Here is a 57671-nt window from a genome sequence, read left to right on the forward strand (position 1 = left end):
AAGCGCTGGCGGGCTGTAGCCTGGTGGTGGGCACCAGCGCACGTTCCCGTACGCTGCCGTGGCCGATGCTCGATCCGCGTGAATGTGGACTGAAAAGCATCAGCGAAGCGGAGCAGGCACCGGTCGCGCTGGTCTTCGGTCGTGAGCGCGTGGGCCTGACCAATGACGAATTGCAAAAGTGTCACTACCACGTGGCGATTGCCGCCAACCCAGAATACAGCTCGCTGAACCTCGCGATGGCGGTGCAGGTTATTGCCTACGAAGTGCGTATGGCGTGGCTGGCCACCCAGGAAAAAGGCGAAAGCGTCACCACGGAAGACGACGTGGCTTATCCGCTGGTCGACGATCTGGAGCGTTTCTACGGTCATCTCGAACAAACCCTGCTATCGACCGGTTTTATCCGCGCCGATCATCCAGGCCAGGTGATGAACAAACTGCGTCGTCTGTTCACCCGTGCCCGCCCGGAAAGCCAGGAGTTGAACATCCTGCGCGGCATTCTGGCGTCGATTGAACAGAAGAATAAATAGTCGCCATCGTTGCCCGGTGGCTCGAATTTGTAGGCCTGTGCAAGCGAAGCGCCGCCAGGCAAAATGCGCGTTTATAAAGAGCGCACGGAACGTTAAATACCTGACTAAAACAGTCAAGTAAATAGTTGACCATTTTAGTCAGGAATGTCAGACTTGGCCCTGCTATGCGATACCACCATTTTAATTACAACCCCGGGCAGGGGCGAGTTTGAGGTTAAGTAAGACATGAGACTGACATCTAAAGGGCGTTATGCCGTGACCGCGATGCTGGACGTTGCGCTCAACTCCGAAGCGGGCCCGGTTCCGTTGGCTGATATTTCTGAACGTCAGGGAATTTCACTTTCCTACCTGGAACAGCTGTTCTCCCGCCTGCGTAAAAATGGACTGGTTTCCAGCGTACGTGGCCCGGGCGGCGGTTATCTGCTCGGTAAAGAAGCCGGTAGCATCGCGGTTGGCGAAGTGATCAGCGCAGTAGACGAATCTGTCGACGCGACCCGTTGTCAGGGTAAAGGCGGCTGCCAGGGCGGCGATAAATGCCTGACCCACGCGCTGTGGCGTGATCTGAGCGATCGTCTGACCGGCTTCCTGAATAACATCACCCTCGGTGAACTGGTCAATAACCAGGAAGTGCTGGACGTCTCTGACCGTCAGCACACGCAAGAATCCCAACGCAGCACCCGCGGTCAAGACGCTATCGACGTCAAGTTACGCGCATAATAATAGAATTTCAGAATCAGGCCGGGGCATCACGCCCCGTCAACACGGTCGTACATCCAGCCGGTTGCCTGATTCATTGCATTGAGTGATGTACGGAGTTTAAGAGCAATGAAATTACCGATTTATCTCGACTACTCCGCAACCACGCCGGTGGACCCGCGTGTTGCCGAGAAGATGATGCAGTGCCTTACCCTCGACGGAACGTTTGGCAACCCGGCCTCCCGTTCTCACCGTTTCGGCTGGCAGGCTGAAGAGGCGGTTGATATCGCCCGTAATCAGATTGCAGAGCTGGTGGGCGCTGACCCACGCGAAATCGTCTTTACCTCTGGTGCGACCGAATCTGACAACCTGGCGATTAAAGGTGCAGCCAACTTTTATCAGAAAAAAGGCAAGCACATCATCACCAGCAAGACCGAGCACAAAGCGGTGCTCGATACCTGTCGTCAGCTGGAGCGTGAAGGGTTTGAAGTGACCTACCTCGCCCCACAGCGCAACGGTATTATTGACCTGAAAGAACTCGAAGCGGCGATGCGTGATGACACCGTCCTCGTTTCTATCATGCACGTGAACAACGAAATCGGCGTGGTGCAGGATATTGCGACCATCGGCGAAATGTGCCGCGCACGTGGCATTATCTATCACGTGGATGCAACTCAGAGCGTGGGCAAACTGCCTATCGATCTGAGCCAGCTGAAAGTTGACCTGATGTCCTTCTCCGGTCACAAAATCTATGGCCCGAAAGGTATCGGTGCGCTGTATGTGCGTCGTAAACCGCGTATTCGTATCGAAGCGCAGATCCATGGCGGCGGTCACGAGCGCGGCATGCGTTCCGGTACTCTGCCTGTGCATCAGATTGTTGGCATGGGTGAAGCTTACCGCATCGCCAAAGAAGAGATGGAAACCGAGATGGCACGCCTGCGTCAGCTGCGTAACCGTCTGTGGGAAGGCGTGAAAGATATGGAAGAGGTGTACCTGAATGGTGACCTCGAGCAGGGCGCGCCAAACATTCTCAACGTCAGCTTTAACTATGTTGAAGGCGAATCGCTGATCATGGCCCTGAAAGATCTGGCCGTGTCTTCCGGTTCAGCCTGTACGTCTGCGAGCCTCGAGCCATCCTACGTGCTGCGCGCACTGGGCATGACTGACGAGCTGGCACACAGCTCCATCCGTTTCTCTTTAGGTCGTTTCACTACCGAAGAAGAGATCGACTACACCATCGCGCTGGTACAGAAATCCATCGGTCGTCTGCGTGAACTGTCTCCACTGTGGGATATGTTTAAGCAGGGCGTGGACTTGAACAGCATTGAATGGTCGCATCACTAATCGGAACCCTTTAAGGAGAATTCATCATGGCTTACAGCGAAAAAGTTATCGATCATTACGAGAATCCACGCAACGTCGGTTCTTTTGACAACAGCGACGATAGCGTCGGAAGCGGCATGGTCGGCGCACCGGCCTGCGGCGACGTGATGAAGTTGCAGATTAAAGTCAACAATGAAGGTATCATTGAAGACGCGCGCTTCAAGACCTACGGCTGCGGTTCAGCTATCGCGTCCAGCTCTCTCGTTACCGAGTGGGTAAAGGGCAAATCCCTGGACGAAGCACAGGCTATCAAGAACACCGATATTGCCGAAGAACTCGAACTGCCGCCGGTAAAAATTCACTGCTCTATCCTGGCAGAAGACGCGATCAAAGCCGCCATTGCGGACTATAAAAGCAAACGTGAAGCAAAATAATTGAGGTTGTTGTTATGTCGATTACCCTTAGCGACAGCGCTGCCGCGCGAGTAAGTGCCTTCCTGGCTAACCGGGGCAAAGGCTTCGGTTTGCGTCTGGGTGTGCGGACCTCCGGTTGCTCTGGTATGGCTTACGTGCTGGAGTTTGTCGATCAACCGGAAGCAGAAGATACGGTGTTCGAAGACAAAGGCGTGAAGGTTGTGGTCGATGGCAAAAGCCTGCAGTTCCTCAATGGCACTGAACTGGACTTCGTCAAAGAAGGCCTGAACGAAGGGTTTAAATTTACCAACCCGAACGTTAAAGATGAGTGCGGTTGCGGCGAAAGCTTCCACGTTTAATCACGCGTAAGATAACCCCACGGTGGCCTGGCTGCCTGTGGGGTTTGCTTTTTCAGAGATAGCTATGGACTACTTCACGCTCTTTGGCCTGACTGCCTCTTATCACCTCGATAGCCAGCAGCTTGCCACACGCTTTCAGGATTTACAGCGCCAGTTCCATCCGGACAAATTCGCCAGCCACTCCTCTGCAGACCAGCTCGCTGCGGTGCAACAATCCGCGACCATTAATCAGGCCTGGCAGACGCTGCGTAACCCGCTGACCCGCGCGGAATACCTGCTGTCGTTGCACGGTTTTGATTTGGCAAGCGAACAGCACACGGTACGCGACACGGCATTTTTGATGGAGCAACTGGAGCTTCGCGAAGAGCTGGATGAGATTGACCGTGCCAAAGATAGCGCCCGTCTGGACGCCTTCATGCGCCGCGTGAAAAGCATGTTCGACACGCGCCATCAGCAGATGGTGGCGGAACTCGATAATAAAACGTGGGACAGCGCGGCGGACACCGTGCGTAAACTGCGTTTTCTCGATAAACTGCGCAGCTCAGCAGAACAACTCGAAGAAAAGCTGCTCGATTTTTGATTTTGGAAGCTTATCAACATGGCCTTATTGCAAATCAGTGAGCCTGGTCTGAGTGCTGCGCCGCATCAGCGTCGTCTGGCGGCGGGTATTGACTTAGGCACCACCAATTCTCTGGTCGCTACCGTGCGTAGCGGCCAGGCCGAAACGCTGGCCGACCATCAAGGCCGTCACCTGCTGCCATCCGTGGTGCACTATCACGCGCAGGGGTACGATGTGGGCTATGACGCCCGCACTAACGCAGCCCTCGATCCGGTCAACACCATCAGCTCGGTAAAACGTTTGATGGGCCGCTCGCTTGCCGATGTGCAGACGCGCTACCCGCATCTGCCTTATCAGCTGCAGGCAAGTGAAAACGGCCTGCCAATGCTGGCGACCAACGCCGGCCTGCTGAACCCGATTCGCATCTCCGCCGATATCCTCAAAGCCCTGGCGGCCCGCGCGACCGAAGCGCTGGAAGGCCAGCTGGATGGCGTGGTGATCACCGTCCCGGCCTATTTTGATGATGCGCAGCGCCAGGGCACCAAAGATGCCGCGCGTCTGGCAGGCCTGCACGTGCTGCGTCTGCTCAACGAACCGACCGCGGCGGCCATCGCTTATGGTCTGGATTCCGGTCAGGAAGGGGTGATTGCGGTCTACGATCTCGGCGGCGGCACCTTTGATATCTCGATTCTGCGCCTCAGCCGTGGGGTGTTCGAAGTGTTAGCCACCGGCGGGGATTCCGCGCTGGGCGGCGACGATTTCGACCACCTGCTGGCAGATTTCATCCGCGAACAGGCAGGCATCACCTCGCGCAGCGACAACCGCGTCCAGCGTGAACTGTTAGACGCCGCCACTGCCGCCAAAATTGCGCTCAGCGATGCCGACCGCGTTCGCGTCGACGTCGCGGGCTGGCAGGGGGAAGTTACCCGTGCCCAGTTCGACGAGCTGATTTCCGCGCTGGTTAAACGTACGCTGCTGGCGTGCCGTCGTGCGCTGAAAGATGCGGGCGTAGAACTCGACGAAGTGAAAGACGTGGTGATGGTCGGCGGTTCAACCCGTGTGCCATTAGTGCGTGAACGGGTGGGCGAATTCTTTGGCCGTACGCCGCTGACCTCCATCGACCCGGACAAAGTGGTTGCCATCGGTGCCGCTGTTCAGGCGGATATTCTGGTTGGCAACAAGCCGGACAGCGAAATGTTGCTGCTGGATGTGATCCCGCTGTCGCTCGGTCTTGAGACCATGGGCGGCCTGGTGGAGAAAGTCATTCCACGCAACACCACCATTCCGGTGGCGCGTGCGCAGGAGTTCACCACCTTTAAAGACGGCCAGACCGCGATGTCCATCCATGTGATGCAGGGTGAGCGCGAGCTGGTGCAGGACTGCCGTTCTCTGGCGCGCTTTGCGCTGCGGGGGATCCCGGCAATGCCGGCGGGCGGGGCGCATATTCGCGTAACCTTCCAGGTGGATGCCGATGGCCTGCTGAGCGTCACGGCGATGGAGAAATCCACCGGCGTAGAAGCCTCGATTCAGGTGAAACCGTCCTACGGTCTGAGCGATACCGAAATCGCCTCAATGATTAAGGACTCGATGAGTTTCGCTGAACACGACGTGCAGGCGCGTATGCTCGCCGAACAGAAAGTCGAAGCCGCGCGCGTGCTGGAAAGCCTGAATGGTGCGCTGGCCGCGGATGCCGCACTGCTGAGCGCCGAAGAACGCAAAGCGATTGACGACGGTATCTCTGCGTTGCAGATTGCCGCCGCAGGCGATAATGCCGACGACATTAAAGAAGCCATTAAAAATATCGACACACAAACCCAGGAATTTGCCGCACGCCGCATGGACCAGTCGGTCCGTAAAGCGCTGAAAGGCCAGTCCGTGGACGAGGTTTAATATGCCAAAGATTGTTTTTCTGCCACATCAGGACCTCTGTCCGGATGGCGCAGTTTTAGAAGCGAAGAGCGGTGAAACCATTCTTGACGTTGCCCTGCGTAACGGCATCGAGATTGAACACGCCTGTGAGAAATCCTGCGCCTGTACCACCTGCCACTGCGTGGTTCGTGAAGGCTTCGACTCCCTGCAAGAAAGCACGGAAGACGAAGACGACATGCTGGACAAAGCCTGGGGTCTGGAGCCGGAAAGCCGTTTAAGCTGCCAGGCGCGTGTGGCTGACGAGGACCTGGTCGTCGAGATGCCACGCTACACCATTAACCACGCACGCGAGCACTGATATGGCGCTGAAATGGACCGACAGCCGTGAAATCGGCGAAGCCTTGTACGACGCGTACCCGGACACCGATCCGAAGACCGTCCGCTTCACAGATATGCATCAGTGGATTTGCGCTCTGGAAGATTTTGAGGATGATCCCAACGCATCCAATGAAAAAATTCTCGAGGCGATTCTGTTAGTCTGGCTAGACGAAGCAGAATAATTTTCGCTAAATGATCATCAGGGCTGCCTCTTGGCGGCCCGTTTGCTCAATAAGGATAAGACCTATGACCGAAGCGATGAAAATTACGCTGTCGACCCAGCCTGCCGATGCGCGCTGGGGCGAGAAAGCCACGTATAGCATTAACAACGACGGCATTACCCTGCACCTGAACGGCAACGACGATCTGGGCCTGATCCAGCGTGCAGCGCGCAAAATCGACGGCATGGGCATCAAACATGTCGCGCTGGCGGGCGAAGGCTGGGATACCGATCGCAGCTGGTCCTTCTGGGCCGGTTACAAAGGGCCGAAAGGCAGCCGAAACGTGGAATGGGCGACGCTGGACGACGCGCAGAAAAGCGAGCTGGAAAACCGTCTGGCGATCGTCGACTGGGTTCGCGACACCATCAACGCCTCCGCCGAAGAGTTAGGCCCGGAACAGCTTGCCGCTCGCGCAGTGGACCTGCTGTGCCGCTTTGGCTGTGACAACGTTCGCTACCGCATCACTAAGGGCGAAGATCTGCGCGAGCAGGGCTACATGGGGATCCACACCGTAGGCCGTGGTTCTGAACGTGCGCCGGTGCTGCTGGCTCTGGACTACAACCCGACCGGGGACGACAACGCGCCGGTGTACGCGTGCCTGGTGGGCAAAGGCATCACCTTTGATTCCGGTGGCTACAGCATCAAGCAGAGTGCGTTCATGGATTCCATGAAGTCCGACATGGGCGGCGCGGCGCTGGTCACCGGGGCACTGGCGTTTGCCATCACCCGTGGCCTGAACAAGCGCGTGAAGCTTTACCTGTGCTGTGCAGACAACATGGTCAGCGGCAACGCCTTCAAACTGGGCGACATCATCCGTTATCGCAACGGCAAAAACGTTGAAGTGATGAACACCGACGCCGAAGGCCGTCTGGTTCTGGCCGATGGTCTGATTGACGCCTGTGCACAGAAACCGGAACTGATAATCGATGCTGCCACTCTGACCGGGGCGGCGAAAACTGCGCTGGGTAATGATTATCACGCGCTGTTCAGCTTCGACGACAAACTGGCTGCCCGCCTGATGGCCAGCGCAGCGGCAGAAAACGAGCCGTTCTGGCGTCTGCCACTGGCGGAGTTCCACCGCAGCCAACTGCCGTCTAACTTTGCTGAACTGAACAACACCGCCAGCGCTGCTTATCCGGCAGGTGCCAGCACTGCGGCAGGTTTCCTGTCTCACTTTGTGGAAAACTACCACCAAGGCTGGCTGCACATTGACTGCTCGGCGACCTACCGTAAATCGGCGGTAGAGCAGTGGGCCGCAGGTGCAACCGGTCTTGGCGTGCGCACTATTGCGAATCTGTTGACCGCTGAGTAATCGTCTTGCCCGGCGGCGCTGCGCTTGCACGGGCCTACGGATGATGTAGACCGGGTAAGCGCAGTGTTTGCACGGGCGTACGGATGATGTAGACCGGGTAAGCGCAGTGTTTGCACGGGCGTACGGATGATGTAGACCGGGTAAGCGCAGTGTTTGCACGGGCGTACGGATTTGTAGGCCGGGTAAGCGCAGCGTTTGTATGGGCGTACGGATTTGTAGGCCGGGTAAGCGCAGCGCCACCCGGCATTTTTGTGAAGTAGTGAGCTTATGTCCGAAACCAAAAACGAATTAGAAACCTTACTGGAACAGGCGGCGACCGAACCCGCTCATCGTCCGGCTTTCTTCCACGCACTGCTTGAGTCCACGGTCTGGGTCCCAGGCACGGCGGCGGAAGGCGAGCAGGTAGTGGAAGACAGTGCCCTGGATTTACAGCACTGGGAAAAAGATGACGGCACCTCGGTCGTCCCGTTCTTCAGCTCACTCGAGGCATTACAGCAGGCGGTTGAAGACGAGCAGGCTTTTGTGGTGATGCCGGTGCGTACGCTGTTTGAAATGACCCTCGGCGAGACGCTGTTCCTCAATGCTAAACTGCCGACCGGGAAAGAGTTCACCCCGCGTGAAATCAGCCATCTGATGGAAGAGGAAGGCAACCCGCTGAGCAGCCAGACGGTGCTGGAAGGCGGCGCATCGTTGCTGCTGTCCGAAGTCACCGAGCCGCCAGCGCAAATGGTGGATTCCCTGACCACGCTGTTCAAATCGCTCAAAACCGTTAAACGCGCGTTTCTGTGCTCGATTAAGGAACATGCCGACGAGCAGCCTAACCTGCTGATTGGTATTGAAGCGGAAGGCGATATCGAGGAGGTTATCCAGGCTGCGGGCAGTGTGGCAACGGATACGCTGCCGGGCGATGAGCCGATTGATATTTGTCAGGTGATCGAAGGCGAGAAGGGCATCAGCCACTTCATGCTGGCGCACATCACGCCGTTCTACGAAAAGCGCTGGGGCAGCTTCCTGCGCGACTTTAAGCAGAATCGGATTATCTGATTCGCACGGGGTGAACCTTCACCCCGTTGCTTCCAGCAATAACAAATCCATCAGTAACACCAAATTCGACTCAAACGACGTCACGCCTGCGGCTTCGGCAGCGTAATGCACCGCCTCGTCATACAAGGCAAAATGCAGGTCAGCCATGCCCGCCAGGGAGTTGGCCGATGCGCGGGTAAAAGCCACTACCGTCATGCCGATGTTTTGGGCGATCTTCGCTTTATCCAACACCTGTTCCGTTTCACCGCTACGTGAAACCGCGATAAAAACCTGATAACGTGCGGCATTGCTGAGAAAGATATTCCGGCTATCGCCAGGCCCTGAAATAAACGCCGTCTTGCCTAATACCTGTAATTTCTTGGTCAGGTATTCGGCGAACAGATATGAGAATCCGGCCCCGTAGAGAAAAAAGCTCTCTTTCTGGCGCAACAAGGCGGAAAACTGCTGACGTTTCTCTTCCGTCACCCACTGAAAAGTCTGCTGATAGTTGGCAATAAATTGAGTAAACAGGGCAGGCAGCTGCGGCAAACTCTCGGCCTGGGGCGCAATGTGTGGCGTGTCGGAAAGCAACTGCTTACAGTGCCAGATAAACTCGCTAAAGCCGCTGAACCCCAGTTTCTGACACAGGCGCATAATGGTCGCGGTGGAGACAAACGTCGCCTGTGCCAGTTCGCGAACCGTGATGTTGCCCACCAGCAGCGGGTGCTCGGTGAGATGAGCCAACACGCGGTATTCCGCGCGGGTCATTGATGCCCCGCGCGTTAACAGCGTCGCCAGACGATTATCCATTACTCGGCGGGTTCAACCGGCAGGTCGTCCCGGGCACCCCATTCGCTCCAGGCTCCGTCATACAGCGCCACGCCGTTAACGCCCAGGGTAGCAAGGGCCAGAATTACCACGCATGCCGTCACCCCGGAACCACAGCTGGCGATAATCGGCTGGTGTAAATCCACGCCCTGACGTTCGAAAATAGCCCGCAGTTCGTCGGTTGTTTTCAGCTCACCTTCAAAAACTAAATCGCCCCATGGCACGTTGTACGCGCCTGGAATATGACCGCGTTTCAGGCCAGGGCGCGGTTCATCAGCCTCGGCGTTAAAGCGCGGCGCAGGTCGGGCATCAACAATTTGCGCGGTCTTTTCATGACTGACCAGCAGCACATCGGTCAGACGCTTTACCGCGCTGGCATCAAATGTAGCCTCAAATTCACCTTCCGGGAGCGAAACATCGCCCTGCTGCAACGGCAGTTCATCACGCTGCCAGCCCGCAAGACCGCCCGCCAGAATCGAAACGTGCTCCACACCGAAATTCTTTAGCATCCACCAGGCACGCGGGGCGGAAAAGAGGTTGCCTTCATCATAGACCACCAAATGTTTATCACGGCTCACGCCAAGCTCACGCATCGACACGGCAAAGGCTTCCGGACGCGGCATCATGTGCGGCAGGGGAGAGGTATGATCGGAGAGGGCTTCAATATCGAAAAATACCGCCCCTGGCAGGTGCCCGGCGCGGTATTCAGCGGCAACATCACGATGCTCCTGACCCGGCGGGGCCATACGTGCATCGAGGACCAGGACGTTCGGATCGTCGCTATGTTCAATCAACCAGTCGGCTGACACAAAATATGAGGTGGACATGTTTGCCTCCATCTTTACCCGTCATACTTCAAGTTGCATGAGCGTTGGCTACGCCTGCTCACCCCAGTCACTTATCTGAGTAAGCTCCTGGGGATTCTCAGACTTGCCGCCTTCCTGCAACTCGAATTATTTAGGGTATTTATCCAGAAAAGTGGATTGTCGGTGTTTTTTCTGACACCGACAAGCAAACCCCGTTCAACTCGCGAGCAACGCCCTATTTTTTTATCGCTTCGCCATCCTGCCAGGCTTTTTGCAATGCGGGCCAGTAATCATGGTTGGCTTCAATCATCTCATCCAGAATCGCTTTTGCGTGTTCCATGGTCGGCACGGTGCGATTGAGCGTGAAGGCTTGCAGGGCTTTTTCGTAGTTCCCTTCAATGGTGGCTTCAACCAGCAGCTGCTCGGAGGCGAGCTGCTGCTGTAACAGCGTCTGATGGAACAGCGGCACCTGGCCGACCCGCACCGGTTCTGGCCCTTCCGAGGTGATATAGGCCGGCACTTCCACCACCGCATCGTAAGGCAGGTTGACGATAGCCCCACGGTTTTCAACCATCACCAGATGGCGTTGTCGCAGGTTGAAGGCCAGTGACCGGGCCACATCGACAATAAACTCGCCGTGCACGCCAACGTGGAAAGCGTCAGACAAAATGCCGCTGCGCTTATACTCTTCTGCGGCGGCGAACAGCTTTTTCTCCCGCCCGTTCATCACTTCGTTGGCGCGGGTATAGTCCGGGTTCTGGTGCGCAACAATCTGGTTAGGCATCAGGTAATACTGCAGATACGGGTTCGGCAGATACTCCGGGAAGTTATCCATAATCGGCTTGATATTGCGCCAGGTTTTCACCCACGATGGATCGGAGTGCTGCGGATCGGTTTTGGCCGCATCTTCGGTCAGTAAACCGTATTTCGCGATATGGCGACGCAGTTCCGGCAGTTTATCTTCACCGTCGACGAGGACTCGGGTAAACCAGCCAAAGTGATTCAACCCGAAATAGTCCACTTCCAGTTTGTGACGATCGACACCCAGGATTGCGCCCATATTGCGCATGGCAGCCACCGGCATATCGCAAATGTTCAGCACCCGTGCGTTCGGGCGCAGGCGACGTACGCCTTCGGCGACGATCGCCGCCGGGTTGGAGTAGTTAACGATCCACGCTTTTTCGTGGGCATAACGATCAACCAGATCGATAAGCTCCACCATTGGCAGGATCGTGCGCAGTCCGTATGCCAGCCCGCCTGGGCCGCAGGTCTCTTGTCCTACCACGCCATGACGCAGGGGGATCTTCTCGTCCTGCTCGCGCATTTTGTACTGACCTACGCGCATTTGAGCGAACACAAAATGCGCTCCGCTAAAGGCCACTTCCGGATCGCTGGTGACCGTGAATTTGATGTCCTGGCTGTGATCGCGAATGACCTTCTCGACCACCGGGGCGATGGTGTCCTGCCGTGGGCTATCAATATCGTACAGACGAATTTCCGCGAGAGGAAAATCCTGCAAACGCACCATCAGGCTTTTGACAATCCCGGGGGTGTAGGTGCTGCCGCCACCGGCAATCGAGAGAATAAATGGGGGTTTAAACATCTTTAGCTCCTTCAGAGAAACGTCTCAACGGCTTCTCGCATTTTTTTGACATGCAGCCCGTAGACCACCTGAACGTTGTTGCCTTGTTTGATAACGGCTTTGGCTCCCGTCGCGTTAAGCCGCGGTTCATCGATGATATCGACATCCTTCACCGTGACCCGCAGACGGGTGTAGCAGTTATCCACCACTTCAATATTTTCACGCCCGCCGAGGCCTGCCACGATGGATGCGCCGAGTCCGTCGTTGTTGCCCTTGGCCTGATACTCCTGCTTGCTGTACAGGCGCGTCTCCTCATCGGCATCCTCGCGACCGGGCGTTTTCATGTTGAAATGCAGGATCAGGAAGCGGAACACAACGAAGTAGAGCGCGAACATGATTGCGCCGACCACGATGTACATTGGCCAGTTGGATTTTTCAGTACCCAGCGGCAGGTTGTAGAGGATGAAATCGATAATGCCGTTAGCCCCAATGGCGTGAACGCCCAGCAGGGAGAACAGCATCATGCCGATCCCGGTGAGCACCGCATGGACCACAAACAACAGCGGGGCGACAAACAGGAATGAGAATTCGATGGGCTCGGTGACGCCGACCAGCAGAGAGGTCAACGCCGCCGGGATCAGAATGGCTTTTGCCGCAGCCTTGCGCTCGGGTTTGGCGGTCATGTACATCGCCAGCGCCGCCGCAGGCAGACCAAACATTTTGCTGATTCCCCGCGCATCCCAGACCACGGTGCTGCTCAACTGTTTCACCTCTGGACAGGCCATTTCCGCGAAATAGATATTCCGTGCGCCCTGATACAGCGTGCCGCAGACCTCCTGCGTACCACCCAACTCGGTATACAGGAACGGGGTGTAGACCAGATGATGCAACCCGGTGGGGACCAGAATGCGCTCGAGGAAACCGTAAATCATGACTCCTACCGCGCCGGAACCTTTAATCGCCAGCGCCAGGGCACTGATCCCATGCTGTGCGAATGGCCACAGCTCGCTCATCACCACCCCGAGGATCATCGACACCGGCAACATGATGATGGCGACAAAACAGTGGCCAGAATAGATAGCCATCGCCCCGTTAAACTGTACGCCGGAGTATTTGTTGTACAGATAGCCGGAAAGCGCCCCGGTCAGGATCCCGGCAAAGACACCCATCTCCAGCACCTGCACGCCTAATACCATGCTTTGTCCGGCGGCTTTCATCTGATCTGCGGGGGCGAGTTCACCCTGAAGCTGAAGGGTGACGTTCATGGCATTGATAAACACCACAAAGGTCACCAGACCAATCAGGGCCGCGTAGCCTTTATCACGCGCCGCTAGCCCAACAGGGATCCCGACGGCGAACACCAGCGCCAGATTGACCAATACCGATACGGCCGATTTCGCAATCAGCTGACCGAAGTTCTGAATCAGCGGGTTTCCCAGAAAGGGCAGATATTCGGCAAGATTGCCGTTACCCAGCACGTTACCAAAAGCAATAAAAAGACCGACTATCGGTAAAATAAGCACCGGTCCATATAATGACTTTCCGAAGTTTTGTAGGGCATTCACGGCTCGTTTCATGATGTTCTCTCTTTATTGAACCGCGCACTCAGGGTGCGTTTCAGGCTTAAAACTAGCAGGCTTCACCCTCCGGCATCCAGATATCTTATTGTTTTAAAAACAAATGACGCCAAAGGTAACATGTAACCTTTGGCGCTGTGATCGGGGTATCAGTGGGCAAGCGTGGGGTATCCTGACGTCGTGCAAAACTCAGAATGGCTGCACAAATCAGAATTTATATGCTGTTGGTAAAAGACCAGATTAAGCATAATACTGTGTTGACGAAAATTTGAGGCTTTCTGGGCCAGGGGTTAATGGATGAAACCGTATCGTTTGGCAGCGCTGTCACTGGCGTTGCTCACCGTTTTTTCGCTGGTTGGCTGCGATAATGATGACAAGCCGCAGGCGGCAAAACCCGCCGCCTCCGCCAGCGAAACGCAGACCAAATCTGCACCGACTGCGCCAGACGCGGCCACGCTCGATAAACTGGCGGCGCAAAGCAAAGGCAAGCCGCTGGCCCTGATCGATGCCTCCGAAGTCCAGCTTGATGGTGCCGCGACGCTGGTGTTGACTTTCTCCATTCCGCTTAATCCCTCACAGGATTTTTCCAGCCGCGTGCATCTGGTTGATAAGAAAAGTGGCAAGGTTGACGGGGCCTGGGAACTGGCACCGAACCTGAAAGAACTGCGCATGCGCCACCTCGAGCCCAAGCGTAATCTGGTCTTAACCATCGATCCCGATCTGCTCGCGGTCAATAAAGCCACCTTCGATAAAAACTATGAACAGGCTATCGCTACCCGCGATATCGCCCCAAGCGTAGGCTTTGCCAGTCGCGGTTCGCTGCTGCCGGGCAAAGTGGTCTCCGGTCTGCCAGTGATGGCGCTTAACGTCAATAACGTTGACGTGAACTTCTTCCGCATCAAACCCGAATCACTGGCGTCATTTGTCAGCCAGTGGGAATACCGCAGTTCACTCAGCAACTGGGAATCCGATGAGCTGCTGAAAATGGCAGACCTGGTCTACACCGGGCGCTTCGATCTCAATCCTGAACGTAACACTCGTGAAAAGCTGCTGCTACCGTTAAGCGATATCAAACCGTTGCAGCAGGCGGGCGTGTATGTGGCGGTGATGAATCAGGCGGGTCATTACACCTACAGTAACGCGGCGACGCTGTTCACCCTGAGCGATATCGGGGTGTCCGCGCACCGGTATCATAACCGTCTGGATGTGTTTACCCAGAGCCTGGAAAACGGCGCGGCGCAGAGCGGAATTGACGTCCAGCTGCTGAATGACAAAGGACAAACCCTGGCGCAGGCCAACAGCGATGCGAAAGGGCACGTAAGCCTGCAAACCGATAAAGAAGCAGCCCTGCTGCTGGCACGTAAAGACGGCCAGACCACGCTGCTCGACCTGAAGCTCCCGGCCCTGGATCTGGCGGAATTTGATATCGCCGGTGCGCCGGGCTACAGCAAGCAGTTCTTCATGTTTGGCCCACGTGACCTGTATCGCCCTGGCGAAACGGTGATTGTGAACGGCCTGCTGCGCGACAGCGACGGTAAGCCGCTGCCCGATCAGCCGGTGAAACTCGAAGTGGTTCAGCCTGACGGCCAGGTGGTTCGCACCGTAATGAGCAAGGCAGTCAACGGCCTGTATCAGTTCAACTGGGCGCTGGATGCCAGCGCGGCGACCGGAATGTGGCACGTGCGTGCCAGCGCGGGCGATAACCAGAAACGCGAATGGGATTTCCACGTCGAAGACTTCATGCCTGAGCGTATGGCGCTGAGCCTAAGGCCGGAAAAAGCCCCGGTGGCCCCTGACGCAAACGTGAAGTTTGGTGTATCCGGTTACTACCTGTATGGCGCACCCGCCAACGGCAATTCCCTGCAGGGCAAACTGTTCCTGCGTCCGCTGCGTGACGCTGTCCCTGCGCTGCCGGGCTTTGAATTTGGTGATATCGCCGAGGACAATCTTTCCCGTACGCTGGACGAAGTACAGCTCAAACTCGATGCGCAGGGGCGTGGTAATGTCGAAGTCGACAGCCAGTGGCAAGAGACCCATTCTCCGTTGCAGGTAATCCTGCAGGCGAGCCTGCTGGAATCGGGCGGTCGTCCGGTCACGCGCCGTGCGGAACAGGCGGTCTGGCCTGCTGACACGCTACCGGGTATCCGTCCGCAATTCACCCGTAAAGCGGTGTACGACTACCGGACCGACACCACCGTGAATCAGCCGATGGTTGATGAAAACAGCACCGCCGGGTTTGATATCGTCTATGCCAATGCGCAGGGCGAGAAAAAAGCGGTCAGCGGTTTGCAGGTCAGACTGGTCCGTGAACGTCGTGACTATTACTGGAACTGGTCAGATAGCGATGGCTGGTTGTCCCAGTTCGATCAAAAGGACCTGGTTGAAGGCGAGCAGACGATAGATCTGAAAGCCGATGAAACCGGTAAAGTCAGCTTCCCGGTGGAGTGGGGTTCTTATCGTCTGGAAGTCAAAGCGCCGGATGACACCGTGAGCAGTATGCGTTTCTGGGCCGGGTACAGTTGGCAGGATAACAGCGACGGAACCGGTGCCGCGCGTCCTGACCGCGTGACCATGAAGCTCGATAAGCCGTCGTATAAACCAGGCGACACCATCAAGTTACACATTGCGGCCCCGGCGGCAGGCAAAGGTTATGCGATGGTCGAATCCAGTGAAGGCCCGCTGTGGTGGCAGGAAATTGATGTTCCGGCGCAAGGCATGGACTTGTCGATTCCGGTCGATCAGAAGTGGAACCGACACGACCTGTATCTCAGCACCCTGGTTATCCGCCCGGGTGACAAATCCAAATCCGCCACGCCGAAACGCGCCGTCGGCCTGCTGCATTTACCGCTCGGTGATGAAAATCGTCGTCTGAATATCGCGCTCGATGCGCCGCAGAAAATGCGTCCTAATCAGCCGCTAACGGTAAAAATCAAAGCCAGTGCCAAAGACGGCGCATTGCCTAAACAGGTCAACGTTCTGGTCTCTGCGGTAGACAGCGGAGTGCTGAACATTACCGATTACACCACGCCGGATCCGTGGAATGCCTTCTTTGGGCAGAAACGTTACGGGGCCGATATCTATGACATTTACGGTCAGGTGATTGAAGGCCAGGGCCGTCTGGCCAGCCTACGCTTTGGTGGCGATGGCGATGAACTTAAACGCGGTGGTAAACCGCCGGTGAACCATGTCACCATCGTGGCGCAACAGGCACAGCCGGTAACACTGGATGACAAAGGTGAAGGCACAGTTACCCTGCCGATTGGCGATTTCAACGGCGAACTGCGGGTGATGGCCCAGGCCTGGACCGCCGATGATTTTGGCAGCAGCGACAGCAAAGTGGTCGTTGCCGCGCCGCTGATTGCCGAGCTGAACACGCCGCGTTTCCTGGCGGGCGGGGACAACAGCCGTCTGACGATGGATGTCACTAACCTGACCGATCAGCCGCAAACCTTAACCGTGAAGTTGACCGCCAACGGGCTGCTGCAACTGCAGGGCGCACAGCCAGAGCCGTTTAATCTTCAACCCGGTGCGCGTATGACGGTGTTTATTCCGGTTACCGCGCTGGATGGCTTCGGTGACGGTGCCATACAGGCTACCGTTAGCGGCCTGACGTTGCCGGGTGAAACCTTCACCCCGCTGCAAAAAGAGTGGAAAATTGGCGTCCGTCCAGCGTTCCCGGCGCAAACCGTGAATTCCGGGATTGCCTTGCAGCCAGGGGAAAGCTGGACTGCCCCGGCTTCGCATTTGCAGGGCTTTATTCCGCAAACGCTGCAAAGCCAGTTGCTGTTTAGCGGCAAGCCGCCGCTGAATCTGGGCCGCTACATCCGTGAACTGAAAGCCTATCCTTACGGTTGCCTGGAGCAAACAGCCAGCGGCCTGTTCCCGCAGTTGTATACCAATGCTGAGCAGCTCAAAGCATTAGGCATCAAGGGCGACAGTGATGAGCTGCGTCGTGCGGCGGTGGATATCGGTATCGCCCGACTACTGCAAATGCAGCGCGACGATGGCGGGTTCTCGCTGTGGGATAAAGAAGGCTCCGAAGAGTACTGGCTAACCGCCTACGTGATGGATTTCCTGACCCGCGCGAGCGAGCAGGGCTACAGCGTTCCGGTGGACGCGATTACCAAAGGCAATAACCGCCTGCTGCGCTATTTGCAGGAGCCGGGCCTGATGACCATTCGCTACACCGAAGATAATCAGGCGAGTCGTTTTGCAGTGCAGTCTTATGCGGCACTGGTGCTGGCGCGTCAGCAGAAAGCGCCGCTGGGTGCTCTGCGCGAAATCTGGGAGCGTCATGCCCAGGCGAAAGCGGGTCTACCGCTGCTTCAGCTTGGTCTGGCCTTGAAGGCGATGGGCGATACGCCGCGCGGTAACGAGGCGATAGCGTTGGCGCAAACCACCCCGCGCAGTGATAAAAATAACTGGATGGCCGACTACGGCAGCCAGCTTCGCGATAACGCGCTAATGCTCAGCCTGCTGGAAGAGAACAAGCTGCTGCCGGATGCGCAAAATACGCTGCTCAATGAGCTGTCTCAGCAGGCATTCAGCGAGCGCTGGCTGTCCACCCAGGAGATGAACGCCCTGTTCCTGGCGGCAAAAGGCTTGCAGGATTTGCCGGGTAATTGGCAGGCGCAGACCTCGCTGCAAACGGAACCGCTGAGCGCAGACAAAGCGCAGTCGCGTAATCTGACCGCCGACCAGCTGACGTCGCTGAACGTGACAAACACCGGCTCGCAGCCGCTGTGGCTACGACTGGACAGCAGCGGCTATCCGGAATATGCGCCACAGCCTGCCAGCAATGTGCTGCGGATTGAACGCCAGTTCCTCGGCACTGACGGCCAGCTTAAATCCCTGTCGTCGCTGCGCAGTGGTGACCTGGTGCTGGTGCATCTGCAAATTAACGCCAGCCAGAACGTGCCGGATGCCTTAGTGGTTGACCTGCTGCCAGCGGGTCTGGAACTGGAAAACCAGAACCTGGCGAACAGTAGCGCCAGCCTGCAGGATAACGGGGCTGAGGTGCAGAACTTGCTCAATCAGATGCAGCAGGCCGATGTGCAGCACATTGAGTTCCGCGACGACCGCTTTGTCGCGGCGGTTGCAGTGAATGAAGGGCAGCCGGTGACGCTGGTGTATCTGGCGCGAGCCGTGACGCCGGGCTCCTACGCGGTGCCGGTGCCACAGGTGGAATCGATGTATGTTCCGCAGTGGCGTGCTACCGGGGCTGCCAGTGGGCCGCTGATTATCGTTCCGTAAGATGACATTTTCTGGTCTGAAAAAATCCCGCTGGCTGTGGCTGGCGGGATTTCTTATTTTTATCTGGCTGGCAGTCATGATTGCCGATCGTCTCTGGCCGTTGCCGCTCAATGAGGTTACGCCTGCCCGCGTTGTGGTTGCCGAAGATGGCACGCCGCTGTGGCGATTTGCCGATGCCGAAGGGATCTGGCGTTATCCGGTCACTATTGAAGACGTTTCCCCGCGTTACCTACAGGCGCTGATCCAGTATGAGGATCGCTGGTTCTGGCAGCATCCCGGCGTCAATCCGCTGTCGGTGCTGCGCGCCGCATGGCAAGATCTTAGTGCCGGGAAGGTTATTTCCGGCGGCAGTACGCTCACCATGCAGGTGGCGCGCTTACTCGATCCGCATTCGCGCACTTTCGGCGGTAAAGTGCGGCAGCTCTGGCGGGCTCTCCAGCTGGAGTGGCATCTGGACAAACGCCAAATCCTGACGCTGTATCTCAATCGAGCCCCATTCGGCGGGACGTTACAGGGGATTGGCGCAGCCAGCTGGGCCTATCTCGGCAAACCACCGCAACAGCTTAGCTACTCCGAGGCCGCACTGCTGGCGGTTCTGCCTCAGGCTCCGAGCCGTCTTCGTCCGGACCGCTGGCCTGAGCGTGCGCAAGCTGCGCGCGATAAAGTGCTGGCACGGATGGTGACGCAGAACGTGTGGTCTGCGCAGGTGGTGAAAGAGGCGCGCCAGGAACCGGTCTGGCTGTTCCCGCGCCAGATGCCGCAACTTGCTCCGCTATTTTCCCGCCGCATGTTGGCGCGAAGCCGCAGCGAAAAAGTGGTCACCACGCTGGATGCGTCCTTGCAGCGTCAGCTGGAAGAGATGGCGTTAAACTGGAAATCACGCCTGCCGCCGCGCAGTTCGCTGGCGATGATTGTGGTCGATCACACCAACATGAAAGTCCGGGGCTGGGTAGGATCGGCAGATATCAGCGATGACAGCCGTTTTGGGTATGTGGATATGGTCAGCGCGGTGCGATCGCCGGGGTCGGTGCTGAAACCGTTTATATACGGGCTGGCGATGGACGACGGGCTGATCCATCCGGCGTCATTGTTACAGGATGTGCCACGCCGTTTCAGCGACTATCGCCCAGGTAATTTTGACAGCGGTTTTCACGGCCCGGTAAGCATGAGCGATGCGCTGGTGCGCTCGTTAAATCTCCCGGCGGTTCAGGTGCTGGAAGCCTATGGGCCAAAACAGTATGCCGCGCGGCTACGTAATGCGGGCCTGCCGCTGATTCTACCGAACGGCGCGGAGCCCAACCTGTCGCTGATCCTCGGCGGGGCCGGGGCGCGCCTGGCGGATATTACGGCTACTTACAGCGCCTTTGCCCGGCACGGTCAGGCGGGACGACTGCGGATGCTCGCGGGTGACCCATTGATTGAGCGACCGCTGCTGTCGCCCGGCTCGGCGTGGATAATCCGGCGCATTCTGGCGGGGGAGGATCAACCGCTACCCGATGGTTCGATGCCTGCGGTGGTGCCGCTGGCGTGGAAGACCGGCACCAGCTACGGCTATCGCGATGCGTGGGCTATCGGCATTAACGCCCGATATGTGGTAGGGATCTGGACCGGGCGACCGGACGGTACGCCGGTGGTCGGTCAATTCGGCTTTATCAGCGCTATCCCCCTGCTCAACCAGGTGAGTAATTTGCTGTTGTCGCGAGCGGACTCGGCGAAGAATGGTCTGCCTGCCGATCCGCGTCCGGCCTCAGTGAGTACAGGCTCTATCTGTTGGCCGGGCGGTCAGTCGCTGGCGGTGGGGGACAGCAACTGCCGCCGCCGATTATCGACCTGGCTGCTCGATAACAGCCAGCCGCCGACGCTGTTGTTGCCCGGTCAGGATGGACTGCGGGGCATTCGTTTCCCGGTATGGCTGGATGCACAAGGCCAGCGGGTGGCCGCGGATTGCCCGGGGGCCAGGCAGACCACGCTCGATGTCTGGCCGCTCCCGCTGGAGCCATGGTTACCGCCGTCTGAACGGCGAGCGGAGCGGTTGCCTGCCGCCTCTAAAACTTGCCCGCCGATGCATCAGCAGGATCTCGTCCCGCTGACCTTATCTGGTGTGCGTGAGGGGGCAATAATCAAACGCCTGCCGGGTGAAAAACAGGCGGCGCTGGCGCTACAAACTCAGGGTGGAGAAGGGCGACGCTGGTGGTTTATCAATGGTGAACCGACGGACAATACTGGGCCGAACGTGACGCTGTCGCTGGAAAATGCCGGGGAATATCAGCTAGTGGTAATGGATGAGGCGGGCCAGATAGCGGCAGCCCGTTTTACCCTACAGTAGTTCAATTTCAGCGAGTTACCCGGCTGTGTTGCTGATATTCGTCTTATTTTAACAAAATGTTACCTTCGTCCATATGCAGGGGCTTTATTGCTCATTATAATGCGCGCCAGGTCATACAGTCGTATGCACAACAACAGCACAGAAATTAGAGGTTATCATGGCTATTGAACGTACTTTTTCCATCATCAAGCCGAACGCGGTGGCAAAAAACGTTATTGGCAGCATCTTTGCGCGCTTTGAAGCAGCAGGGTTCAAGATTGTCGGTACTAAAATGTTGCACCTGACCGTTGAGCAGGCTCGTGGCTTCTATGCAGAACACGACGGCAAACCGTTCTTCGACGGTCTGGTTGAGTTCATGACCTCTGGTCCAATCGTGGTTTCCGTACTGGAAAGCGAAAATGCCGTTCAGCGTCACCGTGACCTGATGGGCGCAACCAACCCGGCGAACGCGCTGGCTGGCACCCTGCGTGCTGACTACGCTGACAGCTTCACCGAAAACGGCACCCACGGTTCTGATTCTGTAGAATCTGCCCAGCGCGAAATCGCTTACTTCTTCGCAGAAGGCGAAGTCTGCGCACGTACCCGCTAATTATTTCGTAAATGCCGCGTGCAAACGTGGCATCCATGCGCCAGAATTTGTACAATGCAACGCCCCCGGATGAGCAGATTGCTCGCCGGGGCGTTTCTTTTTCAACCCTCCAGGGGCCATAACGTGTAATAACGAGGCCGGAATACACTATGTCTGAACAAATTGTCACACCTGATAACGTCTCACTGACGGTTCCCAATAAAGATGCCAAAATCAACCTGCTGGATTTAAACCGTCAGCAGATGCGCGAGTTTTTCAATAACTTAGGCGAAAAGCCTTTCCGCGCCGATCAGGTAATGAAGTGGTTATATCACTACTGCTGCGATGACTTTGATGAGATGACTGACATCAACAAAGTCCTGCGCGCCAAGCTCAAAGAAGTCGCTGAAATTCGTGCCCCGGAAGTGGTGGAAGAACAGCGTTCCTCTGACGGCACCATCAAATGGGCTATCGCCGTCGGCGATCAGCGCGTTGAAACTGTCTACATCCCGGAAGACGATCGCGCCACTCTGTGCGTGTCTTCTCAGGTCGGCTGTGCGCTGGAATGTAAATTCTGCTCCACGGCGCAGCAGGGCTTTAACCGTAACCTGCGTGTTTCGGAAATTATCGGCCAGGTCTGGCGTGCGGCGAAAATTATCGGCGCGCAGAAAAAGACCGGTGTTCGCCCGATTACCAACGTGGTGATGATGGGGATGGGCGAGCCGCTGCTCAACCTGACCAACGTGGTTCCGGCGATGGAAATCATGCTCGACGATTTCGGTTTCGGTCTGTCTAAACGTCGTGTAACCCTGTCTACGTCTGGCGTTGTACCCGCACTGGACAAACTTGGCGATATGATTGACGTCGCGCTGGCGATTTCCCTTCATGCGCCGAACGATGAAATTCGCGATGAGATTGTCCCGATCAACAAAAAGTACAACATCGAAACCTTCCTCGGTGCGGTACGTCGTTATCTGGAAAAATCTAACGCCAATCAGGGTCGTGTGACCATCGAGTACGTGATGCTTGACCACGTCAATGACGAAACTGACCACGCGCATCAGCTGGCAGAGCTGCTGAAAGATACCCCATGTAAGATTAACCTGATCCCATGGAACCCGTTCCCGGGTGCGCCATATGGCCGCAGTTCCAACAGCCGAATCGACCGTTTCTCTAAAGTGCTGATGGGCTACGGTTTCACCACCATTGTGCGTAAAACCCGCGGCGACGACATTGACGCGGCCTGTGGTCAGTTGGCGGGCGATGTTATCGACCGTACCAAGCGGACTATGCGTAAACGTATGCAGGGTGAACCGATTGCGGTGAAAGCGGTCTGATAGACCGTACTCCGCGCACGATTTTCTGCGCGGAGTCTAAAATGTTTAAGGAATAACCGAAACGCACTGATCCGATTAATAATTACGGTGCGTTTATGCCAGGATTAAGGCAGTATGTAGCGGGGCAACAACAGGTTAGCCTTACGTTTAAGAGGTTAGCCGAACCTGTTTATACTGTCTGTCGGATGACGGGCAATCAGATGTTTCGCGGTGCGGTTTTTTCCGCCACCAGAACCTAAATTTACGTAGCAGCAGCTGTAGCGAATGAATACTGAAGCCACTCAAGATCCACAAGCAGCACAAAGCACGGGGACGCGTCTGCGTAACGCCCGTGAACAACTCGGACTCAGCCAGCAAGCTGTCGCTGAACGCTTATGCCTGAAGGTGTCCACCGTTCGCGATATTGAAGACGACAAGGCACCTGCCTCACTCGCTTCAACCTTCCTGCGTGGCTATATCCGGTCCTATGCCCGTCTTGTTCATATTCCTGAAGAAGAGCTTTTGCCTATTCTGGCGAAAGAGGTTCCGGTTCGTGCGGCCAAAATGGCACCGATGCAGAAAATGTCTTTGGGCAAACGTCGCAAGAAACGAGACGGTTGGCTGATGAGCTTTACCTGGCTGGTGCTGTTTGTGGTTATCGGTCTGACTGGCGCATGGTGGTGGCAGAACCATAAAGCGCAGCAGGAAGAAATCACCACCATGGCCGATCAGTCCAGTGCTGAACTGAATGCTAACGACAGCACCCAAAATGTTCCGCTGGATACCAGCGGTTCACAGACGCCAGACGCCACGGCTGATACTGCACCATCAGCCCCTGCTGCGGACGCTAACGCACCTGCGCCAACCGCACAGACTGCACCGACGCAAACCGCGCCAGATGCTCAGAACACCGCACAGGCTAATCCGCAAAACAATGCGGTCGTCTCTCCGTCTCAGGCTAACGTGGATAACACCGCAACGGCGGCGGCTACTCCGGCAGCCACGCTGCCAACCGATCAGGCTGCGGTCACGCCAAACGCTAGCCCGAACGCGCTGGTGATGAACTTCAACGCAGATTGCTGGCTGGAAGTCACCGATTCTACCGGTAAAAAACTGTTCAGCGGTTTACAGCGTAAAGACGGCACGCTCAATTTAGAAGGCCAGGCACCGTACAAGCTCAAAATCGGCGCACCGGCGGCCGTTCAGATTCAGTTCCAGGGTAAACCTGTCGACCTGAGCCGTTTTATCAGAACAAACCAGGTTGCACGTCTGACGCTTAATGCCGAACAATCACCGGCCCAGGCTCAGTAACAGACGCGTAACGCGGGAGATTTCGCATGCATAACCAGGCTCCGATTCAACGTAGAAAATCCAAACGCATTTACGTTGGGAACGTGCCAATCGGTGATGGGGCTCCTATCACCGTGCAGTCCATGACCAACACGCGCACCACCGATGTGGAAGCAACGGTCAATCAGATTAAAGCCCTTGAGCGCGTAGGCGCGGATATCGTCCGCGTCTCGGTCCCGACCATGGACGCTGCCGAAGCCTTTAAGCTCATCAAGCAGCAGGTTAACGTTCCGCTGGTCGCTGATATCCACTTCGATTACCGCATTGCGCTGAAAGTGGCTGAGTATGGCGTGGACTGTCTGCGTATCAATCCCGGCAATATCGGCAGCGAAGAGCGTATTCGTTCGGTTGTCGACTGCGCGCGCGATAAAAACATTCCTATCCGCATCGGCGTAAACGCCGGATCGCTGGAAAAAGATCTGCAGGAAAAGTATGGCGAGCCGACGCCCCAGGCGCTGCTTGAGTCCGCTATGCGCCACGTCGATCATCTCGATCGTCTGAACTTCGATCAGTTTAAAGTCAGCGTGAAAGCGTCTGATGTATTCCTCGCCGTAGAGTCATATCGTCTGCTGGCCAAGCAAATCGATCAGCCTCTGCATCTGGGGATCACCGAAGCGGGCGGCGCACGTGCCGGTTCCGTGAAGTCGGCGATTGGCCTCGGTTTGCTGCTCTCTGAAGGGATTGGCGACACGCTGCGTATTTCGCTGGCTGCGGATCCGGTCGAAGAGATTAAGGTCGGTTTTGATATTCTCAAATCGCTACGTATTCGCGCACGTGGGATCAACTTCATTGCCTGCCCGACCTGTTCGCGTCAGGAGTTTGACGTGATTGGTACCGTGAATGCCCTCGAACAGCGTCTGGAAGATATCCTCACCCCGATGGACGTATCGATCATCGGCTGTGTGGTAAATGGCCCGGGTGAAGCGTTGGTGTCCACGCTCGGCGTGACCGGCGGCAACAAGAAAAGCGGACTGTATGAAGACGGCGTGCGTAAAGACCGTCTCGACAACAACGACATGATTAGCCAGCTCGAAGCCCGCATTCGTGCCAAGGCTAGCATGCTCGACGAAGCCCGCCGTATCGACGTACAGCAGGTCGAAGCAAAATAACGTATTGGGAAGCTGCACGCTTCCCGTGTATGATTGAACCCGCAGACGCCCCGGGCGTCAGGGTTCATTTTTGTATTTATAAAGAGAAAAAACGTGGCAAAAAACATTCAAGCCATCCGCGGCATGAACGATTACCTGCCGGGCGAAACCGCTCTCTGGCAGCGCATTGAAGGCACTCTGAAACAGGTGCTCGGCAGCTACGGTTACAGTGAAATCCGTTTGCCGATTGTAGAGCAGACCCCGTTATTCAAACGCGCTATCGGCGAAGTTACCGACGTGGTTGAAAAAGAGATGTATACCTTTGAGGACCGCAATGGCGATAGCCTGACGCTGCGTCCGGAAGGGACTGCGGGCTGCGTACGCGCCGGCATCGAGCATGGTCTTCTGTACAATCAGGAACAGCGTCTGTGGTACATCGGCCCGATGTTCCGTCACGAACGTCCGCAGAAAGGACGCTATCGTCAGTTCCATCAGCTGGGTTGTGAAGTGTTTGGCCTGCAGGGCCCTGACATCGACGCTGAGCTGATCCTGCTCACCGCTCGCTGGTGGCGCGCGCTGGGGATTTCCGAACACGTTAGCCTTGAACTGAACTCCATCGGTTCGCTGGAAGCCCGCGCGAATTATCGCGAAGCGCTGGTGGCCTATCTGGAACAGTTCAAAGACGAACTCGACGAAGACTGCAAACGTCGCATGTATACTAACCCGCTGCGCGTGCTGGATTCGAAAAATCCGGACGTTCAGGCGCTGCTTGATAACGCACCGGCGCTGGGCGATTACCTCGACGACGAATCCCGTGAACACTTTGCAGGCCTGTGTGCGCTGCTCGACGACGCCGGGATTGCCTACACCGTGAACCAGCGTCTGGTTCGTGGTCTCGACTACTACAATCGCACCGTATTCGAGTGGGTGACCAGCAGCCTCGGTTCCCAGGGAACCGTTTGTGCGGGTGGCCGTTACGACGGTTTAGTAGAACAGCTCGGCGGGCGTGCTACCCCTTCCGTGGGCTTCGCGATGGGTCTTGAGCGTTTAGTTTTACTGGTTCAGGCCGTCAACCCGGAATTTAAAGCCGATCCTGTTGTCGATATATACCTGGTCGCTTCTGGCACCGGTACTCAGTCCGCCGCCCTGCGTCTGGCTGAAGAACTGCGTGACCAAATGCCGGCCATCAAACTGATGACTAACCACGGCGGTGGTAACTTCAAGAAGCAGTTTGCTCGGGCAGACAAGTGGGGCGCACGCGTCGCCTTGGTGCTGGGTGAATCCGAAGTGGCCGAACGTAATGTGGTGATTAAAGACTTGCGCTCTGGTGAGCAGACGACTGTAACGCAGGACAGCGTTGCCGCGCATTTGCGCACACTGCTGGGCTAATTGCCCGGGACTATTATTCAGGAGAAGAACTGCGTGGAAGTCTACAGTAACGAAAACGAACAGGTCGACGCGATTAAAAATTTCTTTGCTGAAAACGGCAAAGCGCTGGTAGTGGGCGTTGTACTGGGGATTGGAGCGCTGGTTGGCTGGCGTTATTGGTCCTCACATCAGGAAAACAATTCCCGTGAGACGTCACAGGCCTATGAAAGTGCCATGACGACGCTGAAAGCGGATAAACCAGAGACCTATGCTGCTGCGCAGAGAATCGCCGCAGACGAAAAAAATGCTTACGGCGCATTTGCCGCGCTGGAACTGGCTCAGCAGTTTGTTGACGCTAACCAGCTTGATAAAGCCGAAAAACAACTGCAACTGGGCCTGGCTGCTGCGCCTGATGATAACCTGAAATCGGTTATCAACATGCGTCTGGCTCGCGTTCAGCTGCAAATGAAACAGCCTGATGCAGCACTGAAAACCCTTGAGGGTATTAAAGGGGAAGGCTGGACAGCTATCGTCGCGGACTTACGCGGTGAAATCCTGTTAAGCAAAGGCGATAAGCAGGGGGCTCGCGCCGCCTGGGAAGCTGGCGTAAAAAGTGATGCTTCACCGGCGCTCAGCGAAATGATGCGCATGAAAATGAATAATTTGTCCATCTGAGAGGGACCCGATGCAATTGCGTAAATTACTTTTGCCAGGACTGCTGTCTGTTACGTTATTGAGCGGTTGTTCACTGTTTAACAGCGAAGAAGACGTTGTAAAAATGTCCCCGCTGCCGACGGTTGAAAATCAGTTTACCCCGACGACCTCCTGGAGCGAGTCTGTAGGTAGCGGCATTGGCGATTTCTACTCCAATCTGCACCCGGCTTATGCTGATAGCGTGGTGTATGCGGCAGACCGTAGCGGTACCGTGAAGGCGCTGCACGCAGAAAGCGGGAAAGAAGTGTGGTCCGTAAACCTGGCTGAGAAAGACGGCTGGTTCTCGCATACACAGGCGCTGCTCTCTGGTGGCCTGACGGTAAATGGCGGCCACGTATATGTTGGCTCTGAAAAAGCACAGGTTTATGCGCTGAACACCAGCGACGGTACCGTTGCGTGGCAGACCCGTGTTGCCGGTGAAGCGTTATCGCGTCCGGTGGTGAGCGACGGTGTGGTGCTTATCCACACCAGCAATGGTCAGCTGCAGGCCCTGAACGAAAGTGACGGTGCGGTGAAATGGACCGTTAACCTCGATATGCCAGCGCTGTCTCTGCGCGGTGAATCCGCTCCGGCAACCGCCTTTGGCGCGGCCATCGTTGGCGGTGATAACGGTCGTGTCAGCGCCGTGCTGATGCAGCAGGGCCAGCTGATTTGGCAGCAACGTATTTCCCAGGCCACCGGCCCGACCGAAATCGATCGTCTGAGCGACGTCGATACCACGCCAGTTATCGTTGACGGTACTGTTTACGCGCTGGCGTACAACGGCAACCTGACCGCGATGGATCTGCGTAGCGGCCAGGTGATGTGGAAACGTGAACTGGGCTCGGTCAACGACTTTGTCGTCGACGGCAACCGTATTTATCTGGTCGATCAGAACGACCGTCTGCTGGCGCTCAGCACCGATGGTGGTGTGACGCTGTGGACGCAGAGCGATCTGCTGCACCGTCTGCTGACATCCCCTGTGCTGTATAATGGCAGCCTGGTCGTCGGCGACAGCGAAGGTTACATGCACTGGATGAACCCGCAGGATGGCCGCTTTGTTGCTCAGCAAAAAGTGGACAGCTCAGGATTCCTGACCGATCCTGTGGTGGCCGATGGTCAACTGCTGATCCAGGCGAAAGACGGTACGCTGTACTCCCTTACGCGTTAAGTCTGTTCGCGGTATGCATTGCAAACGGCTCCTGTTTTAGCAGGGGCCGTTTTACTGTTTTTAGATTTTAAGAGGCATTTATCATGGTACCTGTGGTCGCGCTTGTCGGGCGCCCTAACGTTGGAAAATCCACGCTGTTTAACCGTCTGACGCGCACCCGAGATGCGCTGGTCGCGGATTTCCCGGGTCTGACTCGTGACCGTAAGTACGGTCGTGCTGAAGTGGAAGGCCGCGAGTTTATCTGTATCGATACCGGTGGTATTGATGGCACGGAAGAAGGTGTGGAAACGCGCATGGCAGAACAGTCGCTGCTGGCGATTGAAGAAGCTGACGTAGTGTTGTTTATGGTGGATGCGCGTGCGGGGCTGATGCCTGCGGATGTGGCCATCGCGAAGCACCTGCGCTCACGCGAAAAAGCGACGTTCCTTGTGGCTAACAAAACCGATGGCATCGATCCGGATCAGGCGATGGCGGATTTCTGGTCCTTAGGCTTAGGCGATATTCACGCGATTGCCGCTTCACACGGTCGCGGTGTTACCAGCCTGATTGAAGAAGCGCTTCTGCCGTTTATGGAAGAGATCGCGCCTGCCGAAGAAGTGGATGAAGATGCTGCCTACTGGGCGCAATTCGAAGCGGAACAGAATGGCGTCCCTGTTGAAGAGCCGGAAGACGACTTCGACCCGCAGAGTCTGCCTATCAAACTGGCTATCGTTGGCCGCCCCAACGTCGGTAAGTCAACGCTAACTAACCGTATCCTCGGTGAAGACCGCGTGGTGGTTTACGACATGCCGGGCACCACCCGTGACAGCATTTACATCCCGATGGAACGCGATGAGCGCGAATATATCCTCATCGATACCGCCGGGGTACGTAAGCGCGGCAAAATCACTGATACCGTAGAAAAATTCTCGGTTATCAAAACGCTGCAGGCGATTGAAGACGCTAACGTGGTGATGCTGGTGATTGATGCCCGCGAAGGCATTTCCGATCAGGACCTCTCGCTGCTCGGCTTTATCCTCAATAGTGGGCGCTCACTGGTTATCGTGGTCAACAAATGGGATGGTCTGAGCAATGAAGTGAGAGAGCAGGTCAAAGAGACCCTCGACTTCCGTCTGGGCTTCATCGACTTTGCCCGCGTGCACTTCATTTCTGCATTGCACGGTAGCGGCGTGGGTAACCTGTTCGAGTCCGTTCGCGAAGCCTACGACAGCTCAACCCGTCGCCAGAGCACCGCGATGCTGACCCGCATCATGACCATGGCGGCAGAAGATCACCAGCCGCCGTTGGTTCGTGGTCGTCGTGTGAAGCTGAAATATGCCCACGCCGGGGGTTACAACCCGCCGATTGTGGTTATCCACGGCAACCAGGTGAAAGACCTGCCGGACTCTTACAAGCGCTACCTGATGAACTACTTCCGCAAATCGCTTGACGTCATGGGTACGCCAATCCGCATTCAGTTCAAGGAAGGGGAAAACCCGTTCGCTAACAAGCGTAACACCCTGACCCCGAACCAGATGCGTAAACGTAAGCGTCTGATCAAACATATCAAAAAAGGTAAGTAAGCGCGGCTGATAAGCTGGCGCGGTACTGATACTAACCCGCCTGATGGCGGGTTTTTTTGTCTTTGAGGTTAACGATGAAACTCGGATTTATTGGCCTGGGTTCGGTAATCGACACCGCCTGGTTGCCGGCGCTTCAGCGTCTGAATATATCGTCTGCGCAGTGCTTTGGTTTTGATGTTGACGCGGCCCGCGCACCCGCCGGGATAACGCGCTGTGATTCGCTGGAGGCGTTGCTGGCGACCCAGCCAGATATGGTGTTGATAACCACCGCCTCGCTGGCGCACTTACCGGTGCTGGAACAGGTGCTGCAAACCGCCGTGCCGCGCATCGTGGTAGAGAAACCGGTGGCGGCAACGCTGGCGCAGCTGGCTCGGCTTCAGGCGTTATTGGCCCGGCCTGAACATGCCCGCCGGGTGCTGGCGCTCGATCACTGGATGGCGCGTGATGGCGTGGCGCAACTGGCGCATGGCGACCCTGACAGCGACTGGCAGCCGGAAGCGGCGTATCTCCCGGTGAGTACGCCGATTTTGTCGTTGGCAGATATTGCAAAAATTGAAGGTTATCTGCTGGAGCCGAGTGGGTTTAACGCCCAGGGCGAACCGATCGCCCTCAACTTTGCCACCGGCGAACCGGATACCCGCCAGCTTCGCCACCCTGACGGGGTGATTGTGGATATTGGCACCCACGTGCTGGCGATGATGCATGAAACGCTCGCCGCGGTGGGTGTGAATAATGAACTTAGCCTGACGCTGTGCGAGGCCAAAGACCGGCTGGGCAACGCCATTACCATGGGTGACGTCACCACAGCCGAAGGCAGCGCACATCTGCAGGGCGAGCTGGGCGGCATTCCGCTGGAGATGTGGCTGAATAAATACGCCGGGCCGGCTGGGGGGCAAAAAGGTATTCGTCTGCATCTGCGTAACGGGACGGTGCTCAGTCAGGATCGCCGCGGAGCGCAGGATGTGCTGGAAATCTGGCAGGGCGAGACCGTTCAGCGCTGGACGCGGGATGGCCCGATATACGATCTCTGCCTGGGCCGATTTATTCTGGGTGCCAACAGCGTATTTACGCGCACGCCGGAGCAGGTCAGCGTGCTTACTCAGCGACGAATCGCGGAAGTCAGCGCCCTGCTGCAATTACAGCAACAACTGCGCGGCCCGCATTGAGGCCCGTGGTAAAATAAACTGATGTTTCCGAAGACCTAAGGAGTCCCTATGGAACTGAACTGTCCGGTTTGTGACCATCCGCTGGAGCGGCAGGGCGAAAACGCCCATTGCGCGCAGTGCGAGCAGGATTACGCAGTGCAGGCGCTGTGTCCGGAATGCAATAAGCCGTTGGAAGTGTTAAAGGCTTGCGGGGCGGTGGATTATTTTTGCCAGAACGGCCATGGTTTGATTTCAAAAAAACGCGTGGAGTTTGTGGTCGTTACGCCGTAAATATTATTGTGTAAAACGCCCGGTGGCGCTTCGCTTATCGGGCCTACGCTGTCGGTTTTGCTTTCCGCGTCCGCGTTTTCTTCACTGGCGTGATTTTAGTGACTTCACTTTCCACCACCCCATCTTCCAGACGCGTCGTCAGTGTGTCTCCGGCGTTCAGCTGTTTGGTCTTTTTGACCAGTTTGCCGTCGGCGGCTGTCGTTACGCTGTAGCCGCGTGCCAGCGTCGACAACGGGCTAACGGCTTCAAGATGCGTTACCGCATTACCAAACCGTTCACGCGTTGTGCTGAGCTGCGCACGAAGCGTTTGCGCCAGACGATACTCAAGCTGTTGAATTCGAGTTTGCGCGCGATAAATGCGCGGCTGCGGGTTTTGCTGATTCAGGCGCTGAACCATGCGCTGCTGGCGCTGGGTTGATTTCTTCAACTGGTTATCCAGCGCAAAATTCATGCGCTGACGCAGCCTGTCGAGCACCGTTTGCTGCCGTGCGAGGCGCAGCTGCGGATGCTGCTGTTGCAGTCGATGCTGAAGCTGACTGAACCGACGGTTACGGTTGGCGATAAAATAGTCCATCGCCATTTCCAGCCGTTGTTGTGCAGACTGTACCTGGCGCAGCAATTCCAGCTGATTACGACTGACCATCTCCGCGGCCGCAGAAGGGGTCGGAGCACGTAAATCAGCCACGAAATCGGCAATGGTGACATCGGTTTCATGTCCGACTGCGCTCACCACCGGAATGCGACTGGCAAAAATAGCCCGTGCCACGCGCTCGTCGTTAAAGCTCCACAAATCTTCCAGCGAACCCCCGCCGCGCCCAACAATCAGCACGTCACACTCTTCACGCTGGTTCGCCCGTTCGATGGCGCGAACGATTTGTGCAGGGGCATCGTCTCCCTGCACCTGAGTGGGATAAATCACTACCGGCAGCGACGGGTCACGGCGTTTCAGAATATGGAGAATATCGTGCAGCGCGGCCCCGGTTTTCGAGGTGATGACCCCCACGCAGTGCGCAGGCGTCGGCAACGGCTGTTTGAATTGCTGATCGAACAGGCCTTCGGCATTCAGCTGTGCTTTTAGCTGCTCGAATTTCTGCTGCAACAATCCTTCGCCCGCAGGCTGCATACTTTCGACGATAATCTGGTAATCACCACGCGGTTCGTACAGCGTGATGTTTGCCCGGACTAAAACCTGCTGACCGTGCTGCGGTCGAAACGTGACCCGGCGATTGCTGTTGCGAAACATCGCGCAGCGCACCTGGGCGTTGTCATCTTTGAGGGTAAAGTACCAGTGGCCGGAAGAGGGCTGAGAAAAGTTGGAGATTTCGCCGCTGATCCACACTTGCCCCATTTCCTGCTCAAGCAGCAAACGCACCGTCTGATTCAGGCGGCTTACGGTAAAAATGGCGGGGGATTGAGAAGGCAACATGTGAGCGAGATCAAATTCTAAATCAGCAGGTTATTCAGTCGATAGTAACTTGCTCAGAAGCGATCGCAAGCATTTTTTGCAAAAAAGTGTGGATGCAACCGATTACGCTCTGTATAATGCCACGGCAATATTTATTAACCACCCAGGTAGAGATATTGCCCATGCTACGTATCGCCAAAGAAGCACTGACGTTTGACGACGTCCTCCTCGTTCCCGCTCATTCCACCGTTCTGCCGAATACTGCCGATCTCAGCACGCAGTTGACCAAATCCATTCGCCTGAACATTCCTATGCTGTCTGCGGCAATGGATACCGTGACGGAAGCGCGCCTGGCAATTGCCCTGGCTCAGGAAGGCGGCATCGGCTTTATTCACAAAAACATGTCTATCGAGCGCCAGGCGGAAGAAGTTCGCCGCGTGAAGAAATACGAATCTGGCGTGGTCTCTGATCCGCAAACCGTACTGCCAACCACCACTCTGCACGAAGTGAAAGAGCTGACCGCGCGTAACGGTTTCGCCGGTTATCCTGTAGTGACGGAAAGCAACGAACTGGTTGGCATCATCACCGGTCGTGACGTGCGTTTCGTGACTGACCTGAGCCAGCCGGTTAGCGTCTACATGACCCCGAAAGAGCGTCTGGTCACTGTGCGTGAAGGTGAAGCCCGCGATGTGGTCTTCGCTAAGATGCACGAAAAACGTGTAGAAAAAGCGCTGGTGGTTGACGATAACTTCCACCTGATCGGCATGATCACCGTTAAAGATTTCCAGAAAGCAGAACGTAAACCTCAGGCGTGTAAAGATGAGCATGGCCGTCTGCGCGTAGGCGCTGCGGTTGGTGCCGGTGCCGGTAACGAAGAGCGCGTTGATGCGCTGGTTGCGGCGGGTGTAGACGTGCTGCTGATTGACTCCTCTCACGGCCATTCTGAAGGCGTACTGCAACGTATTCGCGAAACCCGTGCCAAATACCCGAACCTGCAAATCATCGGGGGTAACGTGGCAACCGGCGCGGGGGCTCGTGCCCTGGCTGACGCTGGCGTGAGCGCGGTTAAAGTCGGTATCGGCCCTGGTTCCATCTGTACTACTCGTATCGTCACCGGCGTGGGTGTACCGCAGATCACCGCCGTTGCTGATGCCGTTGAAGCGCTGGAAGGCCTGGGTATTCCGGTTATCGCCGATGGTGGGATCCGTTTCTCCGGCGATATCGCTAAAGCGATTGCCGCAGGTGCAAGCGCGGTCATGGTGGGTTCTATGCTGGCGGGCACCGAAGAATCACCGGGTGAAATCGAACTCTACCAGGGTCGCTCTTACAAATCCTATCGCGGGATGGGCTCCCTCGGCGCGATGTCTAAAGGTTCCTCTGACCGTTACTTCCAGACCGATAACGCTGCTGACAAACTGGTGCCGGAAGGTATCGAAGGCCGCGTGGCCTATAAAGGCCGCCTGAAAGAGATCATTCACCAGCAGATGGGCGGCCTGCGCTCCTGTATGGGTCTGACCGGCTGTGGTACCATCGACGCGCTGCGTACTAAAGCGGAATTTGTACGCATCAGCGGGGCGGGCATTCAGGAAAGTCACGTACACGACGTGACGATCACCAAAGAGTCCCCGAACTACCGCTTGGGTTCTTGATTATTCCCCGCGCCCGGCTTATGCCGGGCGTTTGATTTTGTTTCACTTGCCCTGGAATTACCGTCAATGACCGACAATATTCATAAACATCGCATTCTTATCCTCGATTTTGGTTCTCAATACACTCAGCTGGTGGCGCGCCGCGTTCGTGAGCTGGGCGTTTATTGTGAACTGTGGGCCTGGGACGTTACCGAAGCACAAATTCGTGAGTTCAATCCGAGCGGTATCATCCTGTCCGGCGGCCCGGAAAGTACCACTGAAGACAACAGCCCGCGGGCACCGCAGTATGTGTTTGAAGCTGGCGTCCCGGTTCTTGGTGTATGCTACGGCATGCAGACCATGGCAATGCAGCTGGGCGGTCATGTTGAAGGATCTAACGAACGTGAGTTTGGCTATGCGCAGGTTGAAATCAGAACCGACAGCGCGCTGGTTCGCGGTATCGAAGATGCCCTGACCGCTGAAGGCAAGCCGCTGCTCGACGTGTGGATGAGCCACGGCGACAAAGTCACCGCGATCCCGTCTGATTTCGTGACCGTTGCCAGCACCGAAACCTGTCCGTTCGCCATTATGGCTAACGAAGAAAAACGCTTCTACGGCGTGCAGTTCCACCCGGAAGTGACCCACACCCGTCAGGGTCTGCGTATGCTTGAGCGTTTCGTGCGCGATATCTGCGAATGTGAAGCCCTGTGGACTCCAGCGAAAATCATCGACGATGCCGTCGAACGTATTCGTCAGCAGGTTGGCAACGATAAAGTGATCCTCGGCCTCTCCGGCGGCGTGGACTCGTCCGTTACTGCCATGCTGCTGCATCGTGCCATCGGCAAAAACCTGACCTGCGTATTCGTCGACAACGGCCTGCTGCGCCTGAACGAAGCTCAGCAGGTGATGGACATGTTCGGCGACCACTTCGGTCTGAACATTGTTCACGTTGAAGGCGAGGAGCGTTTCCTGTCGGCCCTGGCGGGTGAAAACGAGCCAGAAGCGAAACGTAAAATCATTGGCCGCGTATTCGTGGAAGTGTTCGATGAAGAAGCGTTGAAGCTGGAAGACGTGAGATGGCTGGCGCAGGGCACTATCTACCCTGACGTTATCGAATCTGCGGCCTCTGCCACCGGCAAAGCGCACGTCATCAAATCTCACCACAACGTGGGCGGCCTGCCGAAAGAGATGAAGATGGGTCTGGTTGAACCGCTGCGTGAGCTGTTCAAAGATGAAGTGCGTAAAATCGGTCTGGAACTGGGCCTGCCGTACGACATGCTGTACCGTCATCCGTTCCCGGGGCCGGGCCTTGGCGTTCGCGTGCTGGGCGAAGTGAAGAAAGAGTACTGCGACCTGCTGCGTCGCGCCGATGCTATCTTCATCGAAGAATTGCACAAAGCGGATCTGTACAACAAAGTGAGCCAGGCGTTCACCGTATTCCTGCCGGTTCGTTCTGTGGGCGTGATGGGCGATGGCCGTAAATACGACTGGGTGGTTTCCCTGCGTGCGGTGGAAACTATCGACTTCATGACCGCGCACTGGGCGCACCTGCCGTACGATTTCCTGGGTCGCGTGTCCAACCGCATCATTAATGAAGTGAACGGCATTTCCCGTGTGGTGTATGACATCAGCGGTAAGCCGCCAGCGACGATTGAATGGGAATAATCCCGCATCGAATCTAGCCCTTAAGCCCGCGTAACTGCGGGCTTTTTGTTTTTGTTTAAGCCATTTTACGCGTCACCCACCAGAACCCCAGCGCGACCAGGCTGACTGCCGCACCCAGCAGACACACGCCCTGCCAGCCCGCGTGGGCATAGGTCGCGGTGGTGGCGATAGCGCCCAGACCGCTGCCGACGGCATAGAACAGCATATACAGGCCCACCAGGCGGCTATGGGCTTCGGGGCGGGTACGAAAAATCAGGCTCTGATTCGTGACGTGTAGCGCCTGCCCGCCTAAATCGAGCAGAATAATGCCGATAACCAGCACACCGAGTGACCATTGCATTTGTGACAGCGGCCACCAGGCCAAAAGTAATGCCCACAACGCCGCCGCGCTGGTGCGTTGGGCATATCCCCGATCCGCCCATTGCCCAGCGCGGGAGGCGGCCAGCGCCCCGACCACACCAACCAGCCCAAAGGCACCGATGGTGGTATGCGAGAAGTTGTAGGGTGGTGTGCTCAACGGCAGTACCAGCGCACTCCAGAAAATATTGAACGCGGCGAACATCAGCAGCGCCAGCATGCCGCGTACCTGTAATACTTTTTCCTCCCGCAGCAGCGTCAGCATTGAGGCAATCAGGTGCGGGTAGCTCATCGACTTGGTTGTGGCCGCCAGATCAGGCAGGCATCGCCACAGCGGGAGCGCAATCATCAGCATCAATCCGGCGGCACAGAGATACACCCCTCGCCAGCCCATGAGGTCACTGACAGCTCCAGCAAACACCCGGGCCAATAGCAGGCCAATGAATACGCCGCTTTGCGCGGCTCCAACCACCCGGCCTTGTTCATGCGATGCCGCCGCGCTAGCGGCGTAGGCAATCAGACCCTGCGTCATCGCCGTCCCCAGCAGGCCGACCGCCAGCATCCCCGCCAGCAAAATGGGGGCAGAATGCGCCAGACCGACGACGATCAGGGCGGCCACCAGAGCCACCAGTTGTATAGCCATCAGGCGACGCCTGTCGAGCAGATCGCCCAGCGGCACCAGCAACAGCAGGGCCAAAGCACAACCGATTTGCGTGGCCGTCACTACTCCGCCGACCGCCGCAGGGCTGATGCCGAAATCATGTGCCAGCACGTCGAGCAGGGGCTGCGCGTAATAGACATTGGCAACGCTCAGGCCGCTGGCAATGGCGAAAAGCCACACCAGGCTGCGCGGCATATCTGTCGTTAACGGTAATGCAATCGACGTCTTCATGATCTCAACCTTTATCGTCTCTGGTTTTAAAATGAAACCAGTTGAAGGCTAGGTCATGTAGTTTTAAAATGCAACCAGAAAGCCACCCTTCGCCCGCGAGAGGATCCGATGACGTCCCCTAAGTCTATGCCCGATGAACCTTGTCCAGTTGCCCGTAGCGTCGATCTGATCGGGGATCGCTGGTCGCTCCTCATCGTGCGTAATGCCTTCGATGGTATGCGGCGGTTCGGGGATTTTCAGCGCAGTCTGGGCGTGGCGCGCAACATTCTCTCTGATCGACTGCGTAAGTTGGTCGAGGCAGAAATCCTCGCCATGCGGGGCGCGTCAGATGGGACGGCATATCAGGAATATGTGCTGACTGAAAAAGGTGAAAGTCTGTTTCCGGTGGTGGTGGCGCTGCGACAGTGGGGGGAGCAGCATCTTTTTACGCGTGGCGAACGCCACTCGGTGCTTATCGACAAGCGTACCGGTAAGGCGGTTCCTTTTATGGCACCTATAGCGCATGACGGGGTGGTGCTGGCACCCGCCGCGACCGAGGTACAGAAGATTCAATAGCCTGTAGCACGTTGTTGATTGCTGGCAGAATAGCCCGGTGCGCTAAAAGCCCGCAAAAAAGGCGACCTAAGCCGCCCTGTCATAATGCAGCGATGTCGTGGGTCACAAGGCCATCTTCGTCTCATCCGTGGAGTCGGGTGCTTCGGTTTCCGGCGTTTCCACCATCACCTCCTGAATGACCTCTTCATCCATTCCCGGATTAAGCGCCACCGCCAGCGGCGATGAGGTCAGGCTGTCGGGCATCACCACGTGCGGCATCGGCGCATCGACCACAATCTCAGGCTGGCGTTTTCTGATCCAACTGATAAGCGCGATAGTTGCCCCACAAAGCGTAAAGCAGAAATAGAGCACGTTGCCGCCGAACGGCTGCATGATGGCCCCGGTGACCAGCGGCCCGATACAGGCCCCGACGCCAAAGGCCATCAGCAGACACGCCGTGAGAGAAACGCGGCGTTCTGGCTCTACGCGATCGTTGGCGATGGCGACCCCGAGCGGATAGAGCGAGAACATCGCCATGCTGGACACGAACGCCATGCCGAGCAGCCAGTAAAAGCCGAGATGCGGTAACACTGACAGCGGCAGGGAGGCGACCGCGAACAGGATGGCGGTGTAAAACAGTAAATGCTGACGGTCGTAGCGGTCAGAGAGCCAGCTCAGCGGAAACTGTGACACCATGCCGGCAAAAATAGTGACGCCCATAAACAGGCCGGTTTGCCGGGTAGAAAGGCCTTGCGAAATGGCATACACCGGTGCCAGGCCGTAGAACGCCCCGGCGGCCATCCCCATCACCAGCGTGGCAGCCAGCAGCTTCGGAATAGCTTTAAAGAAGTAGCCCAACTCCATCGGTGCGGGTGACATTGGCTGCGCGGTGGTGCGGGTGGTGAGCGCAATAGGCACCAGGCACAGGGCAAAACAGAGCGCTACAATCAGTAGCATCGACGGCCCCGTTCCGGCAGCGGCCATCAGGATGATTTGCCCGCCGCACAGGCCAAGATAGGTAGCAACCATGTACAGGCCAAAGATGGCACCGCGCTGTGAAGACTCCGCGCGATCGTTAAGCCAGCTTTCCAGCACCATGTACTGACACATCATGCACAGGCCGATCACCAACCGCAGGAAAATCCACAGCGGAATAAAATCGCTGAGGCCATGGCCGACAACAGAAGCGGTAATAATTCCGGCGCAGGAGACGTAGGCGCGGATATGCCCGACGCGGGCAATCAGGTTGTGACCGACTTTACCGCCAATCACCAGACCGAGATAGTTAGCCGCGGTAATCGCACCGATAACCGTGCCGCTGACCTCTTCATGCGCCAGACGCAGTGAAATATAGGTGGTCAACAGGCCGGAACCGAGCAGCATCAGCAGGGTCGTGGTGTACAGCGGCAGAAAGGTATTCAGGATATTTTTCATACGTTTCCCTGTATTGGCTGTTCGTTACGGGTTCACCTTAATCGTGCTTGGTTTTGCCGTAGGATGCAAATGCAGGGACGGAAACGCGGGGAAAACGGTGCTGTGGACGCAGATTTACCGGTTTTTTACTCGGTACGAATCTGGGATTCTGTAACGACTTGGCTCGACTGCTGTGCGGCTTTCTTGTCCTGATGATGCTGCCAGGCACCGATAGAGGAGTAGACGAAGCGGCCAAAGAAAAAGAGGAAGCTAATAAGGATGATGATCCGGGTCATGCGACTGTTGAATTGATGTCGTTTGCGCATTGGGGTTGCCTGGCTCACTGAGGGTTCCTGTAAAAATACCCGTTTCGGGCGATGGGCCTATTAAGGCACAGCGGGCCAGCAGGGTCAATTAACAACTGCGTGAAAATTGCACAAAAAAAGCGAAAGTGCAGATGCGATGGGGGGCGGGTAGGAATATGAGAGTGCTGGGAGGCTCAGCGGTCCTTCGTTGATTTATGTCAAATTGCCTGCGCGGATACTCACTATAATCTCTTGCCCCACTCCGCACTGTGATTTTCGCGGTTGTCGACAATCAGGTTGGATGCCTGTCTGAATCTGCGCATCAGGAATCGGGTCCTCTTTTGAGCATCTATGCACCTTATTAAATTCTATAAAAACAATCGCGATAAATGGTGGGGACTTCCGTTAATCCTGCCTTTACTATTACTGCCTGTTGCCCGAATGGCGAATACCTTTGCGCGCATCGATGGCGGCGTGGTTTCGCTCTATTATCTGCCCCTCGCGCTGCTACTGTCGCTGATGCTCTTTTTTGGTTTGAAAGCGCTGCCGGGGATTATTGCTGGCATCTGGCTAGTGATTTGTCCCGGTATGAACGTGCCGGAAAGCATCTGCATCACGTTTCACTTTTTAATTCCATTGACCCTCAGTTGGGGCGGGTATCGGGTGTTTGCCCCGCGGCGACACGACCTGTCCTATGGTTGCGCGCGCTTAATGCCGCAGCGAATATTCTGGCAGATGTTTTTCCCTGCCACGGTGTTCCAGTTCTTACTGCTGGCCTGCGTCTTTTTTGAGATCCTGCCCGCACGGCTTTCGCTGGCAGGTGCCGGACCGCTGACGCTGCACAGTTTAATCAATTATCAATCACTGCTGATGGGCTGTTTTACCGGCGTACCGCTGTCTTATCTGGTGATTCGTATAATCCGCCACCCTCGCTACCTGAAATCGTTCATCTCGCAATTACGCCTGCAAATCGATCCCAGGGTCACGACACTCGAGATGGGTATCTGGTCTCTGGCGGTACTGATTCTCATAGGATTATTGTTTATTCCGATGGCCAATTCGGCCTCGATCTTCACCACCAACTACACGCTTTCGCTATTGCTGCCGGTGATGCTGTGGGGGTCAATGCGTTTTGGCTATCGGCTGATGGCGATCATCTGGACGGTGTTGCTGATAGTTAGCATTCACTTTTTCTATCGTTACGTACCCGTGTACGCGAGTTACAGCAACCAGCTGGCGATCACCTCATCCAGTTATCTGGTGTTCTCTTTTATTGTGATTTATATGGCGATGCTTGCGACCCGGCAGCGATTTATTCATGCCAGGGTGCAGCGGATGGCGTTTATCGATCCGGTGGTTCAGTTGCCTAATCTGTGGGCGCTCACTCGCAAGCTGGCGGCCACGCCGTGGTCGGTTATCTGTTTCCTGCGGATTCCTGAACTGGAAGTGCTTGGGCGGCATTACGGCATGATGGTGCGCATTCAATACAAACAGAATCTGGGTAAATGGCTTGAGCCGGAGCTGCACGAGGGTGAGTGCATTTATCACCTTTCAGGACACGATATGGTGATTCGGCTGAATACCGAAGACCATGCCGCGCGCATTGCGGCAATTGATGAGCGGATAAAACAATTCCGCTTCATCTGGGATGGGATGCCGTTGCAGCCGAACGTGGGCGTCAGCTATTGCCATGTGCGCTCTCCGGTAATGCAACTGCCGATGCTGCTCGGTGAATTGAGCACTATCGCCAACGCGTCGCTGGTGACCGGTTTGCCGGAGAATTTGCAGCATCGCAACGCGGTGCATCTACAGCAGCGTCTGAAAGATAAAGTTACGATGATGAACCGCCTGCAGCTGGCGCTGGAACACGGGCATTTTAGCCTGATGGCCCAACCGATTGTCGGCATTCGCGGAGACAGCTATCACGAAGTGCTGTTGCGCCTTAAAGGTGAAGACCGCCAACTGATCCCCCCGGAGGAATTTCTCCCGGTGGCGCACGAGTTTGGTTTGTCATCCCGGATAGATTTGTGGGTGCTGGAAAATACCTTGCAGTTTATGGACAGCCACCGCGAAACGCTGCCCGGCCTAAGATTGTCGGTGAATATTTCTCCGTCATCAGCCTGTGGTTCGCAGTTCCCGAAAGCGGTCGCCGATCTTTTGAAACGCCATAATATACAGGGATGGCAGCTGATCTTTGAAATCACTGAGAGCCAGTCGTTGAGTCATCCTGATCAGGCGCTGCTAAACATGAACCACCTGCAGGCGCTCGGCTGTCGGATTGCGATTGATGATTTTGGCACGGGCTATGCCAGCTATTCGCGGCTGAAAAAGGTCAGCGCTGACATTCTGAAAATCGATGGCAGCTTCATCAAGAACCTGTTATCGAGCAGCCTTGATTACCAGATTGTCTCGTCTATCTGCCAGTTAGCGCGGATGAAGAATATGCAGGTGGTGGCGGAGTACGTTGAATCGCAGGCGCTGAGTGACGCGGCGTTGGAGCTGGGCATTGACTATTTACAGGGCTATTACATCGGCAAGCCAGAACCCTTAGAGAGCCTGGCTGCCGGGAGTATTAAGCCGCTTACATCAGGCCGCAATCTCTGGTGAGGCTTCTTCCTCGGTGATTTTTAGCATCCAGCCGGTCACCGCTTGCCAGTATTGCTGTTCTTTTTCCAGATCAAGCAGCACCAGTGCGTTCTGGCTAAACCAGTCGTGTGGGAAATACAGCGTCCAGTGATTTTCATCGGTGACCAGTCGCAGCGTCGGCGGGGTAGTCGTCGCCTGGCGCTGGTTGTTCAGCAGTACGCCGAGGCGCAGCAGCTGGATCATCGGCAGGAACTGTTTCTTCTTAAACAGCGTAAAGCGCGGCAGGTCGTCCAGCTTAACCCCTTTACGGTGATAGCGCACCAGCGTCGCGATCAGCGTCTGCTGCTCCTGATTGAAGCCCGGTAAATCGCTGTTTTGCAGAATGTACGCCGAATGGCGATGCATCCCGCTGTGATTAATGTTCAGCCCCACCTCGTGCAGCATTGCCGACCATTTCAGCAGCGCCGCCAGCTGCGGATGTGCCTGTTTCGGATTCTGCTGTACCCACTGCTCGTAGATCAGATTGGTGGTATCCAGCACCCGACGCGCCTGTTCCCGGTCGATATTGTACTGACTGGCCAGACTTTCTGCGGTTCGGCTGCGAATATCATCATGGCGGAAGCGGCCTTCCATCTCGTACAGCACGCCTTCACGCAGTGCCCCGTCAGACAGGCGTAGCTCTTTAATCGCCAGCGAATCGAACACGCCACACAGAATCGCCAGCCCCGGCATGAACACCGCCTGACGGTCTTCCGACAGCCCCGGCAGACTGAGGGCGCTAAAGCTCTTAAACTTCAGCACCTCCTCCACCAGTTTCTCAAGGCGTTCCGGCGTAATGATGCCGTCTTTCTCACCCATTTCGACCAGCACTTCATGCACCGCTTTGATGGTGCCTGATGCGCCCATTGCCACGTTCCAGCCCTGAATGCGGTACTGCCAGGAAAGGGTTTCCAGTTTCTGCACCGCTGCGAGGCGGGCGCGCTGGAAGTTCTCTTTGCTGATAACGCCACCGGGGAAGAAGACTTGGGCAAAGCTCACGCAGCCCATTCGACGGCTTTCTACCAGCTGTGGCGTAAAGTCTTCGCCGATAACCAGTTCCGTCGAGCCGCCGCCGATGTCGATAACCAACTTGCGGCCTTTTTCTGGCTGAGTGTGCTCCACGCCCATAAAAATCAGACGCGCTTCTTCGTTACCCGAAATGATTTCAATCGGATAGGGGATAACTTTTTCCGCCCGCTTGAGAAATTCCGGAGCGTTTAGCGCCTGGCGCAGCGTGTGCGTGCCCACGATGCAAACGCTGGTCGGGGAAAACCCCTGCAGACGCTCGGCAAACAGTGACAGACAGTTCAGGCCGCGTTCCATCGCCTCTTCACTGAGCATATTGTTTTCATTCAGGCCATCGGCCAGATGGACGCGCTGTTTCAGGCGGCCAATAATTTGCAGCGCACCGTCGACGACGCGCGCAATCACCATATGAAAACTGTTCGATCCCAGGTCGACCGCAGCAATCTCCTGCGGTCGTTTCGTTTTGGTTTTGATGGGCATAGATTAATCGGGCTGCTCAAGTGATTTGATGTAATCGTAAATCGCCAGCTGTGACCGGACTTTGCGGCGATTCCCGCGGGGCACGTAGCGATTACTCAGTTCTTTGTCGAGAAAACGGGCTTTCACGGTGTCGCTAAACAGCAGATCCACGATGGTCAGCACCTGCTGTTTCAGGCGCGGGTCGAGGATTGGGGTCGCAACTTCAATACGGTAATCGATGTTGCGCGTCATCCAGTCGGCGGAAGAGAGCCACACCTGTTTCGCGCCGCCATCTTCAAAAATATAGAGCCTGTCATGTTCAAGATAGCGGTCAACGATACTAATGACGTTAATATTTTCACTGATGCCTTCTAACTGCGGGATCAGCGAGCACATACCGCGCACCAGCAGATTCACCGGCACGCCGGAACCGGATGCCGCATACAGACGATCCACCAGGCCTTTGTCGACCAGGTTATTCAGTTTCAGGGTAATACCGGACGGACGACCATTCTGCGCGTGGGCAATTTCACGGTCGATCATCTCATACAGCAACCGACGCGAGTTCTGCGGCGAGACCATCAGATACTCGAAATTCACCGGACGATACGGGTTTTCAATGAAGTTAAACACCCGGCGCACTTCGTTAGTGATGCGCGCATCGGCGGTCAGCAGCGAATAGTCGGTATACAGTCGGGCGGTTTTTTCGTTGAAGTTACCGGTGCCGATATGCGCATAACGCACCACGTCTTCGCCTTCCTTGCGTGAGATAAGGAACAGCTTGGCGTGAATTTTCAGGCCAGGGGCCGAGAAGATAACGTGGACACCCGCCTCCGTCAGGCGCTTCGCCCAATGGATGTTGGCTTCTTCGTCAAAGCGTGCCTGTAACTCAACTACCACGGTGACTTTTTTACCGTTGTGCGCGGCGTGGATCATCGAATCAATAATGCGTGAGTCTTTCGCCACGCGGTAAATATTGATTTTGATTGCCAGTACGCTCGGGTCAAACGACGCCTGACGCAGCAGTTCCAGCACGTGCTCAAAGGTGTGATACGGATAATACAGCAGCACGTCGCGTTCGCGAATTGCATCAAAGCCATTTCGGAATTTATCAAACCAGATGTGGCGCAGACGCGGCAGCGGTTTATTCACCAGGTTGGCCTTGCCCACGTTCGGGAACCCGATGAAGTCTTTAAAATTATGGTAGCGCCCACCGGGAACGATTGAATCGTAGCGGGTGATGGCGAATTTTTTACGTAGCATCTCGACCATCGCATCGGGCATATCGCGCTGATACACGAAGCGCACCGGCTCGGCGGTCAGACGCTGTTTGAGGCTGGAGGACATCAGCTCCATCAGGCTCGATTCCATCTCGTGCACCAGGTCATATTCGGCGTCACGGGTCATTTTCATGGAATAGGCATTCAGCGCGTCGTAATCAAAGAAGCCTTTGAATATGTCATCGAGACAATAGCGCAGAATATTGTCGAGCAGGATCATCGGCTTGCGGCGACGCGGCGTTTCCGGCGGTAAATTCACGAAACGCGGCACTTTATCGGAGGGGATCTCCAGCAGCGCATAGCTAATTTCGTCGCCACGGATAATTTCCACCGCCAGATAGGTGTAATCGTCTTTCAGGAACTGCACCAGGTCCGTCTCCCGGTTAATCAGGATAGGCGTGATGTGCTGGCGCAGATAATGTTTGAAGTAGTGACGTAACCAGCTTTGCTGGTTGACCGATAGCTGGCGCTCATTAATCAGGAAAATCTGGTTGCGGGCCATTTCGAGCAGCAGCTCGTTATAGAGGCCGTCAAATTCCTGATCGGCTTTCAGCACGCGCGCCTGAATTTTTCCCAGCAGATGGCGGGAATGGGCGGTTAGGCCTTGTTCTTCACTAATAATAATGCGGCGCTTCAGTTCGGCAAAACGGACCTTATAGAACTCATCCAGGTTATTGGAGTAGATCCCCAAAAACCGCATACGCTCTATCAACGGGTTACTTTTATCCGCCGCTTCCTGGAGAACACGCTCGTTAAACGATAACCAGCTGAGTTCTTTTTCGATATACAGCTTATCCTGACCCATTACTACTCACACTCCGGTTGGTTGACGCGGACAGCATTCACATTATGGCGAGCTTTAACCGCCGATGTCCAACTGTGTCAGTGAAGTATGACAATAATCTGTTTGTCGTGAACCTGCGATAACGAATTTTTATTATTCAGCGGTATGGGAGCGTAAGGGAGGCAGGAAGAAGCGCCTGCCACGACGGGCAGGCGGCTTAAGATTACTCTTCGGCAGCGTAGCCTTGCGCGGGGAGCTGAACGCCGTCCAGCCATGCGCTGTTGCCTTTCATTTCAAGACGACCTTCGACAAACCAGCTCACTACCATCGGATAAATGGCGTGTTCCTGATGCTGCACGCGGGCGGTGATGTCTTCTTCCACATCCCCGGCAAACACCGGCACTTTGGCCTGTAAAATCACCGGGCCACCGTCGAGTTCATCGGTGACGAAATGCACGGAGGTGCCGTGCTCTTCGTCGCCGTTGTCCAGTACCTGACGATGGGTGTTCAGACCCGGATATTTCGGTAGCAGGGAAGGGTGGATGTTCAGCAGACGACCCTGATAGTGCGCCACGAACTCCGGGCTCAGAATGCGCATATAGCCTGCCAGCACCACCAGGTCGGGGGCGTAGGCATCAATTTCCTGCATCAGCTCGCGGTCAAACGCTTCACGACTGGAAAACTGGCTGGCGCTGAGCGCATGGGCCGGGATTTCTGCTTCACGAGCGCGCTCAAGGCCGAACGCGTCGGCCTTATTGCTGAACACTGCCCGCAGGGTGCCGTTGATTTTTTTCTGTTTGCAGGCGTCGATAATGGCCTGCAAATTACTTCCGTTACCAGAAATCAGCACCACGATATTTTTCATTACGCGATGACCACACGCTGCTCAGAATCGGAGGCTTTGATATAGCCGATTTTCCAGGCGTGCTCGCCTTTCTCATTCATCAGCGCCACGGCTTTATCCGCTTCACCGGCTGGCAGCGCAATCACCATGCCCACGCCGCAGTTAAAGGTGCGATACATTTCATGTTGGCTGACGTTGCCCGCGGTTTGCAACCAGTTGAACACGGCCGGCCACTGCCAGGAGGATTCGTCGATAACGGCCTGGGTGTTATCCGGCAGCACGCGCGGAATGTTTTCCCAGAAGCCGCCGCCGGTCAGGTGGGCGATGGCGTGGACGTCAACGTTAGCGATGAGATCCAGCACGTTTTTGACGTAGATGCGGGTCGGGGCCAGCAGATGATCGGCCAGCGGTTTGCCGTCGACCTCGGTAGTTTCCGGGCAGCAGCCGCTGACTTCAATGATTTTACGCACCAGCGAGTAGCCGTTTGAGTGCGGGCCGCTGGAAGCCAGCGCCACCAGAACGTCGCCATCGGCCACTTTGCTGCCGTCGATGATTTCAGACTTCTCAACCACGCCAACGCAGAAGCCGGCCACGTCGTAATCTTCGCCATGATACATGCCCGGCATTTCTGCCGTTTCGCCGCCGACCAGCGCACAGCCGGACTGCAGGCAGCCTTCGGCGATGCCGCTGATCACGCTGGCTGCGGTATCCACATCCAGTTTGCCGGTGGCGTAGTAATCGAGGAAGAACAGCGGCTCTGCGCCCTGAACCACCAGGTCGTTAACGCACATGGCCACCAGATCGATGCCGATGGTGTCATGACGTTTGAGATCCATTGCCAGGCGCAGCTTGGTGCCGACGCCATCCGTACCGGAAACCAGCACTGGCTCACGATATTTTTGCGGCAGTGCGCACAGTGCGCCGAATCCACCCAGGCCACCCATGACTTCGGGGCGACGGGTTTTCTTCACCACACCTTTGATTCGGTCAACCAGAGCATTACCCGCGTCAATATCAACACCGGCATCTTTATAGCTGAGAGAGGTTTTGTCGGTCACTGCAAGTCTCCACGAAGGGCGTTAGCAAATAAAATCGGCGCTATTCTATCAGCCTAAGCAAACGTTTGCGAGCCTGGGTGACGGATATCTTCTCCCGTCGTTAATTTCCCCGTTTCAGCCGTTGCGCTGACCAAATTTGAACCGCTTCACGAAAATGAAACCGGGTACAGTTTAATGCTTGCAGGATGCTGGCACAGCCCACAATATCGGACTGAAACCGGTTTCTGAAATGGCTTCCAGGAGGAACAGCACAGATGCACATTGCCGCATTTGATATTGGTGGAACGGCGCTGAAAATGGGCGTGCTCACTGGTGACGGGGAGTTCGTTGCGAAGGGAAAAACGCCGATAAAAGACAGCGACGGTGACGCCATTTTGCAAGGGATCCTCAGTTGGCTTGAAGCGCACCCCGAATGTGAAGGCATTGCCATCAGCGCCCCGGGGTATGTCAATCCGCATACCGGTTTCATCGAAATGGGCGGGGCTATCCGCAAGTTCGACCATTTTGCCATTAAACAGTGGCTTGAAGAGCGCACCCGCTTACCGGTGGCGATTGAAAACGACGCCAACTGCGTGCTGCTGGCGGAACGCTGGCAGGGCAAAGCGGCACAGATGAGCGACTTTCTGGTGCTGACCATTGGCACCGGCATCGGCGGGGCGATCTTCTGCAATAACCAGCTGGTGCGCGGAGCCCGTTTTCGCGGCGGCGAATTTGGCTACATGTTTACCGACCGCCCCGGCAGCCGCCATCCGACGCACTACACCATGAATGCCACCTGCACGCTGCGCGTCCTACGTAGCCGTTACGCCACGCATATCGGCAAATCACTTGATGAGATCAGCGGCGAAGAGATATTCGACGCCAGCGATGCCGGAGAGGTCACCTGCCAGCGGCTGGTGAATGATTTCTTCAACGGCATTGCCAGCGGCCTGTACAACCTGGTCAATCTGTTCGACCCGCAAACCATTCTGCTCGGCGGCGGCATCACCGAACGCCCGGGCTTTTTGACTCAGCTTAAACAGCATCTGGCCTGGTTCGGCATTGACGAGTACATCAATACCGTTAGCCACGGCAACGACGCCGGTTTACTCGGCGCGGTTTATCATTTTAATCAGCAGTTTGAACGTTAAAGAGGGAGTTGTTATGTCCGGATTTAAAAGCGATTTTCTGTGGGGCGGGGCGGTTGCAGCGCATCAACTGGAAGGCGGCTGGAAAGAGGGCGGAAAAGGCCCAAGCGTTGCCGACGTGATGACCGCCGGAGCCCACGGCGTGGCGCGTGAAATCACCGACGGCGTGCTGCCAGGGAAGAACTACCCGAACCATGAGGCGATTGATTTTTACCACCGCTATAAAGACGACATCAAACTGTTTGCCGAAATGGGTTTCAAATGCTTCCGCACCTCGATTGCGTGGACGCGCCTGTTTCCGAAAGGTGACGAACTGGAGCCGAACGAAGCCGGGCTGAAATTTTACGACGATCTGTTCGATGAATGCCTGAAATACGGCATCGAGCCGGTTATCACCCTGTCGCATTTTGAAATGCCGTATCACCTGGTGAAAGAGTACGGCGGCTGGCGGAACCGTAAAGTTATCGAGTTCTTCGTGCGCTTTGCGAAAGTGGCATTCAGCCGCTATCAGCACAAAGTGAAGTACTGGATGACCTTCAACGAAATCAACAACCAGGCAAACTTCCACGAAGATTTTGCGCCGTTCACCAACTCCGGCATCAAATATGAAGAGGGTGAAGATCGCGAGCCGATTATGTATCAGGCGGCACACTACGAGCTGGTGGCCAGCGCCCTGGCGGTGAAAGCCGCCCGTGAAATTAACCCGTCGCTGCACATTGGCTGCATGATTGCCATGTGCCCGATTTACCCGCTGACCTGCGCGCCGGATGACATGATGATGGCGATGAACGCCATGCACCGCCGCTACTGGTTCACCGACGTACACGTGCGCGGAAAATATCCGCAGCATCTGCTGAACTACTTCGCCCGTCGCGGGTTCGCACTGGATATCACCCCTGAAGACAAGGCCGTCCTGACCCAGGGCTGCGTCGATTATATTGGCTTCAGCTACTACATGTCGTTCGCCACCAAAGCGACGGCGGACAACCCGCAGCTCGACTACGACGAAACCACCAGCCTGGTCTCCAACCCCTACGTCAAGAAATCCGACTGGGGCTGGCAGATTGATCCGGTGGGCCTGCGCTACTCGCTGAACTGGTTCTGGGATCACTACCAGCTGCCGTTGTTTATCGTCGAAAACGGTTTTGGGGCGATCGACGTGCGTGAAAGCGACGGCAGCGTCAATGACCAGTACCGCATCGACTATCTTTCGGCGCACATTGCCGAAATGAAAAAAGCGGTGGTGGAAGACGGCGTAGATCTGATGGGTTACACCCCGTGGGGCTGTATCGATCTGGTCTCCGCCGGGACCGGCGAAATGAAAAAACGCTACGGTTTTATCTATGTCGATAAAGATAATGAAGGCAACGGCACCCTGGAACGCAGCCGCAAAAAATCTTTTGCGTGGTATCAAAAGGTTATCAGCAGCAACGGCGAATCGCTGTAAATCGCTTCAAAAAGCAAAAACCTCGCTTCGGCGGGGTTTATTTTTATCCTTAGTTTAGAATGAGTAACAAGGTGTTAATCACTTTGCTTGATCGCCGTCAAAGAGAACAGGTATGGCGCGTTCGCTAAAAAGCGGTATAATCCGGCGATTTTTTTTGTGGCTGCCCCTCAGAGGAGAAAGAGAATGAAGATTGTGGAAGTGAAACACCCACTCGTCAAACACAAGCTGGGCCTGATGCGTGAGCATGACATCAGCACTAAACGCTTCCGTGAACTCGCCTCAGAAGTTGGCAGCTTACTGACTTATGAAGCCACGTCTGACCTGGAAACTGAAACCGTCACCATTGAAGGCTGGAATGGCCCGGTGCAGGTTGAGCAAATCAAAGGTAAGAAGATTACCGTGGTGCCTATCCTGCGTGCCGGTCTCGGCATGATGGAAGGCGTGTTGGAGCATGTGCCAAGCGCACGTATCAGCGTCGTTGGTATCTACCGTAATGAAGAAACCCTCGAGCCGGTTCCGTATTTCCAGAAACTGGTTTCCAATATCGACGAGCGTATGGCGCTGGTGGTTGACCCGATGCTGGCAACCGGTGGTTCAATGATTGCCACCATCGACCTGCTGAAAAATGCCGGTTGTAACAGCATCAAGGTGCTGGTTCTGGTGGCGGCTCCGGAAGGTATCGCCGCGCTGGAGAAAGCGCACCCGGATGTTGAACTGTACACCGCGTCCATTGATCAGGGCCTCAATGAGCATGGATACATTATTCCGGGCCTCGGCGATGCCGGTGACAAGATTTTTGGTACCAAGTAAGTGATTCATTAAAAAAAGCCGACTTTGAGAGTCGGCTTTTTTTTGACTAAAACACACCAAGACCCACAACAACACTCAGACAGAGGATAAAACTATGACGCGCCGTGCTATCGGGGTAAGTGAACGACCGCCACTTTTGGTGACCATCCCGCTTAGTTTGCAGCATCTGTTCGCCATGTTTGGCGCAACCGTGCTGGTGCCTTTCCTGTTCCACATCAATCCGGCAACGGTTCTCCTGTTCAACGGGATCGGTACGCTGCTGTACCTGTTCATCTGTAAGGGTAAAATCCCGGCTTACTTAGGCTCAAGCTTTGCGTTTATTTCCCCTGTGCTGCTGCTGTTGCCGCTGGGCTATGAAGTGGCGCTTGGCGGCTTCATCATGTGTGGCGTGCTGTTCTGCATCGTGTCGTTCATCGTGAAAAAAGCCGGGACCGGCTGGCTGGATGTGATGTTCCCTCCGGCGGCGATGGGCGCGATTGTGGCGGTTATCGGCCTGGAACTGGCGGGCGTGGCGGCGAACATGGCGGGCCTGTTACCTGCGGCGGGGACAGCACCAAATACCACCAGCATCATGATTGCGCTGGTGACGTTGGGTGTGACGGTCTTCAGCTCGGTGCTGTTCCGTGGTTTCCTGGCGATTATCCCGATCCTGATTGGCGTGCTGACTGGCTACGCGCTGTCGTTTGCGATGGGTATCGTTGATACCGCGCCGATTGCCAACGCGCCGTGGTTTGCGCTGCCAACCTTCTACACCCCGCGCTTTGAATGGTTCGCTATCTTCACCATTCTGCCTGCCGCGCTGGTGGTGATCGCCGAGCATGTGGGTCACCTGGTGGTGACGGCCAATATCGTCAAAAAAGACTTGATCCGCGATCCGGGTCTGCATCGCTCGATGTTTGCCAACGGTCTGTCGACCGTCATCTCTGGTTTCTTCGGCTCCACGCCGAACACGACCTACGGTGAAAACATTGGCGTAATGGCGATCACCCGCGTGTACAGCACCTGGGTGATTGGCGGGGCGGCGATCATCGCCATTCTGCTCTCCTGTGTCGGCAAGCTGGCGGCGGCAATCCAGATTATCCCGGTGCCTGTGATCGGCGGCGTTTCCCTGCTGCTGTACGGCGTGATCGGCGCATCCGGTATTCGCGTGCTGATTGAATCGAAAGTGGATTACAACAAAACGCAAAACCTGATCCTGACTGCCGTTATCCTGATCATCGGCGTCAGCGGCGCGACCGTTCACATCGGCGCTGCTGAGCTGAAAGGCATGGCCCTGGCGACTATCGTGGGCGTCGGACTGAGCCTTATTTTCAAACTGATCAGCGTGTTACGCCCGGAAGAAGTGGTGCTTGATCCGGCGGACAGCGATAAGTCTGCGTAAAGATCGTCCAACCGGGCGGACGATCCGCCCGGTTCTCTCTGGCAATCCTTTTGTGGTACACTCACCGCGTTTTTAGCAGTTCCATGTTGAGGTCATTCTGAACGCTCCGGCTCAGCTCTCTTTGCCACTCTATCTTCCCGACGACGAAACCTTTGCGAGTTTCTGGGCGGGCGATAACCCTTCTTTACTTGCCGCAGTGCAAACTATGCTGCGTCAGGATCATAGCGGATACATTTACGTCTGGTCGCGCGAAGGCGCGGGCCGCAGCCATTTGTTGCATGCCGCCTGTGCCGAACTCTCGCAGCGCGGGGATGCCGTTGGCTATGTGCCGCTGGATAAACGTACCTGGTTCGTGCCGGAAGTGCTGGATGGCATGGAAAATCTGGCGCTGGTGTGCATCGATAACATCGAATGCGTGGCCGGGGACGAACCGTGGGAAATGGCTATCTTTAATCTTTACAACCGCGTGCTCGAATCCGGTAAAACCCGGCTGCTGATCACCGGCGATCGCCCCCCGCGCCAGCTTAATTTAGGCCTGCCCGATTTAGCCTCGCGTCTTGATTGGGGTCAGATTTACAAGCTGCAACCGCTTTCCGATGAGGACAAACTTCAGGCGTTGCAGTTGCGGGCTAAGATGCGCGGCTTCGAGATGCCGGAAGACGTCTGTCGCTTCCTGATGAAGCGCCTCGACCGCGAGACACGCACCCTGTTTATGACGCTTGATCAGCTCGATCGCGCGTCGATCACCGCCCAGCGCAAGTTGACCATTCCATTTGTGAAAGAAATCCTCAAGCTGTGATTTTGCCCGGCGGCGCTGCGCTTTCGCGGAACTACAAAATCCACACGAATATTCCTGTAGGCCCGGCAAGCGCAGCGCCACCGGGCACGACATCATGCTAACTCATCCAGTAAATGCTGCACCAGCAGTGGAATCGGTCGTCCGGAGGCCACGCTTCTGCCGCCTTCCCGCCACAGGGCGGTGCCGCTGACGTCGAGATGCGCCCACGGGATATTCGCCGGGCAGAAGTGATGCAGCAGCCACGCCGCCGAGGCGCTGATCGCTGCGTTGTTGGTCGGGGTATTACACAGATCGGCAATTGCGCTTTCGGTCTGCTTTTTCAGGCGTCCGTCGAGCGGCAGCGACCACACGTCATCCGCGGTTTTTAATCCTGCCCTGGTCAGAGATTCGCGTAACAGCTCATCCTGAGTCATTAAGCCACTCAACTCATAACCCAGCGCTTTTACCACCGCCCCGGTCAGGGTCGCCATGTCGATAATGTACTGTGTCAGCGCGTGACGCTGGCTGGCCCAGGCGATGGCATCGGCCAGCACCAGACGGCCTTCAGCATCGGTATTATTGATTTCCACCGTCATGCCGTTGCAGGCGCGCGCCACGCTACCTGGCTGCATGGCGTCCGGGCCGATGGCATTTTCGGCCAGGGCTAAAACGCCCATCACCCGCACCGGCAGCGCCAGTTCGGCGATACTCAGCATCAAACCCAACACGTTTGCCGCGCCGCACATGTCGTATTTCATGGTGTACATGCCCGCGCCTTCTTTCAGCCACAGGCCGCCAGTGTCAAAAGTCACGCCTTTGCCGACGTAGCTACGTACCGGGCCGTCTTTTGTGCCGTCATAATGGATGGCTAACAGGCGGGGAGGGCGCGACGAGCCTTTGCCGACTGCGTGCAGCAGGCCCAGTCCTTGCCCAACAATCGCTTTCTCATCCAGCACCTCGCAGCGCAGCGCCGGGAACTGAGCGCACAGCTGCTGCGCCTGCTCGACCACAAACTGTGGGGTGCAGGTCTCAGAGGGCATATCCGCCAGCCGACGCGCGGCAAGCATTCCGTTCGCCACCGCATATTGCTGGCGCAGCGCAGCCTGCAAAGCGTCCTCCTGCGACGGCAGGCAGAATAGAGTCAGCGTGTTGATGCGCAGGCGCGTGTTTCCAGTGGTTTTCAGCCCCAAATCGTCCAGGCTATGAGCAAGGTTGAAACATTCGCGCAGCACGGTATCGCGCACCCGGCTCTCGGACAGTTGCGTGCCATCCAGTACCACGTTTTCGCTGACCGGGCTTTTAAACAGCGGGCGTAAATGCGCCACCAGGCTGTTGGTCAAGGTATCCTGCCAGGCTGAAGCGGGCACCAGGGTGATGCGGGCGAACGGCGCGCAGCCGAAGCGGCTGTCCGCCAGTTCACCGTTTTTGGCCTGGGCGACCATATCGGGTAGCTGCGCCATATCCAGGGTGGCCAGCAGCGGGCTATCGGGCGAGGTGATCAGATGGCTACCGTGCGGCACGGCACAAGGCTCGGTGAATAAACGGTATTGCATAACTTACTCCTCAATCGGGGCGCGAATGCGTGCGGCGTAGGCCAGCATCCATTCGTCGTCCACCGGCTGGTAGTGGGTCTGTTCCTGGCGACGCTCGGCGCGATACACGGTCAGCGGCTGGGTAGCGGTCGCCACCACGAACGAGAAGGTTTTGATGTTGGTCGCCGCGCCAAACTCTCCGTGACGGTTCATACACACCACCGACAGGTCACCGGCACGACCGAAGCGCGACATCAGCTTATCTTCCAGTTCGAATACCACCGAATCCGCGGCCGCCTGCGGCGACATGCCCCCCGCCATACGGCGTACGATTTCATAGCTGGTGCAGCCTTTCATCAGATCTTCGCCGACGCCGGTGGCGGTGGCCGCCCCGGTTTCGCTGTCGCAGTAAAAGCCGGAACCCATGATCGGCGAATCCCCGATCCGCCCACGCTTTTTCATAAACAGGCCGCTGGTGGAGGTGGCGACGCTCATCGACCCCTGTTGATCGAGGCCGATAATGCCCACGGTATCGTGTCCGTCATACGGACTAAGGCCTTTATCGAGCGTTTCACGACAGCGCTTGCGGTAGTGCTGCATCGCCCGATCGGTGAGCATAGTTTTCTCAGCGAATCCCTGCTCCAGCGCCCATTCCCGTGCGCCCTGGCCGACCAGCAGCGAGTTGTAACGCTGGCGGCTCAACGCCTGCGCCACCCGCACCGGATTGGCAATGTCGATGAGATTGCCCACCGCGCCGAACGCCAGGCTATCGCCATCCATAAACGCGGCATCCAGTTCCACCTCACCGTTTTCAGTGGGCAGACCGCCGTAGCCGACGGATTTATACAGCGGAAAGTCTTCAACGGCGGCAACGGCATCCACCACGGCGGCGGAGGCGGCTCTCCCTGCGGCCAGCGCCGACGCGGATTCGGTCACCCCTTCCAGCGCCATACGCCAGGTTGCAATAATTCCCCACATCGTTACGACTCCTGTTTTGCTAACGGGCTGGTTTCATTTTCGCTAACGACTTCCGCCGCGCGATACTGCTTGTCGAGAATGCGCATGAACGGCAGATACAGCATCGCGCCGATCAGCAGATTAAGGATTTGCATCACGCTGCCGGAGAGGTGTCCGGTGACGATAAAACCGCTCAGCACCGGCGGCAGCGTCCACGGGATAAACACTCCGGTAGTCACCGCCACCGCCCCGATTTTCATCGCCACATACTGAATCGTCACCAGCACCAGCGGCACGAGGTTGAACGGGATTAGCATGATTGGGTTCATGATAACCGGCAGACCGAACAGCACCGGTTCGTTAATATTGAAAATTGAAGCCCCGGCCCCGAGGCGGGCCACTTCACGCATGTTTTTACTGCGGGCGAAAATCAGCATCGCAATCACCAGCGACAGCGTAGCCCCCGCGCCGCCCATCCAGATCATGTCGAAAAACTGTTCGGTGATAATGTGCGGCGGGGTGACGCCTGACTGAATGGCGGCGATATTGTCGGTTTGGTTTTCCATCCACAGTGGACGAATAATGCCGTTGATCATGGAGCCGGAGTTAATCCCCACCGACCACAGGATAGTGATGCTGAACACCGTCATCAGCGCGCCGAAGTAAGAGGTGCCGTAGTGGCGCACCGGCGTGGCGACGACTTCATAAATGAACTGGTGAATGGTGTGGTAATGGGTATTTTCAAAACCGATGCGGATAGCCAGCACCAGGATCATCACCACCAGCGCCGGGATAAGCGCGGCGAAAGATTCCTGCACCGCAGGCGGCACGCCGTCCGGCATCTTGATAACCAGCTTTTTGCGCTTCAGCCAGCAGAACAGCTCGGTCCACAACAGTGAACCAATCATCGCTACGAACAGGCCTTTGCTGCCAATCCACTCCACGGGGATAACCGTGATGCCGCCGTTTTCCGCCACTTTGATAAACGGGGTGAGGATCAGGAAGCTCACCAGCGCCAGAATGCCGCAGGAGACCCGGTCTTCTTTATAGTGCTCTGCCAGACGATAGGCCACCAGGAAGCTGACGAACAGCGACATGGTCGAGAACACCGCGTTAAACGGGATTTCGACGATGCTGCTCCAGCTGTCACCAAAGGTATGAGACATAAACTGCTGATAGCCCTGATTCGGGAACGATGAAATCACCAGCAGAATCGACCCGACAATGATAAAAGGCATGAATGAAACATAGGCACCGCGAATGGCGCACAGATGGCGTTGCTGCGCGGCTTTCGCCGCCAGCGGCATCAGTTTGGCTTCTAAAAATCCCAGAACATTGTTCATTGTGATCTCCGCACGAGACTGACTGTTTGGTTGTGTGTTATGTATGCGGATTATCAAGGAAAGGTGGCAGATGAAAGGTGAAACCGCTCACAATGCCAGCGTGTTTATCATGTAAATCTCACATGATTAGTTTGTGAAAACCACAGGGGATGATGATGGAAATTAAGCTGCACGCCAATGCCACCACCACGCCACGCGTGCGCCGCTATCTGCAACAGTCCGACAAGAGCGACCGAGAGCTGGCGAAAGAGTTGGGGATCTCGGTCACTACCGTTCGGCGCTGGCGTAACCGCGAGCAGGCGGCCGATCGGAGCACGACTCCGAATGTGATATACAAAGCGATGAGACCTGAGCAGGTGGCACTGGTAAATGCCCTGCGCGATACCCTTTATGCGCCGCTGGATGAACTGCTGTTTA

General features: G+C 56.3%; 48 protein-coding genes (2 of these 48 cut by a window edge). 33 read left to right on the plus strand and 15 right to left on the minus strand.

What is annotated here, in order from left to right:
• The 11 genes from trmJ to sseB all read left to right on the plus strand — a co-directional run.
• On the plus strand, window positions 1-527 hold the 3' portion of the coding sequence (trmJ, locus tag SIK69_RS05505; protein WP_319627992.1) for a tRNA (cytosine(32)/uridine(32)-2'-O)-methyltransferase TrmJ. The gene continues 202 nt to the left of window position 1, outside the view; the window shows 527 of its 729 coding nt (coding positions 203-729); its start codon lies beyond the left edge, outside the window; its stop codon occupies window positions 525-527.
• 225 nt (window positions 528-752) lie between these two features.
• Window positions 753-1244 (plus strand): Fe-S cluster assembly transcriptional regulator IscR, encoded by a 492-nt coding sequence (gene iscR, locus SIK69_RS05510; protein WP_319627993.1) that lies wholly within the window; start codon window positions 753-755, stop codon window positions 1242-1244.
• A 108-nt stretch (window positions 1245-1352) separates the two neighbouring features.
• A complete protein-coding gene (gene iscS / locus SIK69_RS05515; RefSeq protein WP_319627994.1) occupies window positions 1353-2567 on the plus strand; it encodes a cysteine desulfurase in 1215 nt (404 codons plus the stop codon).
• A 26-nt stretch (window positions 2568-2593) separates the two neighbouring features.
• Entirely contained in the window at window positions 2594-2980 is a 387-nt protein-coding gene (gene iscU / locus SIK69_RS05520; RefSeq protein ID WP_015703172.1) for a Fe-S cluster assembly scaffold IscU, read from the plus strand.
• A 14-nt stretch (window positions 2981-2994) separates the two neighbouring features.
• The gene (iscA, locus tag SIK69_RS05525) at window positions 2995-3318 is read left to right on the plus strand and encodes an iron-sulfur cluster assembly protein IscA (protein WP_319627995.1); all 324 of its coding nucleotides are present in this window, start codon (window positions 2995-2997) and stop codon (window positions 3316-3318) included.
• Window positions 3319-3382: 64 nt separating this feature from the next.
• Window positions 3383-3898: a co-chaperone HscB gene (hscB, locus tag SIK69_RS05530; protein ID WP_319785616.1), complete on the plus strand. Its 516-nt coding sequence runs from the start codon at window positions 3383-3385 to the stop codon at window positions 3896-3898.
• An 18-nt stretch (window positions 3899-3916) separates the two neighbouring features.
• Entirely contained in the window at window positions 3917-5767 is a 1851-nt protein-coding gene (hscA, locus tag SIK69_RS05535; RefSeq protein WP_319785617.1) for a Fe-S protein assembly chaperone HscA, read from the plus strand.
• 1 nt (window position 5768) lies between these two features.
• Window positions 5769-6104 (plus strand): ISC system 2Fe-2S type ferredoxin, encoded by a 336-nt coding sequence (gene fdx, locus SIK69_RS05540; RefSeq protein ID WP_097163279.1) that lies wholly within the window; start codon window positions 5769-5771, stop codon window positions 6102-6104.
• Window position 6105: 1 nt separating this feature from the next.
• The gene (gene iscX, locus SIK69_RS05545) at window positions 6106-6306 is read left to right on the plus strand and encodes a Fe-S cluster assembly protein IscX (RefSeq protein WP_110508915.1); all 201 of its coding nucleotides are present in this window, start codon (window positions 6106-6108) and stop codon (window positions 6304-6306) included.
• A gap of 64 nt (window positions 6307-6370) precedes the next feature.
• On the plus strand, window positions 6371-7657 hold the full coding sequence (pepB, locus tag SIK69_RS05550) for an aminopeptidase PepB (protein ID WP_319785618.1): 1287 nt from the start codon (window positions 6371-6373) through the stop codon (window positions 7655-7657).
• A gap of 267 nt (window positions 7658-7924) precedes the next feature.
• The gene (sseB, locus tag SIK69_RS05555; RefSeq protein ID WP_319785619.1) at window positions 7925-8701 is read left to right on the plus strand and encodes an enhanced serine sensitivity protein SseB; all 777 of its coding nucleotides are present in this window, start codon (window positions 7925-7927) and stop codon (window positions 8699-8701) included.
• 18 nt (window positions 8702-8719) lie between these two features.
• On the opposite strand, the gene SIK69_RS05560 is transcribed toward sseB, so the two are convergent.
• The 4 genes from SIK69_RS05560 to SIK69_RS05575 all read right to left on the minus strand — a co-directional run bounded on the left by SIK69_RS05560 (window position 8720) and on the right by SIK69_RS05575 (window position 13473).
• A complete protein-coding gene (locus SIK69_RS05560; RefSeq protein WP_319628000.1) occupies window positions 8720-9490 on the minus strand; it encodes a MurR/RpiR family transcriptional regulator in 771 nt (256 codons plus the stop codon).
• The gene (gene sseA / locus SIK69_RS05565; protein ID WP_319785620.1) at window positions 9490-10335 is read right to left on the minus strand and encodes a 3-mercaptopyruvate sulfurtransferase; all 846 of its coding nucleotides are present in this window, start codon (window positions 10333-10335) and stop codon (window positions 9490-9492) included. The genes SIK69_RS05560 and sseA overlap by 1 nt, the downstream gene beginning before the upstream one ends.
• Window positions 10336-10549: 214 nt before the next feature.
• The gene (locus SIK69_RS05570; RefSeq protein WP_319785621.1) at window positions 10550-11917 is read right to left on the minus strand and encodes a 6-phospho-alpha-glucosidase; all 1368 of its coding nucleotides are present in this window, start codon (window positions 11915-11917) and stop codon (window positions 10550-10552) included.
• 11 nt (window positions 11918-11928) lie between these two features.
• Window positions 11929-13473 (minus strand): PTS transporter subunit EIIC, encoded by a 1545-nt coding sequence (locus tag SIK69_RS05575; RefSeq protein WP_319785622.1) that lies wholly within the window; start codon window positions 13471-13473, stop codon window positions 11929-11931.
• Window positions 13474-13770: 297 nt separating this feature from the next.
• Here SIK69_RS05575 and SIK69_RS05580 point away from each other — a divergent pair, with 297 nt between their 5' ends.
• The 12 genes from SIK69_RS05580 to SIK69_RS05635 all read left to right on the plus strand — a co-directional run bounded on the left by SIK69_RS05580 (window position 13771) and on the right by SIK69_RS05635 (window position 31604).
• Complete coding sequence (locus SIK69_RS05580) at window positions 13771-18726, plus strand: alpha-2-macroglobulin family protein (RefSeq protein WP_319785623.1); 4956 nt, start codon at window positions 13771-13773, stop codon at window positions 18724-18726.
• Window position 18727: 1 nt separating this feature from the next.
• On the plus strand, window positions 18728-21052 hold the full coding sequence (pbpC, locus tag SIK69_RS05585; RefSeq protein WP_319785624.1) for a peptidoglycan glycosyltransferase PbpC: 2325 nt from the start codon (window positions 18728-18730) through the stop codon (window positions 21050-21052).
• Between the two features lie 157 nt (window positions 21053-21209).
• Window positions 21210-21641: a nucleoside-diphosphate kinase gene (gene ndk / locus SIK69_RS05590; RefSeq protein WP_319628006.1), complete on the plus strand. Its 432-nt coding sequence runs from the start codon at window positions 21210-21212 to the stop codon at window positions 21639-21641.
• Window positions 21642-21790: 149 nt separating this feature from the next.
• A complete protein-coding gene (rlmN, locus tag SIK69_RS05595; protein WP_319628007.1) occupies window positions 21791-22957 on the plus strand; it encodes a dual-specificity RNA methyltransferase RlmN in 1167 nt (388 codons plus the stop codon).
• A 264-nt stretch (window positions 22958-23221) separates the two neighbouring features.
• Entirely contained in the window at window positions 23222-24247 is a 1026-nt protein-coding gene (gene rodZ, locus SIK69_RS05600) for a cytoskeleton protein RodZ (RefSeq protein ID WP_319628008.1), read from the plus strand.
• Between the two features lie 26 nt (window positions 24248-24273).
• Complete coding sequence (gene ispG / locus SIK69_RS05605; RefSeq protein ID WP_319628009.1) at window positions 24274-25395, plus strand: flavodoxin-dependent (E)-4-hydroxy-3-methylbut-2-enyl-diphosphate synthase; 1122 nt, start codon at window positions 24274-24276, stop codon at window positions 25393-25395.
• A gap of 93 nt (window positions 25396-25488) precedes the next feature.
• The gene (gene hisS / locus SIK69_RS05610; protein WP_319628010.1) at window positions 25489-26763 is read left to right on the plus strand and encodes a histidine--tRNA ligase; all 1275 of its coding nucleotides are present in this window, start codon (window positions 25489-25491) and stop codon (window positions 26761-26763) included.
• A gap of 33 nt (window positions 26764-26796) precedes the next feature.
• On the plus strand, window positions 26797-27417 hold the full coding sequence (locus SIK69_RS05615; protein WP_319785625.1) for a YfgM family protein: 621 nt from the start codon (window positions 26797-26799) through the stop codon (window positions 27415-27417).
• 10 nt (window positions 27418-27427) lie between these two features.
• Window positions 27428-28606, plus strand: coding sequence for an outer membrane protein assembly factor BamB (gene bamB, locus SIK69_RS05620; RefSeq protein ID WP_319785626.1), 1179 nt, complete (start codon window positions 27428-27430; stop codon window positions 28604-28606).
• A gap of 83 nt (window positions 28607-28689) precedes the next feature.
• Window positions 28690-30168 (plus strand): ribosome biogenesis GTPase Der, encoded by a 1479-nt coding sequence (gene der, locus SIK69_RS05625; protein ID WP_319628013.1) that lies wholly within the window; start codon window positions 28690-28692, stop codon window positions 30166-30168.
• A gap of 74 nt (window positions 30169-30242) precedes the next feature.
• Window positions 30243-31334, plus strand: coding sequence for a Gfo/Idh/MocA family oxidoreductase (locus SIK69_RS05630; RefSeq protein WP_319785627.1), 1092 nt, complete (start codon window positions 30243-30245; stop codon window positions 31332-31334).
• Window positions 31335-31382: 48 nt separating this feature from the next.
• On the plus strand, window positions 31383-31604 hold the full coding sequence (locus SIK69_RS05635) for a zinc ribbon domain-containing protein (RefSeq protein WP_319785628.1): 222 nt from the start codon (window positions 31383-31385) through the stop codon (window positions 31602-31604).
• A 43-nt stretch (window positions 31605-31647) separates the two neighbouring features.
• Here SIK69_RS05635 and xseA read toward each other — a convergent pair whose 3' ends face one another.
• Window positions 31648-33030, minus strand: coding sequence for an exodeoxyribonuclease VII large subunit (xseA, locus tag SIK69_RS05640; protein WP_319785629.1), 1383 nt, complete (start codon window positions 33028-33030; stop codon window positions 31648-31650).
• Window positions 33031-33191: 161 nt separating this feature from the next.
• Here xseA and guaB point away from each other — a divergent pair, with 161 nt between their 5' ends.
• Window positions 33192-34658: an IMP dehydrogenase gene (gene guaB / locus SIK69_RS05645; RefSeq protein WP_319628017.1), complete on the plus strand. Its 1467-nt coding sequence runs from the start codon at window positions 33192-33194 to the stop codon at window positions 34656-34658.
• A 66-nt stretch (window positions 34659-34724) separates the two neighbouring features.
• Complete coding sequence (gene guaA, locus SIK69_RS05650; RefSeq protein ID WP_319785630.1) at window positions 34725-36302, plus strand: glutamine-hydrolyzing GMP synthase; 1578 nt, start codon at window positions 34725-34727, stop codon at window positions 36300-36302.
• A 55-nt stretch (window positions 36303-36357) separates the two neighbouring features.
• Here guaA and SIK69_RS05655 read toward each other — a convergent pair whose 3' ends face one another.
• Complete coding sequence (locus tag SIK69_RS05655) at window positions 36358-37551, minus strand: MFS transporter (protein WP_319785631.1); 1194 nt, start codon at window positions 37549-37551, stop codon at window positions 36358-36360.
• Window positions 37552-37659: 108 nt separating this feature from the next.
• On the opposite strand from SIK69_RS05655, the gene SIK69_RS05660 reads away from it, so the two are divergent.
• Window positions 37660-38106: a winged helix-turn-helix transcriptional regulator gene (locus SIK69_RS05660; RefSeq protein WP_319628020.1), complete on the plus strand. Its 447-nt coding sequence runs from the start codon at window positions 37660-37662 to the stop codon at window positions 38104-38106.
• Window positions 38107-38208: 102 nt separating this feature from the next.
• Here SIK69_RS05660 and SIK69_RS05665 read toward each other — a convergent pair whose 3' ends face one another.
• On the minus strand, window positions 38209-39519 hold the full coding sequence (locus tag SIK69_RS05665) for an MFS transporter (protein WP_319628021.1): 1311 nt from the start codon (window positions 39517-39519) through the stop codon (window positions 38209-38211).
• Between the two features lie 125 nt (window positions 39520-39644).
• Window positions 39645-39842, minus strand: coding sequence for a YfgG family protein (locus tag SIK69_RS05670; protein WP_319628022.1), 198 nt, complete (start codon window positions 39840-39842; stop codon window positions 39645-39647).
• A gap of 312 nt (window positions 39843-40154) precedes the next feature.
• Between SIK69_RS05670 and SIK69_RS05675 the strand changes: the two genes are divergently transcribed.
• Window positions 40155-42410 carry an EAL domain-containing protein gene (locus SIK69_RS05675; protein WP_319785632.1) on the plus strand — a complete coding sequence of 752 codons (2256 nt, stop codon included), beginning with the start codon at window positions 40155-40157 and terminating at the stop codon, window positions 42408-42410.
• On the opposite strand, the gene ppx is transcribed toward SIK69_RS05675, so the two are convergent.
• The 4 genes from ppx to purM form a co-directional block, all read right to left on the minus strand.
• The gene (gene ppx / locus SIK69_RS05680; RefSeq protein ID WP_319628024.1) at window positions 42390-43934 is read right to left on the minus strand and encodes an exopolyphosphatase; all 1545 of its coding nucleotides are present in this window, start codon (window positions 43932-43934) and stop codon (window positions 42390-42392) included. The two genes, SIK69_RS05675 and ppx, sit on opposite strands and share 21 nt — an antisense overlap.
• A gap of 3 nt (window positions 43935-43937) precedes the next feature.
• Window positions 43938-45998, minus strand: coding sequence for a polyphosphate kinase 1 (gene ppk1 / locus SIK69_RS05685; protein ID WP_319628025.1), 2061 nt, complete (start codon window positions 45996-45998; stop codon window positions 43938-43940).
• A gap of 202 nt (window positions 45999-46200) precedes the next feature.
• On the minus strand, window positions 46201-46842 hold the full coding sequence (purN, locus tag SIK69_RS05690) for a phosphoribosylglycinamide formyltransferase (protein WP_319628026.1): 642 nt from the start codon (window positions 46840-46842) through the stop codon (window positions 46201-46203).
• The gene (gene purM, locus SIK69_RS05695; protein WP_319785633.1) at window positions 46842-47879 is read right to left on the minus strand and encodes a phosphoribosylformylglycinamidine cyclo-ligase; all 1038 of its coding nucleotides are present in this window, start codon (window positions 47877-47879) and stop codon (window positions 46842-46844) included. The genes purN and purM overlap by 1 nt, the downstream gene beginning before the upstream one ends.
• Before the next feature lie 254 nt (window positions 47880-48133).
• Between purM and bglK the strand changes: the two genes are divergently transcribed.
• The 5 genes from bglK (at window position 48134) to SIK69_RS05720 (ending at window position 53443) form a co-directional block, all read left to right on the plus strand.
• Window positions 48134-49009 carry a beta-glucoside kinase BglK gene (gene bglK, locus SIK69_RS05700; protein WP_319785634.1) on the plus strand — a complete coding sequence of 292 codons (876 nt, stop codon included), beginning with the start codon at window positions 48134-48136 and terminating at the stop codon, window positions 49007-49009.
• A 13-nt stretch (window positions 49010-49022) separates the two neighbouring features.
• On the plus strand, window positions 49023-50453 hold the full coding sequence (locus SIK69_RS05705) for a 6-phospho-beta-glucosidase (protein WP_319785635.1): 1431 nt from the start codon (window positions 49023-49025) through the stop codon (window positions 50451-50453).
• 183 nt (window positions 50454-50636) lie between these two features.
• Window positions 50637-51263: a uracil phosphoribosyltransferase gene (gene upp / locus SIK69_RS05710; RefSeq protein WP_319628030.1), complete on the plus strand. Its 627-nt coding sequence runs from the start codon at window positions 50637-50639 to the stop codon at window positions 51261-51263.
• 94 nt (window positions 51264-51357) lie between these two features.
• Window positions 51358-52644 carry a uracil permease gene (gene uraA / locus SIK69_RS05715; RefSeq protein ID WP_319628031.1) on the plus strand — a complete coding sequence of 429 codons (1287 nt, stop codon included), beginning with the start codon at window positions 51358-51360 and terminating at the stop codon, window positions 52642-52644.
• Between the two features lie 97 nt (window positions 52645-52741).
• Window positions 52742-53443: a DnaA inactivator Hda gene (locus SIK69_RS05720; protein ID WP_319628083.1), complete on the plus strand. Its 702-nt coding sequence runs from the start codon at window positions 52742-52744 to the stop codon at window positions 53441-53443.
• Window positions 53444-53535: 92 nt separating this feature from the next.
• Here SIK69_RS05720 and SIK69_RS05725 read toward each other — a convergent pair whose 3' ends face one another.
• From SIK69_RS05725 to celB, 3 genes are read right to left on the minus strand one after another with little or no spacing between them, the layout of a single operon-like run.
• Window positions 53536-54975 (minus strand): leucyl aminopeptidase family protein, encoded by a 1440-nt coding sequence (locus SIK69_RS05725; protein ID WP_319785636.1) that lies wholly within the window; start codon window positions 54973-54975, stop codon window positions 53536-53538.
• Between the two features lie 3 nt (window positions 54976-54978).
• Window positions 54979-55932 (minus strand): glycosylasparaginase, encoded by a 954-nt coding sequence (locus SIK69_RS05730; RefSeq protein ID WP_319785638.1) that lies wholly within the window; start codon window positions 55930-55932, stop codon window positions 54979-54981.
• A gap of 2 nt (window positions 55933-55934) precedes the next feature.
• Window positions 55935-57254, minus strand: a complete 1320-nt coding sequence (gene celB, locus SIK69_RS05735; RefSeq protein WP_319785639.1) for a PTS cellobiose transporter subunit IIC — start codon at window positions 57252-57254, stop codon at window positions 55935-55937.
• A gap of 155 nt (window positions 57255-57409) precedes the next feature.
• On the opposite strand from celB, the gene SIK69_RS05740 reads away from it, so the two are divergent.
• On the plus strand, window positions 57410-57671 hold the 5' portion of the coding sequence (locus tag SIK69_RS05740) for a helix-turn-helix domain-containing protein (protein ID WP_319785651.1). It continues 569 nt past the right edge of the window; only the first 262 of its 831 coding nucleotides appear in the window; the start codon lies at window positions 57410-57412; the stop codon falls past the right edge of the window.

The sequence above is a fragment of the Scandinavium lactucae genome (assembly GCF_033843265.1).
In the GTDB taxonomy this organism is placed as follows: domain Bacteria; phylum Pseudomonadota; class Gammaproteobacteria; order Enterobacterales; family Enterobacteriaceae; genus Scandinavium; species Scandinavium lactucae.

Coding starts and splice junctions, on each gene's coding strand:
- iscR (WP_319627993.1), top strand. CDS start 753: ATGAGACTGACATCTAAAGGGCGTTATGCCGTGACCGCGATGCTGGAC.
- iscS (WP_319627994.1), top strand. CDS start 1,353: ATGAAATTACCGATTTATCTCGACTACTCCGCAACCACGCCGGTGGAC.
- iscU (WP_015703172.1), top strand. CDS start 2,594: ATGGCTTACAGCGAAAAAGTTATCGATCATTACGAGAATCCACGCAAC.
- iscA (WP_319627995.1), top strand. CDS start 2,995: ATGTCGATTACCCTTAGCGACAGCGCTGCCGCGCGAGTAAGTGCCTTC.
- hscB (WP_319785616.1), top strand. CDS start 3,383: ATGGACTACTTCACGCTCTTTGGCCTGACTGCCTCTTATCACCTCGAT.
- hscA (WP_319785617.1), top strand. CDS start 3,917: ATGGCCTTATTGCAAATCAGTGAGCCTGGTCTGAGTGCTGCGCCGCAT.
- fdx (WP_097163279.1), top strand. CDS start 5,769: ATGCCAAAGATTGTTTTTCTGCCACATCAGGACCTCTGTCCGGATGGC.
- iscX (WP_110508915.1), top strand. CDS start 6,106: ATGGCGCTGAAATGGACCGACAGCCGTGAAATCGGCGAAGCCTTGTAC.
- pepB (WP_319785618.1), top strand. CDS start 6,371: ATGACCGAAGCGATGAAAATTACGCTGTCGACCCAGCCTGCCGATGCG.
- sseB (WP_319785619.1), top strand. CDS start 7,925: ATGTCCGAAACCAAAAACGAATTAGAAACCTTACTGGAACAGGCGGCG.
- SIK69_RS05560 (WP_319628000.1), bottom strand. CDS start 9,490: ATGGATAATCGTCTGGCGACGCTGTTAACGCGCGGGGCATCAATGACC.
- sseA (WP_319785620.1), bottom strand. CDS start 10,335: ATGTCCACCTCATATTTTGTGTCAGCCGACTGGTTGATTGAACATAGC.
- SIK69_RS05570 (WP_319785621.1), bottom strand. CDS start 11,917: ATGTTTAAACCCCCATTTATTCTCTCGATTGCCGGTGGCGGCAGCACC.
- SIK69_RS05575 (WP_319785622.1), bottom strand. CDS start 13,473: ATGAAACGAGCCGTGAATGCCCTACAAAACTTCGGAAAGTCATTATAT.
- SIK69_RS05580 (WP_319785623.1), top strand. CDS start 13,771: ATGAAACCGTATCGTTTGGCAGCGCTGTCACTGGCGTTGCTCACCGTT.
- pbpC (WP_319785624.1), top strand. CDS start 18,728: ATGACATTTTCTGGTCTGAAAAAATCCCGCTGGCTGTGGCTGGCGGGA.
- ndk (WP_319628006.1), top strand. CDS start 21,210: ATGGCTATTGAACGTACTTTTTCCATCATCAAGCCGAACGCGGTGGCA.
- rlmN (WP_319628007.1), top strand. CDS start 21,791: ATGTCTGAACAAATTGTCACACCTGATAACGTCTCACTGACGGTTCCC.
- rodZ (WP_319628008.1), top strand. CDS start 23,222: ATGAATACTGAAGCCACTCAAGATCCACAAGCAGCACAAAGCACGGGG.
- ispG (WP_319628009.1), top strand. CDS start 24,274: ATGCATAACCAGGCTCCGATTCAACGTAGAAAATCCAAACGCATTTAC.
- bamB (WP_319785626.1), top strand. CDS start 27,428: ATGCAATTGCGTAAATTACTTTTGCCAGGACTGCTGTCTGTTACGTTA.
- der (WP_319628013.1), top strand. CDS start 28,690: ATGGTACCTGTGGTCGCGCTTGTCGGGCGCCCTAACGTTGGAAAATCC.
- SIK69_RS05630 (WP_319785627.1), top strand. CDS start 30,243: ATGAAACTCGGATTTATTGGCCTGGGTTCGGTAATCGACACCGCCTGG.
- SIK69_RS05635 (WP_319785628.1), top strand. CDS start 31,383: ATGGAACTGAACTGTCCGGTTTGTGACCATCCGCTGGAGCGGCAGGGC.
- xseA (WP_319785629.1), bottom strand. CDS start 33,030: ATGTTGCCTTCTCAATCCCCCGCCATTTTTACCGTAAGCCGCCTGAAT.
- guaB (WP_319628017.1), top strand. CDS start 33,192: ATGCTACGTATCGCCAAAGAAGCACTGACGTTTGACGACGTCCTCCTC.
- guaA (WP_319785630.1), top strand. CDS start 34,725: ATGACCGACAATATTCATAAACATCGCATTCTTATCCTCGATTTTGGT.
- SIK69_RS05655 (WP_319785631.1), bottom strand. CDS start 37,551: ATGAAGACGTCGATTGCATTACCGTTAACGACAGATATGCCGCGCAGC.
- SIK69_RS05660 (WP_319628020.1), top strand. CDS start 37,660: ATGACGTCCCCTAAGTCTATGCCCGATGAACCTTGTCCAGTTGCCCGT.
- SIK69_RS05665 (WP_319628021.1), bottom strand. CDS start 39,519: ATGAAAAATATCCTGAATACCTTTCTGCCGCTGTACACCACGACCCTG.
- SIK69_RS05675 (WP_319785632.1), top strand. CDS start 40,155: ATGCACCTTATTAAATTCTATAAAAACAATCGCGATAAATGGTGGGGA.
- ppx (WP_319628024.1), bottom strand. CDS start 43,934: ATGCCCATCAAAACCAAAACGAAACGACCGCAGGAGATTGCTGCGGTC.
- ppk1 (WP_319628025.1), bottom strand. CDS start 45,998: ATGGGTCAGGATAAGCTGTATATCGAAAAAGAACTCAGCTGGTTATCG.
- purN (WP_319628026.1), bottom strand. CDS start 46,842: ATGAAAAATATCGTGGTGCTGATTTCTGGTAACGGAAGTAATTTGCAG.
- bglK (WP_319785634.1), top strand. CDS start 48,134: ATGCACATTGCCGCATTTGATATTGGTGGAACGGCGCTGAAAATGGGC.
- SIK69_RS05705 (WP_319785635.1), top strand. CDS start 49,023: ATGTCCGGATTTAAAAGCGATTTTCTGTGGGGCGGGGCGGTTGCAGCG.
- upp (WP_319628030.1), top strand. CDS start 50,637: ATGAAGATTGTGGAAGTGAAACACCCACTCGTCAAACACAAGCTGGGC.
- uraA (WP_319628031.1), top strand. CDS start 51,358: ATGACGCGCCGTGCTATCGGGGTAAGTGAACGACCGCCACTTTTGGTG.
- SIK69_RS05725 (WP_319785636.1), bottom strand. CDS start 54,975: ATGCAATACCGTTTATTCACCGAGCCTTGTGCCGTGCCGCACGGTAGC.
- SIK69_RS05730 (WP_319785638.1), bottom strand. CDS start 55,932: ATGTGGGGAATTATTGCAACCTGGCGTATGGCGCTGGAAGGGGTGACC.
- celB (WP_319785639.1), bottom strand. CDS start 57,254: ATGAACAATGTTCTGGGATTTTTAGAAGCCAAACTGATGCCGCTGGCG.